Source organism: Suilimivivens aceti, from assembly GCF_025567405.1.
In the GTDB taxonomy this organism is placed as follows: Bacteria; Bacillota; Clostridia; order Lachnospirales; family Lachnospiraceae; genus Suilimivivens; species Suilimivivens aceti.
In genome coordinates, this window is sequence record NZ_JAOQKJ010000001.1 from 230686 (window position 1) to 288356 (window position 57671).

The following is a 57671-nucleotide window of genomic DNA, read 5'->3' on the forward strand; positions in this document are numbered from 1 at the left end:
TGGAGCCTCGCTACATCTCCTACCTTATGAAGCACCAGTGCCTTAGTCTTCGTGACTACCTCGCCAGTTTCTTCCTTTGTCAGCTTCTCCACCCTTTTATCCTTCAGATAGGGATACAGACGGTTCAGATAGTGACTCACATATATTTTCTGCAACAGCTCCACTGCTGCCGCCGTCAGAAGATAAGCATAGAAGTTGCCTGTTGCCAGGATCACTATGATCTGCAGGCTGACTGTGATCATCTTGGTGATCGTGATGATATTGGTCTGGATATAATTCTTCTGCTCGGCATTGACCAGACTGTATTTATAAGCGACAAAATAGGTGCTGACCGTGTTAAACAGAAAAATAAAATAATACAGTGTCAGATCCCTGACTGTCACACCATCAGGCTGTTTCACCAGATAGGGCAGAAATGGTGAAATGGCAAGTCCGATTCCCGCTACGACCAGACCTATGATCCGGTAGGATTTCTTATAAAGCAGCATATAGGACTTGATCTTCTCGTAGTCCTTATTGGCCACCGGCTTATACAGACTGTAATTCAGCGCTGTGCCGATCCCAAGCTCTGCCATGGAAAGCACGGACAGAATACTGGTGTAAAGGGAATTGACACCAACAAGGGTATCCCCGAGGTGTGCGATAAACACGCTCCGCAAGACAAAGCCGAGAAGCTGCGTCACCAGATTACCGATCTGTCCAAATACTATATTCTTTGTTGCTGACTGCACTCTTCCCATAAATGATCTACTTCTTTCCCTGTCTGCATAGCTGCTTCTTTATATGCAGGCATTTTGGCTGCAAGCTGGCTGCGGATAGCTTCTTCCTTCGCCGCAAGCCACCTGAAGGCCTCCGTCAGATCTTCTTCCTTCCGAAGAAGCTGTACCGGGAGCACATAATTTTTTTCTGTTCCAAACAGATCTCTGGCTATTCCTCTGGCTTTCACAGAATAGCCAACCACCAGTGTCGGAACCAGACTGGAGTATGCCGCAATGGTAGCGTGAGTTCTGGCTCCGATAAACATCCGGCATCTGGCGATATAGCCTTTCAGCTCCTCACAGGTTCCATCCGGAAGCTCCAGTACTCTTCCTGTACCTTTGAACTGTTCATACAGCTCATGGATCGGTCTTCTGTCATCATTTCTGTCCCAGACAACATGTGGGATCAGGGCGATCTGAAGGCCGGTATTTTCTACGATATACCGGATGAGCGCCCGGTAGTTTTTCATGGTAATCCCTGCTGATTCTTCATTATCCTGGATCATGGGACTGATATTGATTCCGACTGTATTCCCCTCCTGGAAGCCTGATGGCAGGGGCAGCTCCTTCTTTTGAAGGGTAAAGGCGGGATCCGGGAAGCAGTATACCTTAGGTACATTATATCTTGCCCGGTCACAGCTCCGCAATCCCTTCAGCCCTGCCTGCTGCTGCGCCACCATACGCTGCAATGCCTCAAAGGTAATGCTCTCCCTGGCAATGATCGTGTGATACTTCATCAGATCCGCTACGATTTCCGGTTTCTTAATGAGCTCCGGTTCTATGGAACAGCCAAGCAATACTGTTCTTGTCCCTTTCCTTACAAAGGCCTGATTGGCAAGGCGCAGATCCTTCCGCATGTTATCATAGCAGTAATTGTCCCCGCCAATCGATATGGCAAGGGGAATATCCTCCCGGAAGGTCTTTCCATAGCGGTAACGGATAAAGCTCTCCTCATCTCCTGTCAGCTTCCGATACAGATAATAACAGATATGTGCCAGCTTATGATCTGCAAAGCTCTTCTCTCCCCGGATATCACACAGCTCCCTCAGTGAATATTTTTTATCCTCTCCGCCGTAATAGCTGAGAAGTACAGGTTTTTCCTTGATCATATGGCAGGTGCTGTTCACAATGGCCTCGCAGCCATGATTGCCGCTTCCTGCATGCATATACATAACCAGTCTTTTTTCTTTCATGAATTCAGTCCTTATATTTTCTGAAATGATAACCATACAGGTATAGCCCCGGCGCTGCTGCAAACAGCTTCGCTTTCAATCGGTATCCACCGGAAAGCAGTTCATATGCACCTGAAACCTGCAGCTCCTGCTTTAATTTGTCTCTGCATATCTGAATATACTGTGCATTCTTCCTTCTGTCCGCTGCAGGCAGCATGGCAAGCTTTCCTGCTGTCAGCATAATACCCATGATCAGGATGGAGGTCACCTTCGCTTCCAGAGTGCTGTCTATGGCAAGGATCCTGTCTCTTGCCAGCTCCCAGCAGGTGATCTGATCCATATAAGATGGTGTAAAGGGTCTGTTCATAGCCCCCTTGGCATTCTGATAATATCCATATCCAGGATAATCAATCTCCGATACCTTTCTCGCATATCCAAGAAGCTCTGTCAGGAAAAGCATGTCCTCCCCGATCGAAAGGCCTCTCTGAAAACGGAGCTTTCCGATCAGTGACCTGCGGTACAGCTTACTCCAGCATCTGCTGTTCCCCTGCAGCAGCTCCTCTCTCAGATACTGTGCTCCTGTATAGGTAACCGGCTCTCCGATCCGGAACCGTTCTGTCAGAAATGCTTCCCATTCCTCTTCTGTTGACCAGGCATGGAAGCTGCAGCCTGCCATATCACTGCCTGTCTTCCGGAGTACATCGGCAAGGACTTCCAAAGTCCTCGGACGCAGTCTGTCATCAGCATCCACAAAGGTGATCAGTTCCCCCTTTGCCAGATCAAGACCGGCATTCCGTGCTGCAGAAACACCTTCATCCTCCGTGGTTATAATGCGGATATTTTCATAGTTTTCTTTCAATTCCACGCATACTTTGCCAGTACTATCCGTGGATCCGTCATTGATGATGATGATTTCCAGCTTCTGATACGTCTGGTTTTCGATACTCTCGATGCAGCTTCTCAGATAGCTTTCGCCGTTATAGACCGGAACGATCACACTGATCAGCAGTAAATTGTCTTTTGGTTCTACCAGCATGTTCCGGCCTCCTTTCTCATCTCAGGAACGGTAATACCAGATCATCGCAAGGCGGAGCAGTCTTACCGTCACTTCACCAGGATGCTTCATTACCAGATAGAGCAATTTGTTCGCCGGCTGGTTTACCGTAATTTCTGTCCGTTTCAGCAGATCCCTGATCTCTTCTGACCTGCAGAGCTTAAAGATATTCCTGCGGTAACCGGATGGGTTGCCTCTGGCTTCGTTCTTGAGTACCAGGAAATACCAAAGTATTGACTCCTGATCCAGATGTTTTTTCTGTTCTTCCAGCTTATCCCCGGTAAATTTATCTTTCAGTATCCGATCCGTTGTCTGTATCAGCTTTCGGATATTTTCTGTCAGCTTTTCATTATATTTATGCACCATGGATTCTTTTACATAAAGATAATGGTAATAAGCCTTATGATCCATAGCTACAATTCTCTGACAGTCAAGCAGCACCGGCAGCATGATTGTTGTATCTTCCCCAACAATGATTGCCGGATCAGTATAATTTCCATTTTCTGAGATCAGTCTTTTTGAAATCAGCTTCATACAGCGTGAAATCGTAATATACCGTTCTTCCTGTCCAAGCAGGCAGGGAAATATCTTTTCCTCTATCTCTTTCCTGCCATATTCACCTGGTGCCAGCTTCTGCCATACATACTCCTGACTCCCACCGTCCCTTTCAATGATGTAATCACTGATCACCATCTCCCGGTCATTTCCGGTCAGATAAACGCTCATTTCAGAAAGCATCTCCGGATCGATCCAGTCATCACTGTCCAGGAAGCTGACATACTCTCCACTACATTCTTTCACACCTGCTTTCCATGCCGAAACCAGACCGCCATTTTCCTTATGAACTACCCGGATTCTTTCATCTTTCTCCGCATAAGCATCGCAAAGCTCTCCACTGCTGTCTGTCGAGCCATCATCTACAAGCATGATCTCCAGATTTCCATAGGTCTGTGCTCTTACAGAATCTACACATTTCTTCAGATATTGTTCTGCATTGTATACTGGTATGATCATGCTGATCTTATATGCTTCCATATATCTTCAACAGTTCCTCCATATTTTTTTCTATGGAAAATTCTTTTTCTGCTTTTTCTCTTGCGCTGTTTCCAAGCTTTTTGCATAAATGCTTATCCGCAAGGAGTCTGTCAAGCGCTGCATACAGGCTTTTTTCATCCCTTGGTTCAAACAAAAGTCCTGTTTCTTCCTGCTGTATCATCTGTGGAATTCCACCGGTATCTGACGCTGCTATTGCACAATAATTTGCCATTGCTTCCAGAATTGCAATTGACTGACCCTCAAAATAAGAGGGCAGGACAAAAATATCACTTTCCTGCAGATATTTCTGTTTCTCTTTTCCACTGATCCATCCCAGATACTTTATAAAATCGCTGTTTTTTTCTATCTGTTCCTTCAGTTTTTCATCCTCAAAAATACCACCCAGATAAAGCTTTGCCCCAGGGTATTTCTGCTGCAGTTTTTCCGCGGCAGCCAGTAATTCCAAGACACCCTTTTCCTTACAGATCCTGCCAAGAAAAAGCAGCTTGTGCTGACCATACTGCTTCTGATATACTGGCGGCATTTCTATGCAGTCAGGAAAAACAATGATTTTATTTTCATCAATCAATGTGCCAAAAAATTTCTTCCATGCCGGAGCCAGTACCAGCATAATGTCTCCCATGGAAAGGATCTCTTTTACTCTTTTCTTCCCCTTTTGGGAAAGCTGTCCATAATATCCCTCAAAATCCCCGCCATGCTGGTGAATCACTATCTTTTTCCGGGCTCTTTTCGCTGCCTTGATAAAAAAACTTTTTCTCACATAGCTTGCATCTGATGCCATATTCACATGGACAATATCATACCCGGAAAGCTGCACCAAAAACTGCATGTATGCTTTCATGGCTCTCCAGAGTTTTCTTACTTTTGAGCCTTCGATCATGGTTCCAATATATTTCAGTTCTATTTTCTGATCAAGACCTGCGGCATAATAATTATTTACCACTCCGGAAATTCCTCCGTGAACACTTCGATCAGGCCCTACCATTAATACTTTATATTTTCCCATTTATTTTCCTGCTGCAATCCTCTTCAGCTTCCTGATTCCTCTTCTTACCAGCCTTTTCCCCTTCAGTGTCACTCTGGTAAAGAATATCTTCGCCCTGCTAACTGGCGGCATGATCAGATACTCATATTCTGCCCGGTGCTGCAGCAGATACGCAGGGTAGCTGTCATCTATTTCCACTCTTTCAAATCTGGCTTCCCGCCCAAACATATCTTCTCCAAGGAGAAGTCTGTCTGCTGCTTCTGCCAGCAGCACAGAATCGTTATATTCCTGGTGGGCTGCTGCTACGACCTTTGTGCCAATTCTCCTGGCCACATCCTTTTCACCACTGCTGCCCATATATCCAAAATGCCAGCCGCCATCAGCCACTCTTACCGCATTGGGTGCTGTCACGCTTGCTTCCCTGAGCTGGATGATCCCATCCTCCGGTATGCTCCTTTTAGAGAATACCTTGGTTCCCAGCCAGAGCTTTCTCTTTACTCCCGGAAATTCCCCGGTAATGGACAGGAGTTTTCCTGACACCTCTTCCATATTCAGGAAACAGTAAAACATCCTCTGGGCAAAATGATATACCTTGTCAGGATCAAAGGTATCAATAACCTTCTGCAGTGTTTTGGGATTGGGAATTTCATCCACATCACTTAAAATGATCACATCCTCATCTGCCGCATCTGCAAGTCCCTTTACCAGTGCGTTTTTCTGAAACTTGTCCCTTAAGTGGGTAGTCGTATTAACCGGTGAATTATCTACTACAATATAGGTGATCTTGGGTAAAAATTCTTTAAACAGCTCCTTATTCTTCTCAAAGCACAGCTCCTTTGGCTCACCGGAAAAGGTCACCGTAGCCTCTTCGATGACAAACCGGTCTACGATCGGATCCATGATGTGAAGCCGCATCTTCAATATATCAATTTCATTAAAAAACGGGATACAATCGTATACCATTCTATTTCCTCTTTCTTCCTATCTTCTGATCCTTCTCCAGAACAGCAGGGGTCTCACTACATCTTTAAATGCTTTCCACTGTTTCGTCCATGGATTCTCAAACCTGGGGTACTGCTCATTTCTTCCCCACCATTTATGAAAAACAAAAGGCTTCTCCACATCTGCCACTTCCGGAACCGGATGCTCATGTCCAAAATATTTCGCTACCTCGACCGGTGCGATCTTCATGCCCGCCGCTTCGATCCTGTGCTTGTTCATACAGCAGAGGAAGATATCTTCGTTATAAAATCCGTCCTCATCCTTTTCCCAGGTAAGATCCGCTTTCCTTGGAAACTCAAGGAGCCGTTTGCTGCGAAGTGATACGCTGTTTCCTACCCGGCACAGATTTCCGTAAATATCATGATAACAATGCTGTGTTCCCGGCTTTGGGATGGGCCATGGAGATCCAATATAATCATACTGAAGAAATTCCTCCCTCCACATCTCCGGATGTACCACAAACCCGTCATAATGAACCAGAAGCACATAATCTGTATTAATATAATCTCCAAGCTCGTAAACCATCTTATAATTAAAACAGTCAATATCCGTCAGCTTGGAAGTATGCTTGTAGGTAATTCCCTTTGGCAGAGAAAAAGGCTTTCTGTGGGTGATCAGTACAACTTCCCCGAATTCGATTCCCTGCATGCTGTAAGTAAGTGCCCTGATCGTTTCATAAAGCTTCACACTGGTCATGGCAGCCAGTGTGACATTGGGAAGCTTTAATTTATTGTGCGTCTGCTGTTCCATTTTGTCTCTTCATTCTCCTGATCACTGCCCGTTCTATCTTTTTCAGATAAAACCATCCATACAGTGCCTTACGTCTGATATTCTGGCAAAATCTTCTTGTATTGCCCGGCTTCTGATTGATCCTTCTGTACTTCGGTGAATGCTTCTTATATTCTTCCAGCTCTTTTCGGCATTCCTCTGCTGTAAACATATTACCTTTTCTGTCCATATAATGGAACAGACTGTAAATATTCTGTTCGGATGCCCAATAGCCATCTGACACGTTATGTCTCGCCCAGTACTTAGGGGCAATGGCAAACTTCAGTGTTTCACTGGTGTGCGCCGGCAGGCAGGCAAAGGAGGAATTGGATAAAAGCAGATAGTGTGCATTTTTCAGCGTCACATAATCCTTACCGATATCAAAGTGATGCGCTTCGATCCCCGGCAGCATTTTCCGGGCTGATTCCACATCATCCGTGATGATCATGAACTCCATATCCGGCCGGAGCTTTTTCATTTCCTTCATGCCATGGATCCAGTATTTCTTATCAATAAACAATTCCGGGCTTCCCGTATACTCGCCGCCCCGCATATTGATGATGCACAGATTGTCCCGGCTGTATTCATAGGAATCATACTCCGGCTTTACATGCAGCCACTGCTTCACCTGATCCAGATGGTCAATGAAATAGGACTCATCCTGCATATTCCCATAAATCAGAGTATTGTCACTGATATTCTTTAAATTCTGATCTGCCCCAGCAATATAGCAGCCATGCTCCATATCATGTCTGGAATTTCCGATATAAAGTCTTTCTTCTTTATCATTGTAGATCTGAAAACGGCTCTTTTCTTCTTCCGTGATCCTTTTTCCAAGATCCATGTCCATGAAATACATGCCACGGTCGCTGTGGATATTGACAGCAAAGCGTTCCTGCCCTGCTGTTCCAAATTCATAGCCGTTTTCTTCTGCCACTACTCTTGCAGTCACATAACAGAACAACTGGTTCCCCAGGCCCTGTCCATTGATAAATTCTGTTCCTACCATTCTGTCCCGTTCCTTTACAGCGTAGTCTTCACCAGCTTCATATTCTCTACCTTGTAGATCATATCGCACTTCTCAATGGTATTTAGCCGATGTGCAATAATGATCATGGTCTTACGTCCATGGAAGCTGTTGACCGCCTCCATGACTGCTGCCTCTGTATCATTGTCAAGTGCAGAGGTCGCCTCGTCAAATACAAGGATCTCCGGATCATTGTACAGAGCCCTTGCAATACCGATCCTCTGTCTCTGTCCTCCGGAAAGCCTGACTCCCCGGTCACCGATTGTCGTATCCAGCCCCTCCGGCAGCTCCTCTACGAATTCTTTCAGCTGTGCCTCCTCCAGCACTTCCCAGATCCGCTTCTCGTCAATCTTGTCTGCATCAATACCAAAAGCAATGTTATCCCTGATCGATTCGTCGATCAGATAGATAGACTGTGGAATATAGCCGATCTGTGCCAGCCAGGACTCATAATTCTTAAAGATATCCACCCCGTCACAGGTGATCATACCGGTCTGTGCATGTAAAAGTCCAAGCAGTATATCCACGATCGTTGACTTACCGGCTCCTGAGGTTCCGATAATTCCCACTGATTTTCCCTTGGGAACAATCATATGGGCATCCTCGAAAATATTTTTGTCAGAATCAGGATAATGGAAGCTGATATGATCCAGTTCGATCTGATGATCCAGCTTCAGCTTTTCCACCTGAGAATAAGCCTTTCTCTCTGCCAGCATGGCATCTGTTTTCATGCCCTCCTGCAGATTGTCATACACGAAATCAAGGCTGGGCTGGGTATAGGCGATTTCTGTGATATACGTATTGATACGGTTCACACTGGGCAGTACTCGTACTGCTGCGATCGCAAATGCAGAGATCGTCGTTACCATGGCTGTGATATCCCCGCCGCCATTAATATAAACTACCAGAAATCCCAGTACGCTTACAATAAACACGGTTTCGATCAGCAATCTTGGCATATTGTTCAGCACGGCATAGTTTCTGGCCACCTCTGCGCCGACCTTACCAGTTTCATAGTAGTTTCTCACATAAAATTCTTCCCGGTTCAGCACCTTGACATCCTTCAGTCCGTAGGTTGCCTGGATCCTCCACTTGGCGATCCTTGACTGGATCGCCTGATTCCTGGCACCGATCCGGTTCAGCCTTGGTTTAAACACCTTCACAATAAACAGGGTCAGAAGACCAAATACCGCAATGATAAACAAAGTCATCCCGGGATCATTCAGCAGAAGCACCATAAAAATGAGACAGGTAACCACGGCTTCACTTGCCAGCTGCAGCATGGCAAGGATCAGGGAGAAGGTCTGTGGGATATCACTGTCTGTGATCCGGAATACGGTAGGAATATCTGCTCCCAGATACTTTTCATAAGGGCGGTTTAAAAACTCTGCCATAACACGGCTGATCATCCGGTTCCGGTTCTTTGTGATAAAGGTATTCTGCATATAGGTCAGCAGAAGAATATACAGGTTCTTGATCACATAAATGGCCATCATGCCATAAAGTAATGCCATGGTGACCTGCTTCACAGTCGTAATGGATAAAGCATCACAGAGATTCTTTACTACTGGGATCCTGTCAATGTACCCCATCAGCTCGTCCGGTGCCAGCAAAGCCTGTACCACCGGGATCATGGCACTGACTCCCAGTGTCTCCAGGAGGCCACCGATAAAGATCATGATACCAAGGCCAACTAACTGCCATTTCTGTTTTCTGTCAAAGATTGCTCTTACTTTGCCAAGTAATGTTATTTTTTTCATGCTTCGGATTCCTTTGCAGGATGTGTTCTATATTTCTTCTGTATGTATACTAAATGTATAATACACCACACCAAGTATAATATACCACAGGCACTAATTTTGGTCAATTTGACCAAAATTGAAATTTCTCTCAGGCAGAAAATAAAATCCAAAGTGGCATCTGCCTGATAAATATGATAGTATAGGTTCAGTTATTTATATTGAAATCATTTGAAAGGAATTTGAAATGTCATCCAATAAAGGTAAAAGTCTTTTTATAGGAAGTCTCTGTTTTATGATTTTTGCTGTATTACGCAATATCATTCCTCTTTCTAATATGCCTTTTTATATACTGGCATGTGTTATTTTTGTTGTTACAGCTTTAGCATCCTACTTTTTCCTTGTTAATCATGATCATTCCCGGAAGAATTCCTTATTCCAGAATATTCTGTGTTTTCTTCCTCCACTTGCCATTATTATCTGGATGATTCTGTTCTATATTAATGAGCCAAATGCTGAGCATCCTCTAGAGATAGATCAGTTAATACGCAGATCTTTTCCGCTTCCTGTCTGGATCGGTCTTATGATACTTGGTACCTGTATTTGTCTGTTTCTGTTCCGCACAAAAGCTGGCAATTGTAACTCTGTTTCCAAAATCAGAAAGTATATCCGTCTCGTAATTACTGTTCTGCTTGCAATCGGTACTTCCATTCAGTTTTACGCACCCAATATTTTTCAGGATATTCAGGGAGGTACTTACCATAGTCATGCCTATACAAGCAGCATTATTAATGTATGCTGGCTGACTCCATACAGCGAAGATCTGGAATCTCTTTACGGGCACTACGCCATTTTGTACATGCCTTTTCTGAAGCTGATGCATAAGTTTTTTACCATTGATTATCTTACCGGAATTTTTATTCTCTGTGCTATACTGGCAGGTATATCTGTTCTGCTGTTTGCTTATGTCCTGAATTATTTCATTAAAAATGATGTTATTTTCTATCTGGCATTGTTTGGTATTGGCGAATACTATTTCATGCTTATGCAGGGAGGTGTCTATATGCAGGTACATCCTCATCGCATGATTTTCCCTATTCTGCTCACAGCCCTTGCTGTTTATGAACAGAAAAAGCAACGTCAGTATCCGGTTTTAGCTGTTCTTTTTATTACACTTTCATTTGTATGGTCTACGGAAGTAGGTCTTGTTATTATGCTTGCATTCAGTCTGCTTCGCTGGTATCAGGCTGTTATTGACACCACTCCATTTTCTGTTAAAAAGGTACTGAAGTTTTTCCCTTATTTACTGCTGTATACTATACTGCCTTTTGCTTTATCCTACCTTATTGTCAATGCTTACAATTTGTTAGCTGGCGGAAGTATATTAGACTTCAGTGAATTTATGTTTCCTCTTATTTCAGACAGAGGCTACATTGATCAGATTGAACTGCCGCTTCCGAATGCAGCCCACCCATGGACAGCATCTGCCATTCTTTTTCTCATTTTTGTCTGCATTGCTCTATTTGCATTGTTATGGCATAATCCCGAAAAAAAAGAAAAGCTTTCTTTCTTCTTTTTCTTTGGAACTATGGGTCTTGGTCTTATGCTTTACTATACAAACCGTGCAGCCGAAGGAAGCATGTTCATTGTTCTTTTCTTCCTTTTGATCTTACAGGCATTGATTTTACAAAAATCTCAGGATATGTACCTTATACGAAAAACCTCCGGTGAATCCGCTTTTCAGCAAAAAGACGGTATTCTATTCCTGATGCTCCGTATCATCACCACGTTTATCCTGTTTGCCATGGCTTTTGACTGTATCTATTCCATGCCAAAAGCATGGAAAACCTCTTCCGAAACCATATGGAAACGGGCAGAGCTGCAGGAATTTGCAGATTACCTCTATGACCAGGTACCTCCGGATGCAGTTTCCTTCGGTGAGGGTGTTCCGGAAATTATGTCCATGATAGACCGTGACACACACCTTCATACCACCGAATGGTCTTATCTCAACATGCCGTTAGATACTATGGAAAGAAACTACGACAGAATAAAGGGATCTCAATGGATTTTCTGTTCCTTATACAGTCTTTGGTATCTGCAGGAAAACTATCCCGGCTTAGTAGATAATTATGAGCTGCATGAACAGTTTGAGTATAATGGCGCCGAATTTGGATTTTTCGTAAAGCTTGATGAATGAGGTACTTCATGAAAAAGCTATATAAAACAACTATATTTATTATTCTTTCTCTATTGCTGCTTGGCATTTATCTCTATGTAGATTCCAACCATGGCAGCTTACATAATCAAATACTCTCTACTGATATATTGTCCTACGAACAGATAGAGCAGCTTTCTGCTGGAAAAAAAGATGCTTTCATGCAGCCAGAAATAACATTTAATGATGATTCTATAGCATATGATTCAGAACAAAATATGCTTCTAATTCCTCAGAATCTTTCAGAAGACCAGTATGACGGAAAATTATCTGTTTCCGACGGGAAGCTGTATTTTCTGGAGGATGAAGAAGGATTCTCTAATAAATCAGAATCCATCAGTCAGAATCGTGTTTTTCGTCTTTTCTGGATTCGTGATACACAGGTATGGATGTATAATGTATATTTCACTGGTATGCCTGTAATGTGCCTTTCAACCAATGCTACTATATACTGTGAAGAGTCTGAAAAAGATGATGACGAAGATATTGATGATATCCTCAAATGGGAAGGCAATGTCTGGCTATCTGATCCGTACCATACCAGCACCAGTTTTCAAATTACAGATTGTAACTGGCACAAAAGAGGTGCCACAACTATGAACTATGAAAAAGCAGGCTATAAGCTCAACCTGGATCACAAGAAATCCTTTCTTGGCATGAGAAAAGATGATGACTGGATTCTGAATGCCCTTTACGATGATGAAGGTCTGATCCATAATAAATTGTCCTATCAGGTATGGCAGGAAATTGCATCGTCAAATAGTGTTGCAAATGATGAGGGCATTTCCATGGAATATGTAGAATTATTTGTAGATCAGGAATATCGTGGCGTATATGGTCTTTCTGAACGAATTGATAAGAAATCAGCTTCTCTGAGCTCCCATGATATTTTGTACAAATACCGTTCCCAGGAATTTGCATCAGAAGCTGATTTCTACCCCTGCGGTCAGGAACCAGAATCACCAATCGTGACAATTGAATATCCAAAGGACTTTGATGACTCTGACTGGAATCCTATGCGTACCTGGATCTCTATGTTTAACACAGAGCAGACACCTGATTATGAAAAAGCGAAATCTCTTCTCAATATGGAAAACGCCATTGACTATAATTTATTCAACCAACTGATCTATGGTATGGATAATATTATGAAAAATGTATATTTTAAAGCTGAATATCAATCAAACGGAAGTTATCAGTTCATAAAGATTCCCTGGGATCTGAATATGACCTGGGGCAATTCCTGGGTAGATGATTATAACTGTGGTTTTAACAGATATAAGGAAGAAAATATCACCTCGTCCGGTGGCTTCAGCGAAGATATGATCTCTCTTTATCAGGTAACCCCACCCGAAATATCTGAGCAGCTTCTGACACGCTGGCAGGAACTCCGTCAGGAAATCATCACTCCTGAAAGCATAATCCAAATGCTGGATCAGGAGCTCGCCTACCTGCATGGCTCTGGTGCTTATGCAAGAAATCTTCAGAAATGGCCACCAACCTGTGATCACTGGCAGGAATCCCAGCTTTATGAATACATTTATGGCCGAATTGCTTTTCTTGACAGTTATTATAGTGATTTATATAAAAGCAGCCACAACCAAGAGTCCGGTAACCAATACTAACGAATGTGAGGAATTTACTATGAATTTCAATGATGCTATCAAAAAATCTGTATTAGAGGGATTTTCTTATGCAGATATGTCAAATGCCAAAATCTTTACTACCCTGATCATCACCTTTTTGATCGCTGTATACATTTTCATTGTATATAAGAAAGTAACGAAAAGTGCCTTCTACTTTAAGAATTTTAATATTTCCATGGCTATTATTTCTGTGGTTACAGCCGGTATTATCCTCGCCATGCAGTCCAGTATCGTCATTTCACTTGGTATGGTTGGTGCTCTTTCCATCGTAAGATTCCGTACTGCCATCAAGGATCCTATGGATCTGCTGTTCCTGTTCTGGTCTATCGGCACCGGTATTATCTGTGGTGCAGGACTATATAAGATTGCTGTAATCCTGGCAGTACTTGTAACAATTGGTCTTCTCATCCTGGATCTTTTTCCTGTACGTATCAGTCCCTATCTTCTGATCATCAATGCTGATTCTGACGACCGGGAAGATGACATTCTTGCTCTGATCCAGCAGAATGCTGGATACTATAAACTAAAATCCAAAAATATTTCTTCCGGAAGCATGGATCTTATTTATGAAACCCGATCCAAAAACGAAAAGGAATTGGTAAACAGTCTTTCTCACCTTGACGGTGTTCTCTCTGTTTCCCTGCTCAGTCATGATGGAGAAGTAAAGAATTAAGGAAGGACCCTACAGCCATGCTGTTTAACTCCTATATTTTCATATTTTTATTTTTGCCTATAGTACTGCTTGGCTATTATCTTCTTGGCTCAAGAGGTCATTCCAGGGCGGCCGTATATTTCCTTACCGCCATGTCCCTGGGCTTTTATGGCTACAACAGCATTTCTGCCCTGCTGATCCTGTTTGTCAGTATTGTGGTCAATTATGCCCTTGTCTGTCTCATGCAGAAGACAGAGCGGACAGGGCGGCGCAGAATGTATCTGATCATCCTGCTCATATGGAACATCGGCCTGCTTTTTGTTTATAAATATTCCAGCTTCTTTCTGGAAAATATAAATCTGGCCTTTGATACCGATTTTTCACCGCTGCAGCTTCTTATGCCGCTCGGTATCAGCTTTTATACCTTCCAGCAGATTTCCTATGGTGTAGACTGTTATCGGAAAGAATGTAAGGGATATCAGTTTTCTGATTATCTGGCTTATATTACCTTTTTCCCAAGCATCTCCTCAGGTCCTATCGTATACCACAGTGAGCTGATCCCCCAGCTTCAGGATCCGGAACGTAAAAAGGTACTGTTTACCCACCTTGGGCAGGGGCTGTATGCTTTTTCCCTTGGTCTTGCGAAAAAGGTACTGATCGCTGACACTCTTGCCAAGGTTGTTTCTGTAGGCTATGCCAATATTCCGGAGCTGAATACCTTCAGTACGATCCTCGTGATGCTGAGCTATTCCCTGCAGATCTATTTCGACTTTTCGGGCTACTGTGATATGGCGCTTGGTATCTCCAGGATGCTGAACCTGGATCTGCCGGTCAACTTCAATTCGCCCTACAAGGCTGTTTCCATCACAGACTTCTGGGACAGATGGCACATGACCCTGACACGGTTCTTCACAAAATATGTCTATATTCCTCTCGGCGGAAGCCGCAGGGGACTGCCAAGGACTCTGTTAAACGTCATGATCGTATTTCTGGTCAGCGGATTATGGCATGGTGCAAACTGGACCTTTATCCTGTGGGGTGCGCTTCACGGACTTTTGAATGTGCTGGAAAAGGCACTGCGGATCAAGGATCGGAAAATACCCGTCCTTCTCCGGAGAGGGTTTACCTTTAGCTTCGTGACACTGGCCTGGAGTATTTTCCGCGCACCTTCCCTTTCTGATTCCATGGCGCTGTTTGGCGGACTGTTTTCCGGTGGCTTTTCTCTCTATCAGCCTATCCGTGACAAATTTATGGATGTCATCGAGATCAGTTTTCTCTACCGGGCAGGTCTCGGCGGTCTTATGGAATCAAGGCCATGGCTGATGCTGACCCTGTTTATCGTGGTTCTTATGGCCGCATGCTTTACCATGAAGAATACGCAGGAGAAAATGGCTCTGTTCGCCTTCAGTCCCGAAAAGGGAAGCCGCCGGAAAATGCTGTGGAAATGCCTGGTAACAGCAGGGCTTTTGTTCTGGAGTATCCTGTCCCTTGCAGAAATCAGCGAATTCCTGTATTTTACTTTTTAAGAGCGTACACAAATATGGAAAATCAAAAGCATTCAGAAAATTTAAATAACAGCAGAAATGATCAGTCTGAAGCAGCCGCCAGGAAATGGTTCTGTAGATGTCTCAGTATCCTTGCCAGTCTGTTGATCCTGACCGGTCTTGTCGTGGTGGTCGTAGATCCCTATTTCCATTATCATAAGCCCTTTTCCTTTTTATCCTACAGGCTGTATGAGGAGCGCTATACCAATGACGGGATCTCCCGGCATTTTGACTTTGACGCCATGATCACCGGTACTTCCATGGCGCAGAACTTTAAGCCAAGTGAAATGGACGAGTTGTTTGGAACCAATGCGGTTAAAGAAACCTTCTCCGGTGCAGGCTATCAGGAGCTTTCTGAAAATCTGGGGCGTGCCCTGAAACGCAATCCGGAGCTGAAAACAGTGCTCTGGGTCGTTGATTACAATGGATTTCTCAGAGATTATGACTGGAAGCAGTATGAAGATTACCCAACCTATCTTTATGATGACAATCCATGGAATGATACCGCTTATTTATTTAATAAATCCATTCTTTATCATGGTGTTTTTTCCAACGTGCGCATGACGCTGTCGCACACACCGAGCACTACTATGGATGAATATTCTTCCTGGGAAAGAGACTGTGGACTAGACTATATTCTGCAGTCCTATGACAGAGAAAATGTGACCATTCCGGCGGATACCGGCTTTGGTCCTGAAGAAAAGGCGAAGGTAGAGCAGACGATCAATACAAACGTGGTTGATCTTGTCAGCCAGTACCCGGATGTGACTTTTTATATCATGTACCCGCCTTACAGCATCTGTTACTTCGACGCTCTTATGCTGAAGGGAACCCTGGACAGACAGCTTCAGGCTGAGCAGACCGCTACCGAGCTTCTGCTTGACTGCCCGAATGTAAGGCTCTATAACTTCTTTGATCAGTATGATATCATCTGCAATACCGATTACTACTGTGACGACGGTCACTACAACGGTGAAGTAAATTCCATGCTGCTTCAGATGATTGCAGAGGATAAATGCCTTGTTACCCGTGAAAACTATCTGGAAAAGCTGGCTGCTGAAAGGGAGTTCTTCAGCAGCTATGATTATGATGCGATCTATGAACAGGCTGGCACTGATTAATCCTTCAGTGCCAGTACCACATACTCTCTGTCATCCTCTGACTTCTGCAGACCCTCAGCCAGCCAGTCACTTACATGCTCCTCATATTCCCCGGATTCCAGCATTGTCTCTGCAAATGTCTTACGAATACACAGGTAATCAGAGCCGTAATAGGTTTCCTTAAGGCTTTCCAGTGTATCCTGCGGTGTGATCATGCCGTCCACCACATCTGCCCTGTACCATGTGGAGCGATAATCAATATCATCAAAGATCACTACCGATCTTTCCGGGATCTCCGCATAAGCCTCCTCCCACTGCCTTGCCACCGCATTATAATAACAATCTGAAGCATTAAACTCCCCATTTGCCTGCAGGGAAAGGACGGAGAGCACGGTGATCACTGTCACTGCCATGCCAAAGAACCTAAACGGCTTCCTGCCCTTCACATAAGGCAGCAGTAAGCCGGCCAGCCCTATACAGATCAGGAATGTACCCGGTTCGAAAAAGCGGAAATAAAAGCTGTCCATGGATGACACATAGCGGATGCCTATAAAAATCACATCATACAGAATTCCCATCGTGATCAGCACCGATTCTCTGGTAAAATGTCTGCAGCTCCTGAAAATAAAAGCTGCAAGTCCTGCAAGGATCAGCACAATCAGAAATACCTTCAGGTTATAAGGATAATTTTCCAGTCTCTCCGGTATTGCCAGGGAAAAGATATTGAAAAATTCTGTCAGCAGGCTTTCGATCAGATCATTGGTGAGCGCCTGGTAATCATCCCACCACATAGTTCTGCTCACCCCCGATGCCATTCCATTCATAATCTTGTTCATGGCCAGGTAAGCAACGCTCAAAAGTCCCGATACCAGCGCTGTCAGTGTCAGCTTCCCTGCCCGTATCAGGTAGGCCTTATCCTTTTTCCTTTGAAACAGGAAAAAAAGGATCAGAATATAAACCCCTGTTACGATCCACACATAAATACCATAATACCGGGTCAGGAAGCAGGAAAGTCCCATGATGCCAAGAAGCACATACCATTTCGCATCTGTTTTTTCATCCTGCAATATCCTGGCCAGTATCAGGCCAAAGCAGAGCATGAATAAAATAAAGGGGATCTCGCTCCAGGTATAATAGCACAGTGTCAGAAAGCCTGTATTGGTCAGGCAGAGCGCATACAGCCATGCCTCCCTTTTAAAGCAGAGCCGCAGTACCACGAGCAGTAAAAAAACTGTGACCATAGCCACTATCTTCGATGCCAGATAGGCATTTGCTCCCGTGATCAGCATGATCCCTGCGATCATTACCGAATACAGGATCGGCCAGTTGGCAAACCAGGAACGGTATCCGGCAATGCCATCATACTGAAAGCCATTTCCCTGTACCAGGTTTTCTGCCTCCCTCATATATCCGGCAGAATCAGCCGAAATATAAATCCCATTCAGATATGCCCTTGCATAGATGCTGATACAGATCGCAGCGAATAGAAGAAGCAGAAAGCAGTCACTTCCATAGCTGTCAATCCATTTTTCAAAAGGAATCTTCTGAAATGCAGCACAGATCTGTTCTCTGCCGATCCATACCAGAGAAAGCCATGCGATAAGGAGCAGGATACAGACCGGAACAGAATAATAAAAAATATCTCCGTATGTAACATGTGTCTGCTCCGTCTGCAGAATACCAAGGGAAATGCCATAGGGCAACACTTCCTGCCCCTGCCATACAGCTTCTTCAAAAGGCAGCTCTCTGCCCCACCCTTCCGGAACCTGCATGAAATAGGGCTCTGCTCCCTCCGCCCGGATCGTCAGCTGATAGCTTTCTCCCTCTATAAAAGAAGCATTTCCCGGAAAGGTTCCCCACTTGCCTGCTGTAAAATCGGTAACAGGGCAGGATCCATTCAGAAGCACATCCTCTTCCTCATTCTTAAGTGTCAGCCTGAGCGTTCCACTGTCCTTTTCAGAGATATTGACAAGCAGCAGCTGAAAGCCACTGATGGAAAAGTCCTGCGCTGCCTTTAGTGTTATTGTCAGTGGTTCTCCATCCTCACAGACCACATAAACCGGATCAGGATCGATCGTTGGAAGTATTTCCGTACTGGCAATGCTGTTCTGTGCCGTATGGGTAAGTATCAGCATTACTCCCAGAAACACTATGATCCCGGCCATGCTCAAAGCTATCCTCTTAATCCATTTTTGATTCTTCATACATCTTCTCCGCAAGCTTTAATGCCAGTTCTACCACCAGATCAGAATTATAATGGCAGTGTTCTCCCCATCTTCCCAGGCCATATACCCCTTTTGTCCTGCAAAAGCCAAGGAGTCTGTCCATGATCTCCGGCTTCCCTACTGTGTTCAGTGGATAAGCATATTCGTTCATATAGGTAAATTCTGCCTCCTCCCGGTAAAGAGAAACCCGCTCCTTCCGTGTCTCCAGCCAGTACCCCCTGCTGCCCTGGCAGAAATTGTGTCTTACCAGAATACGGTGATAGGGCTTTTTCTCATCCGGAATATATAACCACTGGGCTTTTGTATCCAGCATTTCCCCGATGTATCTCGTTTCTATTGCACTGGATTTCAGCTTCTTTACAGAAGATACGATTTCCTGTGGCATTCCCTCTATCGTTTCAAAGCTTCTCCAGGGAATCGTCATGATAATATATTCCGCTTCCCATATACGTCCATCTGCAGCAGTCACAGTCTTTTTCTCCAGATCAATTCCTGTTACATCCACCTGATACAGTATATTTGATGCTATTTCCGCGGCCATACGGAGCCACAGCTCTCCATAGCCGTATTTTTCAGGATAATAAAAGCTTGCATGTCCCGGCTGCTTTCCATAAGCCCTGTGCTCCAGGCAGGAGCGCAGCGTATCTTCAAAGGATACATCCGGCAGCTTCTCGAGCCAGTAGGTTCCAAGCTCATCCAGCTCATCCGCAAACATTTTCCGGTTATAGGGAAGCATATACATTTCTGCAATCCTGTCACCCAGCTTCCAGATGATCCAGTCCTTAAATTTTCCAGGCTTCTGCTTTCCGCTGTTGCAGCCGCTTCTGGCAATGGACGACAATACCTCCACCTGTGAATCCACCGGAAGCTGCCAGATATTTGCTTCCAGGGGGTGTCCTACCTGCTGATCTCCGATCACGATCCTGCTGTCTCTTTCAAACAGCTTCCATTCCTCTTTTGGCATAAAACGGAACAGAAAAGTATTTACGGCAGGTCTTCTCACATCCAGGAAATGACCTCCGCCAATGTCAAAGGGACTGCCATCCACCATTACTGAGCGGCACAGTCCTCCTGCCTCCTGCTCCTTTTCAAGTACCAGAAAGGAATCCTCAGACAGCTCCTTTAACCGGTTGGCAAAGGTAAGTCCTGCCGGTCCGGCTCCTAAGATCAGATATTTTACTTTTTCCATATCATGCCCTCATTTTCTTTTAATTGGAATAGCAGCCTCAGAGCTTCTGTAACAGAGCTGCCCTTCAGACTGGATGCCGTACCCACATAATGGATCGGCACCTCCACGGTATTCAGGTTCCTGCAGTAAAAGCGCATCTCTGTCTGGTACATATGCCCGGTGGAAAGAAAATGAGAGAGCTCCAGCTTCTCCAGCACCTCTCTTTGGAATGCCTCGAATCCGCTTGTCATATCCTGCAGCCTCGTTCCAAGTACCAGATTGGAAAGAAAGGTCCCGCCAAAGCTTAATATTCTCCTGTATAATGGCTGCTCCCTCATGGAGCCGCCCTCCATAAACCGGGATCCCCAGACACAGTCATACCCTTCTTCCAGTCTGTCGAGAAACTGTGGTATTTCTGCCGGCAGATGACTTCCGCCGCCATCCATTTCCAGCACCTGTTCTGCCCCATCCTCAAGCGCCTGCCTAAAGCCCTCCAGATAGCAGCTGATCACCCCGGTGGATTCCTGGTAAAAGATACATTTTACCTTATCTGAAGCTTTTTCTCTTTCTCTTATGATCTCCTCGGTACGGTCTTTAGAATAGCTGTCAACTACCGGATAGATATACAGGTTATCGTAGGGCAGGGCAAGGATTTCATCCAGGATCTGTCCCATTGTGTTTTCTTCATTTGCAACCGGCATGACAATGATTGTCTTTTTCATTTGTCTGTTCCCATCTGTTTTTATTTTTCACTGCTGTATACAGCATGCTCCATCCTGCATGATCACGCCTTACTTCTCATCGGGATGACCACCCTGTCATAAAGCTTCACCACGTCATAATATATCTCCGGGCTTTTCAGAAACAGTGCCATTCTTGCCCGGTCACCCTTTGCCACATAGCTGCTCCTGTAGATCTCCCGGATCCTTTTCTTTTCTCCGGTCAGCATCTCTGCAATCCTCCTTGCCGACTCCTTCATGCCCCTTGTCTTAAAATCCAGGAAATAATAAAGCATCCGCTTGCAGAAATAATAATAAGACTTATCAGCCAGCTCTGTGAAGCCATGCTCTGCCAGATAGCTCTCCTGCTCCCTCCAGAAAGGGATCTCATCCTGGAAGCGGCGCTCGTGAAGTCTCTCATTCATGATGCTGCCCTGTCTGTCCACCATGTAATTATAATAAGGTGTATCAAGAAAGGCACAGCTTTCCGCCTGTACCAGAGCCATCGTGGTATACATGATGTCCTCGGATTTTCTTCCCTCCCTGAAGCTGATATTCTCTATGATATCCCTGCGGAAAAGCTTGCTCCAGACAGACGGATAGATGTGATACTGCTCCTGGTCGCAGATATACACCTCAAGTGCCCGGTTTCTGTCAAGCAGCATTACATTTCCTGTGGGATGGATCTTTTCAGCACCTTCTCCAACCTGTCTGTAGGTGCAGATCGCCACCGGTACCTGCAGATCCGTACAGGCTCTCAGCATTTCCTCGTACATATCCGGCTCCACCCAGTCATCACCATCCACATAGCCGATATAATCGCCCTTTGCGATCTTAACACCGGCATTCCTGGCAGCGGAGGGACCTCCATTTTCCTTGTGGATCACAGAAATACGGGGACACTCTGCCGCATATCTGTCACAGATCTGTCCCGTCCTGTCTGTAGATCCGTCATCCACTACAATGATCTCCAGTCTCTGGTAGGTCTGTGCGATCAGACTGTCCAGACATCTTGGCAGATATTTTTCTATATTGTAAGCCGTCACAATAACGGATATCAAAAGCTCGGACTGATACATTTATTCATCCTCCAGATTTCCCTCTGCATCAATACGGATCATATTTTCCGTATAAATATCCTGGCAATCCTGATTATTGAACCACCTCGCCGGTGCGAACACCATTTTTTCAGGGAAAGCATCCAGATAGGCTCCCCACCAGCTGAAGCTGGAATTGGCCACGATCTGATGCCTGCAGCTGCTCATCAGAAGCAGATCCAGATATCCCTTTTCTTCGCCGCTCCCCTCTATAACAAAAAAAGCCGGATCTCCCGGATAAAACCTTTGGACCCATTCCTTCACGTAAGGCGCATCATTACTGAACAGGAAAAATGTGGCATCAGGATGTATTTTTCTGATCTCTTCGATCGCTTTCCGGTAATAGGCGTCGGTACAGTTGCCCCCATAGATCGCACTGCCGCTGACATAATCTCCCCGTCTGAAATGCACACTGACGGATTCACAGCTCTCAATCTGATCAAGAACCGGTCCAAAGCCATCCTGCTTAAGGATCTTATACACCCTGTCCGTAAAGGTAAAGGCATTTCTCACCTTATCCTTCATATCTGCAAAATATTTCTCAGATTGAAAATAGCCGGTAAGATATGCCGGCTCCTTTTGCAATACCACCGGATCAAAATTGCAGCCATTCTCCTGGTATTCCAGACTTTTTCTCCCAAACAGCTTCCTCCGGATCCTGTCCACGGGTCTCATAAACCCGTCTGTTATGGTATTCAGTTCTTTACCTGTAGCCCTCTCATAATCAATGCCGAAGCACCACAGCATGATCGGTCTTGCATTCTCCCTGCCTGCATACTCCGTTACATCATCAAATTTCACTTCACGGCCCATTTCCTTCAGCTTCAGATACAATGCATACTGAAACATCTGATTCCCAAGGCCGCCTGTCATTCTGATTATGTTCATGATTCCTTACGCTCCTTCCGGTTCACCCTTCCCCTCGGATCGATCAGAACCATTCCATCTGTATAGATATCTGCACTTTCCACGTTGTTTTTCCATCGGTCAGGCGCTACCACGATCTTGTCCGGATTGGTATTCAGATAGGCGCTCCACCAGCTGAAGCTGGAATTACTGATAATACTGTGATCACATTTACTCATCAGCATCATATCCAGATATCCGGTATACTCTGTATTGCTCTCTACCAGGATAAATTTTTCCCTGAGTGCCGCCTTCTCTTCTTTACTCATTTCTTCGGTCTGCTGGCTTTCGATCAGGCCTTCTACCCAGTTTTTCACCCACTTTGGCTCATTACTGAAAATATAAAAGGTGGCATTCTTTACCTTATCCTGCATAAAGCGTACCGCACCCTCATAGTATTTCTCAGTACAGATCCCCTCATACAGCTCTTCATCCGTACGGGAATCACTGCGGTACATATGAAGACCGACAGAGCTTCCGCTCTTTATCCTCTGCAGATACTCCTCTGTAGCCATATACAGCTTTTCAGGCAGGTGCATTTCGTCCAGCTCAGGAAAAGTATAAAGCTTTTGGATGTCATCCCTGATATCGGCAAAGTAGCGTTCACTCTGAAAGGCTCCCTTTAAATACATATTATCAAAGGTGAGTACCTTCGGGTCAAAAAATCCCTGCTCTTCGTATTCAATTGCTCTTCGTCCAAGCAGCTTCCTCCGGATCCGGTTCTTCCATTTCATGGATCCGTCTGTAAAAGCCGTGATCTCATTCCAGTCAGCTCTTGGATAGGTGATTCCAAAGACCGCAAGCATGATCGGTCTTGCCCTCTCACCCCGGTATTCATTGATATCATCAAATTTTACTTCTTTTCCCATGGATCTCAGCTTCTCATAAAGAGCATACTGAAACATCTGGTTGCCAAGGCCCCCTGCCATTCTGATAATGATCATAAGCTGATACTTGCCTTCCTTCTTATATAAACCGGTGTGCCATAAAATCCTGGAACATGAGAATGTACCAGATCTGGATCCGCCATTCTCCCTTTTCTGTAAAGTCGCTCCAGATCTTTTTCACCACATCTGCATTCAGGATCCCCTGTTCACGGATCGTTTTCTCATTAAGAAGTGTCTCCGCCCAGTCACGAAGCTCTCCGCTTCTTAGCCACTTCTCCACCGGGATACTGAAGCCTTTCTTGGGACGCTCCATCATTTCCTCCGGCACATACCGGTAAAGTACATCACGGAGAACCAGCTTGCCACGCTTGCCTTCCCGGAGATAATCAATGGGAAGTGTCCAGGCAAATTCAACCACATCCCTGTCAAGCATCGGCACTCTTGTTTCCAGCGAAACAGCCATGGCCGTCCGGTCCACCTTCACCAGGATATCGTCAGGATGGTACATTTCCATATCCATCAGCATGATATTATGGTTTGTTTCCTCAAGAAAATGAGGATCATATTCACTGTATTTATAGCTGCAGTTCCCTTTCGTTAAGGAAATCTGCTTTGTCAGAGGATCTGTCTCATAGGAACAGATATAAAGATCAGAAGGTCCTTTCGCTCCAAGCAGTGTCCCCTTGATCCGGTAAATCGGTTTTTTCGCCAGCGGACTGTGGATAACCAGTTCACTGCAGGGCTTCCTGATAAAATAAGGCACACCCTTCATTTTATTCCAGATCCTCTCCACAGATGCATAGGAGGTATAGCCGCAGAACAGCTCGTCTCCGGCATCCCCGCTTAAGGATACCGTCACATGCTCCCTCGTCATCTTGCTTACCAGATACGTCGGGATCTGGGAGGAATCTGCGAAGGGCTCTCCAAACATTTCAGAAAGCTTAGGAACAACAGCCCTCGCATCTGCTTCTGTAATATAAAGCTCTGTATGCTCTGTTCCAAGATGCTGTGCGATCTCCTTGGCATAGGTGGCTTCATTATATCCCTCTTCATCCATGCCAATGGTAAAGCTCTTCACCTTTCCCTTATTCAGATCCTGCATCAGCGCCACGATCGTACTGGAGTCAATACCTGCTGACAGGAAGGCTCCTACCGGCACATCCGCCACCATCTGCTCAGCAATGGCCTCCTTTAACAGTCTCTCCAGCTCATCTGCAGCTTCCTTCCGGCTTCCTTTAAAGAGGTTTGCCTGCCCCTTCTTTGCTGCCTCTGCTACTGACCAGTAGGGCTTTACAGTAACATCATCCATGTTATTAAATGGCAATTTAATTTTCGCAAAGGTTCCTGCTTCCAGCTTATAGATCTTTTCATAAATGGAATAAGGAGCCGGAATATAACCATGGATAAAGTACAGTTCAAGCACCTCCCGGTTGATCGGATTGTCAAAGCCATCCAGTACAGAAATACATCCTATATCAGAGGCAAACACAAAGCTTCTGCCTACCATACCGTAGTATAAGGGCTTTTCTCCTATGCGGTCACGCATCAGATACAGGCACTGCTCTTTCCTGTCATACAGACAGATGGCAAACATTCCCTTACAGAATGCAAGGGTCTCTTCTATCCCATAGGCTTCAAAGGACTCCAGAAGTACCTCTGTATCAGAGGTGCCACGGAATGCACTGACCTTTCCCTCGGAAAGCAATCTGTCAGAAAGCTTCTTATAGTTATAAATCTCTCCATTATAAGTAATGACATATCTTCCGCTGTGTGAGGTCATGGGCTGTGCCCCATTCTCAGACAGATCCACGATGGAAAGTCTTCTGTGCCCCAGTGTTACCTGACCATCCTCAGAGAAATAGCTTCCTCCTGCATCCGGTCCCCGATGCAGCATCCGCGCCTTCATCTTCTCTATATTTCTTTTTCTGTCTCCATCAAAGCTGCAAAATCCTGCAATTCCGCACATGAAGTCCTCCTCCAGTCTTTTCTATAGTGTCATTTCCCCAGTTTTGTCAGGGAATACAGGTAATTCTCCCACTCACCATAAACCACCTCCGGTTTAAAAATAGCAGCTGCTTTTGCAGCATTCTCACCGATTTCATCGGCTATCTGCAAGTGGTTTAGCAAATATTGCATCTTTTCCTGCAATTTCTGTGTATCACCAACCGGAATCAAATATCCGTTTTTTCCGTCTTCGATCAGCTCCGCCGGACCACCGCAGGGGCAGTCTGTAGAGATCACTGTAAGTCCCAGAAGCATGGCTTCGATCAAAGTATTAGGGGCGCCTTCAGAATTAGAAGGAAGGACGAAGAGTCTCGCCCTTTCAATAACACCTGCTACGTCACTGGTTGCTCCCATCATAAAAGCCTGCTTTTCCAGTAAAAGCTCAAGGATCAGGTGCTGAAGCCTTTCTTTCTGATCCCCTTCACCATAGATCTTAAGACTGTAATCCGGAAATTCCCCGGCAATCCCAGCAAATGCCCGGATCAGCAACTCATGATTCTTATTTTCATCCACCCTGCCTACTGCCACGATGGTCTTTTCCCTTTCTCCCCGGTAAGGCTGTCTGAAAAAAGCCTTGTTGATCGGGTTTTTAAGGATCACTGCCTTTTTCTGCACCTTCTCTGGAAAGAAGGAAAAGCACTGTCTGGTCTGCAGGATCACGCCATCTGCTGACGCAAACAAATGTCTTGCCATAAACCGCATCCAACCATTGTAATATTCAAGTGCAGGCTCTGCCCGGACAGATACCGCTACCGGGATATGGAGGAACCGGCTTGTCAGGATCGCCATCATATTATTCTTTCCGATAAAGGAGAGGATCACATCCGGCCTTTCTGTCTTCCAGATCATACGCAGCTTCCCGAAGCGGCGTCCAAAGTTCACAATGCGGCTTCCCGTGATTTCCTCTTCTGTGATATCTGAGATCACACGCTTTACACCATCTGGAAGCGGATATTCATTTTCTTTTTTATACTGGGTCACCATGGTGACCTCATGGCCCTTTTCTGTCAGATCTGCAGCCAGATTCACCAGTACCCGCTCTGCGCCGCCCTTTGTCAGCGCCCCTATCAGCATTGCCACATGCATGGATCCACAGCTCCCTTATTTCATATAGGTCTGATACCACTGCTGGAAGGTGAAGAAGGACCAGGTCAGCTTGGAATAATTCTCTCCGGTAGCCGGTCCCTTATCTCCGGTCTTCATATAGCCTTCTATCATATCGGCGGTAAAATCAGCATCAAAGATTCTCTGCTTCTTTAAGTATTCCCTGCTGCACATATCTGTAAGCTGTTCCCTTAAAGGTCCTCTCAGCCACTGATCCATTGGCACGCCAAAGCCAACCTTTGGTCTGTCAAGAAGCTCTCTTTTAATATAATCATAGGCAATATCCTTCAGGATCCGCTTTTTATTCCCCTTATCATACTTCAGGGAATGATCCATCCGGAAGGAATACTCCATGACTTCCTTATCCAGGATCGGGCATCTTGCTTCCAGGGAATATTTCATGGATGCACGGTCTACCTTGCAGAGAATATCACCCGGCAGATAGGTATCCATGTCCAGAAGCATCCGGCGGATCTGCCAGTCTGATACCCCATATTCACTTTCTATTTCAAAATGACAGGGCTGTCCTTCGCCGAGCACCATTTTTTGTGCTCTTGTCACATAATTTCCTGCGCCAAACTGGGTTTTACTTTCTTTACCACGGTTTCCGGCAATTACTCTTACCCGGAAAGGCAGCTTTCCTTCCAGTCCTGCCTGCTTTAGGCCTGGCAGATTACATATCCCGTGCACCATACCGCCAAGCATATCCAGTCTCTGTGCCTGTCTGACATTTTCATAAATATTATAGCCACAGAAAAACTCATCGCCGCCATCCCCGGAAAGCGCAACCGTCACCTGCTCTCTGGCAAGCTTTGACACCAGCATGGTTGCAATCTGGGAAGAATCCGCAAAGGGTTCATCATAATACTTCGGGATACTCTCCACCAGTTTGAACATTTCCGCTTCATCTATGATCAGCTCAGTATGCTTTGTGCCCAGATGTTCTGCCACTGCTCTGGCATATCCTGCTTCATTATATCTCTCTTCATGGAAACCGATGGAAAAGGTCTTAACCGGCTCACTGCTTGCTTCCTGTGCCATAGCTGTCATCAGGGAAGAATCATAACCGCCGCTTAAAAAGGCTCCCAGCGGAACATCTGCGATCATACGGCTTTTCACAGCCTTCTGCAGCAATGCCTTTAATTCACTCTTTGCCTGCTCATAATCCGTCACAGGATTCTTTCTCATCTCATGATAGACATTCTTAATATCCCAGTATTTCCAGGTTTTTACCTCTCCATAATGGAACTGCAGGATACCGCCCGGCTCCAGCTTGTAAACCTGTTCAAAAATGCTGTCCGGTGCATTGATATACTGCTGGAAAAGGTACCTTGACAGTACATCCTTCCGGATCCTTTTCTGAAAGCCCTCTCTTGCCATCAGCGGCTTTAACTCTGAACCAAAGATAAGATTCCCGTCTGAAAGCTCATAATACAATGGCTTCTTGCCAATTCTGTCCCTTACCAGATAAACGGTATCATCTTCTCTGTCAAAAATGCAGATGGCAAACATGCCATTCAGCCTGCTGATACAGTCAATGCCCCATTTCAGGTAGGCTGCTATGATCACTTCCGTGTCGCAGGTAGAACGGAAAGGATAATCCTTAAGTTCCTCCTTCAGCTCCTGAAAATTATAGATTTCTCCATTGTAGACTACACTGATGCGGCCATTTGCCGAATGCATGGGCTGGTGCCCCAAAGGAGACAGATCCATAATGGAAAGTCTTCTCTGTGCCAGACCCACCTGGTAACCGTTTCGGATGGGATAAATCTCTTCTCCGCTGTCATCCGGTCCTCTGTGGATCATCGTATCATTCATGATCTTCAGCTGTTCCCGTGTAATATTCTGTTTGGATACAAATCCGCATATTCCACACATATGATCCTGCTCCTGTCTGTTCTACTCAAGTACTTCCTCTATATATTCTTTCCATTGCTGCAGAATAGCCTGTCCATTGATCCTTTCTCTGATGTGGAGCGCTTCTCCCGCCAATCCTTCTCTTAATTCTTCATCCTCGATCAGACGGTTGATGTTTTCTGTCATGGCCTTCTCATCTCCGACCGGGATCAGGATACCATTGACCCCATTCTCGATCACAGTAGCAGGGCCGCCGCAGGGACAATCGGTCGCTACAACCGGCATGCCGAGGGTCATAGCCTCCAGCAGGGCATTGGGCATGCCCTCATAATCAGAAGAAAAGGCATAGATCTCTGCCTTTGGCAGCTCCCTCTGCAATTCATCGCTGCCGCCCATCAGAATCATATACTCTTCTGCATGATTCTGACGGATGATCTCCTCCAGCTTTTCCCTGGTGCCATCCCCGGAATCCGGTCCATACAGCTTCAGTATATAATCCGGATGCTTCTCATGAACCTTGATAAATGCCCTGAAAAGCATGGCCTGATTCTTAAAATCAACCAGTCGCCCAGACTGTACAACCACTTTCTCCTTCTGCTGCGGTATTTCTGCCTGTAGATATTTATCATTGACAGGATTCAGAATGATCCTGGATCTTTTCTGAAGGGATTTTGGGAAATAACTCATCTGTTCTGCTGTCTGGAACACACAGCCCTTTGCCAGCCGGTATAATGTCGGCATCAAAAGCTTGTCTGCCCAGGTATTATAATAGGATTTCGGATCCTGGCGCACTGCCGGGATCACCGGTACATGCGTGCCTATGGCTGATACAAGTGCCCTGTAGTTCGGTCTTCTGGTAAAGGAGATCACCACGTCCGGCTTTTCCTCTCTGATCAGTCTGTGAAGATAGGAAAAGCGCAGATAGATCTTGGTTATCCTGCTCTTTTCCTCATCCTCTGGCCGAAGTCCGACTGATATCCGCCTTACTTTGGGATCCAGCGCAAATTCCACTTCTCCCTGCCATTCCGTGGCAGCGATCACTTCATAATCCTCCTGAACCAGCTGGTTCACCAGGTTGGATACGACACGCTCTGCGCCGCCCTGCTCAAAGCAGTTTAAATGAAATAGAAGTTTTCTCATAATGCTCCCGTTTTTCCACAATCTTTCTGCTCATTTTATCACATCTGACAATCTCTCACAAGTCTGCGGAGTGATCCCTGCCCTGTCACTCATTGCTCAGGATCACGTCAGATATATTCAAAAATTCCCTGTATTGCATCAGATACATTCATCAGTTCTGATAACGGTATCCTGGCCACTTTTTTGTACCCACGCACAGCCAAATCTAATAGAGCTATCTTCTCACACTGAATATAACCTTCCACTTCCTGCACGGATGTCCATATATGAAGAGGGCCTTCCTTTGAATCACGGATAATTGGACATCCTATTACCTCGCCACTTGTATTAAAGAAATCTTTACTGACAACCAGCACAGGATGCTTTATTTTCTCAACCTTAATAATATCCCCCTGATGCACACTCCCCATTACCACACCTCTCTGCCAACGGGCTCTCCAAAATCATATTCCCCATCAAGCATTAACCTGCCATTATATTCAGATGCTCTTTCTTCCAATGTTTTATGCCTAAAGGGTTTTGCCAAAGTAATTACTCCATCTGTCACTGTCACATCTAGCATTTCATTTAATGTGATTCCCGCACTCTTCAAAATTTCCTTAGGCAATCTGATTCCCTGACTATTTCCCCATTCTTTTACCTGTGCCTGCATTTGACCACCTCACCTCTTATATCTGTATATACATAGTATACACATTTAATAATAAATTATCAATGATTTATTCTTCAGCCAGCTTCAGAAACTGCTCCAGATATTTCTCATAGGTAAAATCTCCTGCCCGCCTGGCAGCCGTCTGGCGGTAGCTTTGCAGCAGCTTCTCATCCTGCAAAAGCCTTATCACAGTATCTGCAAGATTTCTCTCTTCCTCCGTGATATCTGCCGGATCCAGATTCTCCTCCTTCTGCATTTCCGGTACCACGATTCCATAATCTCCATATATAACAGGTGTTTCTTTTTCTTTCTGTTTCTCTGTAAACTGATCATTCAGAGAAGCAGTGTCTCCATTCCTTACGAGGATCTCTGCAGGACCCGTCAGACAGTTGGTGCTGACAGGTGCCAAGGAAAGAGTCATGGCCTCTACCAGTGCATTAGGAAATCCTTCGTTGGCAGAGGTAAGCAGATATACTTCCCCGTATTTCAGAAGTGCGTAAGGATCCCTCCGCATGCAGGCAAAATAAATTGCATCTGTTATTTTAAGCTGTTCTGCCAGTGTTTTATACTTTTGGAAGGTACCGGCTCCCATCAGGATCAGTCTTGCTTCCGGTATTTGATCGTGCACCAGCTTAAAGGCCTTGATCATATGCCAGAAACCTTTCATGGGATCGTCTCTTCCCATGGATACCAGATAGCGGAGCTGCCCAGGTTCCTGCTGTAGGCTTCCTGCCTCTTTCAATTCTTCTGCAAAAGGAAGCGGCGGATCTGATGCGGCTGCCTCCTTCCGGATCGTATCCGCATCATAGAGATTATACAGCACCGCTGTATTATTAAATTTATATTTAATTTTTACAGATTTCTCAATATCTCTGGAGCAGCATACGATCAGGTCTGCCTTTTTCACCAGAAGACGCATCTTAGTCTCTTCTTCTACATCGGTGTAGTTCCGAAGTCCAAGCCAGACCTTCTCCTTACCCGTCTTGGAAAAGGCGTTGACCATATTGGCTGTCGGTCCGAAGCTGTAGGCGATCTCGGGCTGCATTTCCTTCTTCAGCTCACGCACTTTCCGGGATCTTCTGATAATATTCAGGATCTTCTGCAGCTTTCCCTTACGGACACCCATCTGGATATCAATAATGGAAAGTCCTTCCACATCATAGGCGATATTGGCAGAATCAAAGATTACAATGGTGACATCAAAATAGGGTTCCAGCAGTCTCGCCGTAGTGACACACACCCTTTCAAAACCGCCCTGATGAAGCATGGGACTGATCAGCATCAATTTTCTTTTACTCATTTTCCCACCTTCCGCTTTCATAAAAGCGCATCATCCTTTCTGCCTGAGCCTGCACATCAAAGCCGGCTGCCGCCATTTTTGCAGCGTATTTTTCCCTGTTCTCCTGTTTGGACACTAAAGCATCCATCCGCCGCTGCAATACCTCTGCCCAGACCTTCGGCTCTTTCTCTATGCTCATCGTTTCTACCAGCTCTGTTGCTATCACTTCCCGGCAGATCGTATCGCTCATCAGACACGGCAGACCGCTTGCCTGCGCTTCCACGATGGTTCCTGGCATACCCTCATACCGGGACGGATATACGAAATAGTCCATAGCCTGATAATAATCGGCGATATTCTTATGATTTCCAAGAAAATGTACCCTGTCTGCCACGCCAAGCTCTTCTGCCAGCTTTCTGGTATCCTCCATGAGAGGTCCTTCTCCCAGTAAAATCAAATGATAATTCTGATCAGCTCCGTTCTCTGCTGTGCTGCCACCTGCTCCAGCACTCATCCGGCACAGCTTCGCAAACACCCGGAGCAGGTATTCATGGTTTTTGGCATAGTGGAATCTTCCCACATGCCCGATGATAATGGCATCTGTAAGCCCAAGCTCCTCACGCATCTTTTTCCGTTTTTCTGGGTCAAAGGTAAACCCTGCACAGTCGATCGCATTAGGGATAAAGATCGTCTTTCCTTCCCGGACTGCTTTTTCGCCGTAAACAGAAATCCCAGCGAGTTCAGAACAGGTGAAGAGATAATCTGCCTTATCTGCCAGATTTCTCCGAAGGAACCGTGTCATGGTACCTTTAAGCCCCTTATCCACTCCGGCACTTCTCGCGTGGGCTGCGGTTTTCTTTACGCCTGCTTTCTTTGCGATTGGAAGATAGATGGCCGCTGTGCTCGTCATATGTCCCTGTACCAGAGCAAATTCATGATGCTCCTGAAAGAATTCCTTCAGTGCTTTCCGATAAGAAAAATAGTTATAGATACGAAAACGGGGAACCCGGAAAATACGTCCTCCTAGTTCCCTGATCTCCTTTTCATAAAAGCCTTCTTCTCCGGAATGCACCAGAAAATCAAATTGTACACGATTTCGGTCTGTATGACGGTACAGATCCATGATCCTGCTCTCTGCTCCACCAAGGTTGGTATTGCCAAGTACATGGAGTACCCGTACTGCTTCTCCCATGCTTTCTATCCTTTCTCTTTTCAGTGATGCAGCCTCACAAGCAAAAACTTCGCCCTAGCCATCAGATATTCCCGGATCCGCCCGGGAAAACCTCGTTTCACAGCCGGCACCTTCCGGTATTCCTCATAGCTGATCCATGTGACACCTTCTGCCTGGAATCTCTTCTCATAGCCTGCCAGCTCTTCTTCCTGTATGGTTCCGGTATGAACCACCATGGTGGAATATCCTTTTTTCTTTTTCAGGGTATCAGAAAGCCGGAAGGAAATGGGATAAAAGGTCAGTCCCTGCCAGAGATAAGGCTGTTCTCCAAAGCCATCTGTCAGTGCCTGAAAGCCATTTTCTTTCAATGCCCGCAGTGTATTCCTGTCATAGGAATGAGCCGGTGCCATGAACAGATCGGTACGCACACCATGCTCTTCGAGGATCTGCTTTCCCCTCGCGATCATCTCTTTCTGCTCTTCATAAGGCTTTCCCGCATATTCAGAAAAGTCATTTAAAGGAAACAGGCCGCCTTTCTTTGTACTGTATACATGGTTCATGCCATGAAGAGCCACAGACCAGCCTTCTTCCTGAAGACCTCGGATATAAGCATAAAAATCCGCCGGTGCGTCCTTTCTGCTTTCGCTGCTGCCCCTCAGGTTCTCGTCCCGGTTGTCCGGAACAACCCCTATAAGCGGTTTCACCTGATACTGATCCAGCAGCGCCTTAAACCTAAAAAAGCGCTGCCAGTCCATATCAGGTGTAATGTCATCTAATCTTACTGCGATTTTCATAAATTTTCCTTATACCAGTTGATTGCCAGGTGGATTCCCTTGGCAAAATCATATTCCGGATCATAATGAAGCAGCTCTCTTGCCTTGCTGATATCTGCATTGGAATCCCGGATATCACCTGCCCGGTCTGGTCCGAAGTTCGGTTCAACCTGTTTGCCAAGTGCATCACATAGCTGATGGTAAACATCGATCAGATACTCTCTGCCGCCGGCACCGATATTGAAAGCCTCTCCTGCTGCCTCTGAACCTGCCAGACAGGCCTTCAGGTTAGCTTCGATCACGTTGTCAACATAAGTAAAGTCACGGGACTGTCTACCATCACCGTTGATCGTGGGAACCTCGCCGTTCATCAGCTGCTTGATGAACTTCGGGATGACAGCGGCATACATGCCGTTAGGATCCTGCCTGCGTCCAAATACATTGAAGTAACGCATGCCATAGGTATCCAGTCCATAGAGAACCTTATACAGTCTTCCGTATTCCTCATCCACCCTTTTGGTCAGTGCATAGGGAGAAAGAAGCTTACCCTCGTGCCCTTCCTTCTTGGGAAGCACCGGATGATCTCCGTAAACAGAGGAACTGGAAGCATATACAAACTTCTTTACTCCATTCTGTCTGGAGGCCTCCATCATGTTTAAGGTACCACGGATATTGATCTCCTCATAAAGAAGCGGCATTTCAATACTTCTCGGAACGCTGCCCCAGGCTGCCTGGTTCAGTACATAGGTCACACCCTCTGTCGCCTTCATGCAGGTTTCCAGCTCCCGGATGTCTCCTTTGATAAAGGTGAACTTCGGATTCTCCATAAAAGGCTCTATATTTTCCAGCTTTCCGGTGGAAAGATTGTCAAGGCATCTTACTGTATATCCCAGCTCCAGAATCGCCTCACACAGGTTGGAGCCGATAAAACCGGCACCACCTGTCACAAGAAAAACCGCATCTTTGTCAAATTTCAGTTCTCGAAAACTCATATTCGTCCTCTTTTCTGTCTCTTACAGTCTCCAGTAAATATAATCATCTGTCAGATATTCTTTTCTGTCATAGATTCCCTTGATATCACTGAATACCTTCTTGTGATGTGCCGGATTAAAGAAGCTGCTGATCGTCTTCTTATCCAGGGAAAGGAACTGTTTATGGGCAACTGCCACGACCACAGCATCCATATTCTTCACATCATCCATGGTATTGAAGGTAATGCCATACAGACGCTTTGCCTCATCTGCATCTGCTGCAGGATCTACGACAACAGGGGTAATTCCATACTCCTGCAGTTCTTTATAAATATCAATCACCTTGGTATTTCTCGTATCCGGACAGTTCTCCTTGAAGGTAAATCCAAGGATAGCCACCTTGGCTCCCTTAACCGGGATGTCTGCCTTAATCAGGTTCTTTACCAGTGATTCTGCCACATATTTACCCATATCATCATTGATCCGGCGTCCGGACAGGATGATCTGGGAATGGTATCCAAGCTCCTCAGCCTTATAGGTCAGATAGTAGGGATCTACGCCGATGCAGTGTCCACCTACAAGACCCGGCTGGAACTTCAGGAAGTTCCACTTGGTTCCTGCTGCTTCCAGTACAGACTTGGTATCAATTCCCATCTTATTAAAGATAATGGAAAGCTCATTCATGAAAGCGATATTGATATCTCTCTGGCTGTTCTCAATGACCTTTGCAGCCTCTGCTACCTTGATGGATTCCGCACGGTGTACGCCAGCTTCTACAACAAGCTCATATACCTTGGCAACAGTATCCAGTGTTTCTTCATCCATACCGGATACGATCTTGGTGATGGTCTCCAGCCTGTGTACCTTGTCACCGGGATTGATACGCTCCGGTGAATAACCGATTTTGAAATCTACGCCGCACTTAAGGCCGGATTCCTTCTCAAGGATCGGCACGCAGATATCCTCGGTAACACCAGGATATACCGTAGATTCAAATACTACTACAGAGCCCTTCTGCAGATTCTGTCCAAGGATCCTGCTGGCTCCTTCTACCGGTGTCAGATCCGGTGTATGATCGGGGTTGACCGGTGTGGGAACGGCTACAATATGGAACTTTGCTTCCTTCAGTTTGGAAGGATCTGCCGTAAATTCCACGGTTGTGTTTTTGATCACCTCACCGCCCACTTCGTTGGTAGGATCCACGCCCGCCTTGTATAATTCGATCTTCTTTTCATTCAGGTCAAAGCCTACTACCTTGATCTTTCTGGCAAAAGCCACGGCAATGGGCATTCCCACATAGCCAAGTCCAACAAGGGAAAGCTTTTCTTCCCCACTTAACAGCTTTTCATATAAATCCATTTATTTCACCCTTACCCTTTCAAGTTCTTTTTCATAAGCAGCAAGCACAAGCTGTCTGTCAAAATGTGCCGCCACAAAATTTCTTGCCTCTTTTCCCATTTCTTTTCTCTCAGCTTCTGTCAGGGAAAGTATCTTTTCAACTGCTTTCACCAGAGCATCTGTATCTTCTTTATCAAATGAGAATCCGGTTTTTCCCTCTATAAATGTTTCCTTACATCCATTCACATTTGTTGCAAGGACAGGCCTTCCACAGGCTGCCGCCTCGAGCAGTACATTGGAAAGGCCCTCATGGTATGAGGGATGTATGATCACATGGCTTTCCGACATCACCTTTTCCACATAATCAATATGTCCAAGGTAGGTTATGATCCCGCTTTCGCAAAGCTTATGTATCAGCGGTTCATACTGATCTCTTGTCTCTTCCTCATATTCCCCTGCAAGAACAAACTGCACGCTCTTCTCTGGCAGCCTTGTTCTTATTTTTTCTGCTGCATTCAGAAATTCCATGATCCCTTTATCCTTCATGATCCTGATAACGGCAAGAAAACAGATCCCATTTTCTTCTGATGGATATTCCCGGAACGGATGCTCCGCAAGATTAACACCTGATCCCGGCAACAGCGCAGAATTATCCTTGGCTACACCATGTCCCTGCATGAAGATCCGGTTCCTTTCATTCTGAAAAAAGACCCTTTGCGCTTTCCCTGCTGCCCATCTGTATAAAATAAGGAGCACCCTGCTTAACAGACCTTTATTTTCAATGGCTGTCCCAAGTCCGGTGATATTCATCACATAAGGGATCTTGTAAAGCCTGCATGCCAGACCGCCATAAATATTGGGCTTGATCGTATAGGTCAGCACCAGATCCGGCTTTTCCTTCTTCAGAAGCCTCCTGTAGGAAAGAAACAGCTTCAGATCATGGACAGGATTGCTGCCTCTGCGTTCCAGACGGACATACTCCATCCTGCATCCCAGCTTCCCGATCTTACGGCAGTTTTCATCCTGTGGGACCGCTACAGCTACTTCATGTCCCTCCTCAAGAAATTTCAGAAGCAGCTCTTTCCGGAACAGATATAACCCATTGGCATAATTGGTCAGAATCAGTATCTTCATAATAATGTATCTTCCAGCTCTTTCAGTGTCCTGATCACGACACTGTCATACATCATCATAACTACATTCTCCTCATAATCTCCAATATTTTCCTCATTAACAATACCCTTACTATTATTATCAATCAATCTCGGAAAGTCAACCCCTGCGCCATACGCATGCAGATAGGCACCCCCAAATCTCGGGTTGATCTCTGACAGATAATACTGACCATCCTGATAAAAGAGATCCATATCAAGCGGTCCGTTGAACTCCAGTACCTCTATCACCGTTTTTACAAACGCAAACAGCTTCTCATCCTTAAAGGAGATCGTCTTATTTGCTCCTCCGATCGTTGTGGAGATCTTCTTCTTCGAGAAAATCGCAACCGGCTTATGACTGATCGTATCCACATACACATCTGCATCCATATCCTCACCTGTCATCAGCTCCTGGATGATCAGCGATGGATCCTCTTCTGTCACTTCCTCCAGCATTTCCAGTGTTTCTATTTTTCTTGCTCCTACACTTCCGCTTCCTGTTCTTGGCTTCACGAAAACAGGAAGTGCGATTTCCCCATTGTCATAAGCTTCCTTAAACTCGCCAAATGTTCCATAGGTCATTACTGTTTTAATCTGTTTTTCCTGCAGATACCGGAACATCTGATACTTATCGAAGCATTTTTTTGCTGTGTCATAATATGGAGCAAGCACCATAACTCCAAGCGCCTCAAGCTCATCTCTGTGTTCTGCAAGGAGCATGATCTCCGGATCAATAAGTGTCGTGACTGCATCTATATTTTCCTTTTTACAGATAGTCAGTATTTCCGGTATATATCCAGGATCATTGATGAGCGGCACCTGATAACAGGCATCTGCGAAAGCAAATGCCGGGGCAAACGTGCTGTGATCTGTCGCCACGATCTTTAGCCCGTCACCCAGCGTTTTCCGGAAATCCTTCAATAATTCGCATCTTCTTCCCACACTGCAAAATAATAAATTCATCTCTGATCACTCCTTATTTTCCGGTTTTGTTCCGGTAAATGCTTCCATGGTCGCATCTGTTCCACTATTGACCCCCTGATGTCTGAAAACAACTGCAACCGATAAAAACAATATTTTCAGATCCAGCCAGAAGGACAGATGCTCTACATAATATACATCCTTTTCAAATTTATCTTCCCAGCTTATCGTATTCCTTCCATTTACCTGTGCCCAGCCGGTAAGTCCCGGTGTCACATCATGCCGGTGTCTCTGAAATTCATTATAAAGCGGAAGATATTTTACCAGTAACGGTCTTGGTCCAACCAGACTCATATCTCCCTTTAAAATATTAAAAAGTTCGGGGAGCTCATCCAGACTGGTTGCCCGGAGAGTTTTTCCAAAAGAAGTAAGTCTCACCTCATCCGGCAGCAGATTCCCATTTCCATCTCTCGCATCCGTCATGGTACGAAACTTATATAATTTGAAAATCTTTTCATTTTTTCCAGGTCTGTCCTGTTTAAACAATACAGGTGTTCCAAGCTTACTGCGGACAAGAACCCACAATACCAGATATACAGGGGAAAGCAGAACAATACCAGTCCCGGACAGCAAAACATCAAGTATACGTTTTATATAATTACGGTACAGTCTGTTCATCATTTTCCGAAGCATCCTCTGACGATCCGGATGATACGATCCATATCTTCATCCGTGTTCTTGATATCACTTGGCAGACAGAAGCCTCTGTCAAAGATATCCGCAGCTACGCTGCAGCCATCCTTTTCGGTGACATAATCATATTCTGCAAAGACCGGCTGTAAATGCATGGGCTTCCAGATCGGCCTTGATTCAATATTCTCTGCTGCCAGCGCATCCATGATCTGATCCGGTGTTACACTGCATCCCTTTTCAATGGTCACACAGGAAAGCCAGCAGTTGGCATCTCCCTTTTCATTCATGGGGTTCATGGTAAGCTCCGGAATATCCGCAAAGGCTTCCTTATAAGCCGCATAGATCTTCTTTTTCAGTGCCTTATGCTCTTCCAGATGCAGGAGCTGGCCTCTGCCGATCCCTGCAGTGATATTGCTCATGCGATAATTGTATCCGATCTGGGAATGCTGATAGTATCTGGCAGGATCTCTTGCCTGGGTGGCCAGGAAGGTAGCCTTCTTCGTGATCGCTTCCTCATCTGATACCAGCATGCCGCCGCCGGATGTGGTGATGATCTTATTGCCGTTAAAGGAATAAATACCGATCTTTCCGAAGGTTCCGGTCTGCTTTCCTTCATAGGTACTGCTTAAGGACTCTGCCGCATCTTCTACAAGAGGTACCTGATAGCGGTTACAGATCTCCATGATCTCGGAAAGCTTTGCCGGTGTACCATAAAGATGTACCACGATCACAGCCTTGGGCCTTCCATAGGTCTTAAAGGCCTTTTCCAGTGCTGCCGGTGACATATTCCAGGTATCCTCTTCACTGTCGATAAAGATGGGTGCTGCCTTTTCATAAACGATAGGGTTACAGGTTGCACTGAAGGTCAGTGTTGGTGCAAACACAAAATCTCCCTCACCAACCCCAAGGATACGGAGCGCCAGATGAATGGCTGCTGTCCCTGCACTCAGGGCAGAGGCATGGGCTGCTCCGGTATAAGCCTCCATCTCTTTTTCAAAGGCATTTACATTGGGGCCAAGGGGCGCTACCCAGTTGGTATCGAAGGCCTCCTGAATAAATTTCTGTTCTTCTCCATGCATGGTAGGACTGGATAAATAGATCTTCTTGTTCTCCATCAGTTTCCGCTTCCTTTCTTTGCATCTTCCTTTTTAAAATGATAGGTCGGTACGATCTGCTGTACCATTTCCCTGATATCCTGGTCTTCACTGACAGAAGCATCCTTCAAATGCTTAAGCTGTACAAAGAACTCCTCTTCGTTGATTTCAATAGGCTTACCAATATGGATCAGCTTATTGGAGGTCTCCTTCATGCCCTCTTCTGCCATCAGAAGCTCTTCATAGAGCTTCTCTCCTGGACGAAGTCCTGTAAATTCAATCTTGATATCCTCATCCACACGGTATCCGGAGAGCCGGATCAGGTTCTTTGCCAGATCCAGGATCTTCACCGGCTTTCCCATATCAAGAACAAAGATCTCACCGCCCTTTGCAAAGGCTCCTGCCTGCAGTACCAGGGAAACTGCTTCCGGGATCGTCATAAAGTAGCGGATGATATTGGGGTCTGTTACCGTAACAGGTCCTCCTGCCGCAATCTGCTTCTTAAACAGCGGAATCACACTGCCGTTGCTTCCAAGAACATTGCCGAAGCGAACCGCTACAAATTCCGTATCATAGTGCCGGTTAAAGGTCTGGATGATCATTTCACAGATTCTCTTGCTGGCTCCCATGATATTCGTGGGATTGACCGCCTTGTCTGTAGAGATCATGACAAATCTCCTGACACCGTTCATGGCTGCCGCCTGTGCTGTTTTAAAGGTGCCAAATACGTTATTCTTAATGGCCTCGTTGGGGCTTGTCTCCATCAGAGGCACGTGCTTATGTGCTGCTGCATGATATACGATCTCCGGCTTATAATGCTCAAAGATCCAGTTCATCCGGTTGGTATTGCGCACGGAGGCAATGAGCACCACCAGGTTTAAATCCGGGTAGGTACCAAGAAGCTCCTGCTGGATATCATAGGCACTGTTCTCGTAAATATCCACGATGATCAGCATGGAAGGATTATGGCTTGCGATCTGTCTGCAGATCTCACTGCCGATCGAGCCGCCGCCCCCGGTAACAAGGATCCTCTTTCCCTGAACATATCCAAGGATCGAGTTCAGATCTACCTCAATGGGATCTCTTCCAAGCAGATCCTCTACCTCTACGTCCCGCAGCTTGCTGACACTGACTTCTCCGTTTACAAGCTGGTACATGCCGGGCAGAGAACGGAGCTTACAGTTTGTCTCCTTACAGATATCCAGGATTTCAGAGAGCTCTTTCCTGGAAATAGAGGGCATAGCCACGATGATCTCATCAATATTATAAATATCGGCACACTCCATGATTCTGTCCCGGCCGCCGACGACCTTGATACCCTGGATAAACCGTCCCCATTTTCCCTTGTCATCATCAATGATACAACGGATGACCATGGTGGAAAAGTTGCTGTTTACAATTTCCTTAATAATGGCATTTCCGGCTTCTCCGGCACCGATCACCATAACGGCAATGCTGTTGTTCTTATTCTGCTGCTTATGCTTCAGGCTTCGTAAAAACCGATAGGAAAACCGGCTGACAAAGATGAAGCTGATAAGCAGGAACATATACAGGAAATAATAGCTGGAAGGAACCGCCTGCTCTCCCTTTATCCTGAAGAACTGGATGCCGATGCTGTAACAGATCGTAGAAAGCATGCTGGCGATCACCAGGTTCTGGAGCTCTGTTTCTCCGGCAAATACCCACATGCTGGAGTACATCCGGAACAGATACAGGATCAGAATCGTGATCAGTACATTCAGTGGCAGGAACCGGTTGACCGGTGCCAGGAAATGTCCCGGGATCTCTGTCAGTTCAAAATTATAACGGATCAGGATCGCCAGATAGCTGCAGGCAATGACACTGATAATATCGTAGATCAGCAGAAAGGTTCTTCTATATAATTTTTTGACGTTAAAAACTTTTTTATCCTTTTTCATATCCTTTTCACGATAAACCTTCACTTCCGGTTATTTGGCAGCCTGCTTTTCCATGAAGAAAAGGGGCGTGATGACCAGCATCAGCAGATATCCACAGGGATTGGACAGATGATAGATCCACTCCACAATACCCGCTACTGCTACTGCCACTGTGATCACTGCAGGCAGCGCCGCATAGGTGATCGTTTTCTTCTGCTTTCCATAGTAAATCAGGGAAACCACAAGGGTTGCTGCCCCGACCAGGGCAAACACGATACCCACAGGGATACCATGATCATAGGCTACCTGCAGATAAATATCATGGGCATGGGTCGCGATCTCGCCATCCTCAAGCACGGCTCCCATTTCCTCATGTCCTGTCATATTGAGCTGCTCTATATAGGAACGGTAGATATCAACTCTGCCGTTGGTATAATCATTATCCTCCGGAATATCCACCGGATTTCCATTTTCATCCAGCTCACCTGCACTGGCAAGCAGAAGCTCACTGCCCTTTGCCGGGTAAAGATCATCTACAGACGGCACATAATTAAGCGATGCCACCTGCTTCTGATGGGTTCTCTGATATTCTTTGATCTCCCCGTATATGTCAAAGGTTCCCTCCGGGATACCGAAGATCTTTTCGCAGAAAACATCAATAAAACGGCCCACTCTCATGAAATTCTTGGAATCCGCATGACGTCCTCTCATCACATCCTCCGGACAATACATGGAATACTCGATCTCATACAGATAGGGTTCACTGACAAGCGCCGGGATATTCCTCTGCAGGGTAAAGGTCACAGGCAGAAGAACGATCACGGAAAGGACTAACAGTCCAAGGTTCTTTCCTATATTGAGAAGTCTTGCTTTTCCCTTTCCTGCTGCAATCAGGATCAGGGCAAAGAGCACCGTGGCTCCCACTGCAAAGTAGGCAGTCCTTGCCATAGTAAATATCATATAGGAAGAAACTACCCCGAAGAAGCTAAGCTCCTTCCAGATATCTCTCAGCTTTCTCGTTTTGGTCAGCTTAGTAAGAAGCAGTACTGCTGCCACGCACTCGATCATGGTCAGATATGTCGCCGTGATGGTGACCGTATGGAAAATATGGGTATATCTCGCATTCCGGAAGGTCACATAGGGTCTGTGGAGCAGGCAGTAGCCTGTCGCCAGCACAAACTGCAGGACAGCGCCACGCAGTACATTGGTCAGGAAACGTTCCTTATGCTCCCACATCCCATAATTCAGATACAGCAGCGTAAAGGCAGCCGCCATGGTAACTGTCCACCATCTGCCATTCCTGAAAATAATGATCAGGGCAAAGAAAACAAGAAGCAGGGCACTGTACCATACATTTGGCTTTGCCAGCTTCTTCTGGCAGAGTGCGATCACCGTCCGGATCACGATAAAGCCAAGCAGAATGGCGATCCATACCGTATATTTCAATACCTGTCTGTTCAGGTCATCCATATCCTCTGTCAGATGTGCCTGATAGTAGGAACGACCTGCAATTCCTGCTGCCACCAGATAGATCAGGTTATATACCCGGAAAATATCCTTCAGCCCGAACATGGCGATCACAGAAAGGGCAAACCAGATCATTTCCTTCCGCTCTGCCACAGCATGGTGGATATCATAAAGACCGCTCATATATTCACAGCAGGCTGCCAGTGCCCCTGCAATACAGATGGACTGGAACAGATCTCCCGCACGACTCTTCAGATAATCTGCCGTGATCACAGGATTCTGTCCCTCTCTGCTGTGGTTGATCCCATAGAACAGGATCACTGAAAGGAAAAGAATACTGATCACAAATACTGTATTATCCAGTGCATAGTGACTAAAGGTACCCCGGAACGTTGCAATTAATGCTGCAAGGGTTCCTGCTGCGACCAAAGGGTTCATCACCGTCTTAAAGGCCTTTTCCACAGTGATCAGCTTATCTTCCCGGTTCCGGTAGATTACCTTTACCAGGAGCAGAAGAAGTGCTGCCACTATAATGATCGCTGCGCCGCAGACCAGCATACCCATCTTGCGGAGCGGCATGCCATAGTCATAATCTGCCACAAGGCTCATGCCATCCATGGATGCATCCTGATAATACAGTTCTCCAAGGAACGGCATATCTGTCATGGCTGCCGGAACCGACATGACCTGAATCTCTGACTGGTCTCCCTGTACAATGATATAGTAAAGTGCATTGACTTCCATATCTACATCGATCTCCACCTCCTGATAGCCGGGAAGTGCAGCCTCGTCAATATCCACCTTTTCCTCGCAGACCTGCTGCCAGTCCTTGTCAAGGATCCTGACATAGAAATCACTGCCCTGTACATCTGCTCCCAGATAAAGGTGCAGGGTGTTCATATGGTCATACTGAGCGGCAATGGTCTGCATGACCATGCTCTCCTCATTCACTGTATATGCCTGCATCTCTTCTGCAGGGGATCCTACGGAGGTTGTAACGGTTTCTTTAAAAATGCGGAGCGGCCATATGGAGAGCAGCAGAATCGCTGTGATGATCACGATCACTGCCTGTATAGCTCTGCTCTGGTATATTGTCTTGTTCATCTGTCCTCTTATCTGCAGCCGGAGGCTGCCTTAAAATCATGGGTAGTATAACACAGATACCCCTATTTATCAAACCTGCCGGAAATTCCGGCATCGTCCTTTTCTCATTTTTCTGCTGCTTTTCTTTCTGATTTTCTGCACAGCTCCCACAAAAGCACCGGCAGAAGCACCCACAGAAAGACCACATACCTGACAAGGTACGTGGGACCAAGCAGTACAGTCAGGAAAAGCAGTCCCGGAAACAGGAATGGCCACAGCTTCCTGTCCTGTCCTGTATACCAGAAAAAGCAAAGGACAAAGGTCCACAGAAAAAACATTGCTCCCGGTGACAGAACCAGCGATAAAAGCGGAATCTCCTGTGCCCTTTCATCAAGGGAAAGGAAACGGTAAGCCCTGTCGACCAGCGGGATCAGGCTCTTTCTCTCTCCCGGCTCCTCTACCTCATAGCCAAAATAGGAGCTTCCTTCATAAGTAAACGTAAACACGGTATTTCCTGTATACACATCAATGACTGCCCCGGGATACCAGAATCCATAGGAGGTCATAAACCAGGCATTGAGATACCCGAAGGGATGCTCCCTGAAAAGATCAGACCAGAGCCTTCTGTACTTTCCCTTATCAGCTTCATAAGCTTCATTATCAAAGTCCACCTTGACCGGATCAGAAACCTTGGGATTGTAGCGCTTCAATGCCTCCTCCGGCAGGATCTCAAACAGCGTCTCCTTCTGCTGCTCTGTCAGGGTGTCACCTTCCATACTGTACACTCTGGCAAGCTGCTGGATCGGAACTGTCAGGATCTCCTGATTTTCACTGTCATCAGCATGCAGTACAAGGGCAAAGCCTTTGTTGACCACAAGGAATGCAAGCATGGCGCCTGCACATAACAGCAGCATTTTCTTTCTGTAGGGCTTCCATTCTGCCTTGAGAAAAAGCAGAGCCAGGAACACCACGAATACAAAAAAGGCATAAAAGCCGTTGTTCCTAAGGAGCATCATCAGGCAGCTGGAAAGAAACAGGCATGCGCAGTGCCCCTTCTTCTGAAAAAACTCTGCCGGATCCCGGAAGAATGCACACAGCATCAATACCATCAAAAGCACCATGCCGGTAAATAATCCATCCTTGGCCGAGCAGAGGGAAAACATGACGATCGTAGGAAACCCTCCAAAATAAGCCAGTAAGAGAATACCTCCCCTTCTTCCCATGCCTTCTTCCTTAAGCTTCCGGATCCCGTATCCGAAGATCAGGGACAGCGCTGCCATCTGCAGCAGTGTGTAGCAGGCAATTCCTGCATTATATGAGCCTGTCAGCTTATGGATGAGCTGTACTGTACCTCCCATCAGAAGTACGTGAAACAGCGGATGATGGGTGGAGAAGCTCCGGGTAATGACCTGCATCAGTTCATCCTGTGCATCATATACGAAAAATCCCGGGTATACACCAAGGAATACGATCAGATAGCAGAGGAAAATTATGCCTGCATATAAAAATGTCATGCGGCCTGCCGGAACCTGTCTGATCTGCTGTCCTGTCTCATGCTCTAGACCTTTTGGCAGCAATCTCTTCTGAAGCTGCTTCATAATTACTGTCAGAGCCGCCGAAAGCAGAATACCAAGGATCAGGATCGTAAGCCATAGCCTGCCATCCCTGTAGGCTATGCTGCCTTCTTTTTCAAGGCTGTGTCCAAAGACAAGACAGACCGCATACATAAATCCCGATATAACTGGAATTATTTTCTTTTTCAGATCCACATTCATTCCTCTGTGTCTTCCTTTGTTAGATCCGCCTGTTCCCAGGCTTCTTTTCCTACGACCTCACGGATCACAAACTGTGGGGAGCTGTTCATGGAAATATAGACCCGTCCCATATATTCGCCAACAAGCCCGAGCATCAGCATGAGCATACCGCCCATAAATACGATCACCGACATCAGTGCACTGAAGCCGGTCACCAGTCCCGGGGGCTGGATAAATATCTTCTTGATGATCGTGTAGATACCATACAGGAATCCGCAGACTGCACAGACTACTCCGGCTGCTGTGGCGATCCTGAGAGGCTTTACACTAAATGCCGTAAAGCCGTTAAACCAGAGTGCCATCAGCTTTTTCATCGTATAACCGGATTCTCCTGCCTGTCTGTCTCTGTGGTTCACATCCACATTTACGATATTTTTTGTTGTGCGGAGCACAAGTCCGATCACATACGGATAGGAATTTTCATAATGCATCATTTCCTCCACAACAAACCTCCTTGCTGCGAAGTAGCTGGATACATACAGATCCTTTGGCTTTCCAAGCATGACTCTCGTCATAACCTCATTAACCCTGCTGCCAAAATTCCGGAATCCGGAGTGATGCTTGTGTGCGTATCTGGCATAGGCTACATCTGCACCATCCTCGATCGCACGGATCAGCCTGTCAGCCTCACAGGCTGGTGTCTGTCCGTCATCATCCAGGCAGATTACGATATCCCCGCTGACATGGTGGAACCCTGCCATCAGGGCCGCATGCTGCCCAAAATTCTTTGCCAGGCTGATCCCGGTAATTCTCTTATTTTCCCTGCATAGCTGTCTGATCGTTTCAAAGGTATCGTCCGGGGAACAGTCATTGATCAGTACGATCTCATGTCTGTAGTCCGGAAGCTTCTGCATCGTCTCCTCGATCTCTGCCACAACTCCCGGCAGCGTTTTCGACGAACGGTAGCAGGGAATCACAAAACTGATTTTTTTCATGCCCTATGCCTTTCTTCATTCAGATTTTATCTCATTCAGGATGCCCATAAAGATCACATCCTGATATCCTCCCGGAAGAAGGACGTCATCCCTGAAATATCCTTCCTGTACAAAGCCGGCATGCTCATAGCTTTTCTTAGCCCGTTCATTCCCTGCCAGCACCCGCAGATACAGCTTGTGAAGCTGAAGCTCCTCAAATGCGTAACGGATCATCAGCTCTGCTGTCTCTGAACCATATCCCTTTGACAGGGCTTCCTCTTCTCCGATAAAAATGCCATACTCTGCCTTATTGTGGGTTCTGTCAATATCCCGGAGATACACACTGCCAACCGGCTTTTCTTCCTGGGTACAGATGATAAACTGCACGGCTCTGCCGGTGTTTACCATAGTCTCTGCCCAGTGCTTATGCCCCTCTGCTGTAAAAGGCTTCTGATAAATGAAATTTTCCCTTACAAATGCTTCATTCCGCCATCTGACGATATTTTCTGTATCTTTCTCTGTCATCGGACGAAGCAGGATCTTTTTTCCTCTGATCCACGCTGTCATGATACTGCCTTTCCTTCTGCCGTTTCCTGCAGGCTGTAGATCTCAAAGCCCGCAAAAGCCTTTTCCCGTATCAGCGTAATTTCCCTTCCATGATCCCTGTAATACCGGATCAGCCACTTAGTATCAGCGCCCTTTTCCTGCACATAATATACATTATCCTGTGTCAGCAGCGCCTCTTCCATATTGCTGATCCCAAAGGCCGCCAGCTTCTTTCTCTGAAGCGGGCTCTTGCAGGCCCAGCCGCCCATAATATCATAGTTGGCAAGGGAATTATCTACATCCACAAACATTTTTTCCGTATATCCCACAGAGGAATATACATCTATAAAATAGAAATCATCTGATTGCTGCCGCAAATACTGATATAACTCCTGATAAGGGAGATTTCTCTCTGCCTTGGCCTGTGTATCAAGATCCAGGCTCCTTATGGTAAAAGGAAGTGCCATCACGCTGTAAAGAAGCACTGCTGCCAGACAGATCATGCCTGTCACACTGCCCGTTTTCCAGCTTCTGTCATCTGCAGCCATCCTTATCCACAGGATCAGTCCAAGGGCAGACAGAATGCACAGCTCCATAAAGTACATGGAATGACTGATCCGCACCGGTACTCGGTCACGCATGATCAGCCAGAGCCAGAGGGTCATCCGCACAGCAAAAAGAAATCCGAGCCGGAGGGCTGCAGAGCTGATCCGTGCCGGCATCTTTTTCTCCCCATCCATCAGAGACAGTACAAGCACTGCCACATAGGCGAGTATCACCATATAATTCCAGGGATAGTCACTTTCATTATGGGATGGTCCATAGCACATCCTGCGGTAATCACTTTTCAGGCTGTCCATAAGGTTCTGCAGGAAGGGGCGCTCCGCCTGCCGTATGGATGCTGCATAATCTGCCACCTTCAGGACAAGGTCTTCGTCAATTTCCTCATCCAGTCCGAAATTATAATTGGCAAGCAGCTCCCGTTCCATTTCCGTCAGTCCTATGGACTCATAAAATTCCTTATTTGCCTCATATTCCGGTAGGATCTGGAAATCATAAAGCTCTGTCCTGTTATCAAAAAACTCATTAAACTTCTGCCATTCACTGCTGCCATAGGCAATTTTATGGGTGCCCTGTCCGATCCCGACAGAAAGCAGGATCAGTCCGATCACAGACAGATATTTGATCATATGCTCTCCAGTGAAGATTTTCTTCTCCATGGACCACTTGATCACTCCTGCTGCACAGATCAGCGGCAAGAGGAGCAGAAGCATCTCTGACCGGATCAGATAGGCCAGGAATACAAGCAGTACTGTTCCGATGTTCCTCCTGATAAAGGCTCCTGCCGGCAGGGTGATATCTGTTGTCAGGAACAGAAAGGCTGCTGCTGCCGCCAGCATACTGCAGGTAACGGTGTACTGGGCGCATACCAGATGCGGCATCAGGAACGAAAGGGCAAAGAAAAGCTCTGTCAGAAACAGAAATCCTTTCAGAAGCCGGATCTTTTTTCCAAAGGCTTCCAGCTGCTCTGTCAGAAGAAGGCTTCTGTGCACGATCAGTCCGATACTCAGGAAATGACAGAAGCATAGAAACATCCCATACCAGGGGAGTACCCGTACCACACGGTAAAACACACTGATCAGTGCGCTGATCAGCCAGAGCATCTGGATATTATGTCCCTCAGGATCTCCTGTATAAACACCTGCCAGAATGTCCTTCATCAGCACATCATCATTCAGGTCAAAATAATAATCATAACGGATGGCACTTACAAGCAGCAGGATCCCCAGAAAGAGCAGTGTCAGTATACAGTTTTCCTTCTTTTTCAAAAAGCTTTTACATGCCATAGAATTCTTTTACTTTTCCCGCGATATAATCTACCTCTGCTTCCTTCAGCTGATAGAACATGGGCAGTCTGAGCAGTCTTTCGCTCTCTTTTGTCGTATATCTGTCCTCTCCATGGAACCGCCCGAATTTCTGTCCGGCCGGTGCGGAATGAAGCGGAATATAATGAAATACAGTAAGCACATCATTTTTCTTCATAAAGTCAATGAGGGCTGACCTTTCTTCCAGATCCTTTGTCTTAATATAAAACATGTGGCCATTGTGGACACAGTGCTCCGGTACAAATGGCAGCTCGATCCTTCCGGCCTCTGCAAGGGGAGTCAGCAGACGATAATACTGGTTCCACCTGTCAAGACGCACCTGATTGATCTCCTGTGCCATCTCAAACTGGGTATAAAGATAAGCGGCGTTCATATCGCTTGGCAGATAGGAGGAGCCAAAGCTCTGCCATCTGTATTTATCTACCTGACCGCGGAAAAACTTGCTTCTGTCTGTTCCCTTTTCCCGCAGGATCTCCGCCTTTTCAATGTATGCTTCATCACGGATCAGAAGGGCACCACCCTCTCCCATGCTGTAATTCTTGGTCTCATGGAAGCTCAGTGCCCCAAACTCACCAAAGGTTCCGAGGGGCTTTCCCTTGTAGGTACTCATGATCCCCTGTGCATCATCCTCCACTACCATCAGATGATGTCTGTCTGCGATGTCCATAATGGTATCCATTTCACAGCCGACTCCGGCATAATGTACCGGTGCAATGACCTTTGTCTTTTCCGTGATTGCATCCTCGATCAGTGTTTCATCAATATTCATGGTATCCGGACGGATATCCACAAATACGATCTTCGCTCCGCGAAGAACAAAGGCATCTGCGGTAGACACAAAGGTATAGGACGGCATGATCACCTCGTCCCCTTCCTTGATATCGCAGAGCAGGGCTGCCATCTCCAGTGCATGAGTGCAGGAGGTGGTCAGAAGACACTTTTTCGTGCCTGTTGTCTCCTCCAGAAAGGTATTACACTTTTTGGTAAACTCGCCATCTCCGCAGATGTGCATGCTTTCCACTGCTTTTTTTACATTTTCTATTTCCTTCCCTGTATAGGGCGGCACATTAAACCGGATCATCCTTCTCCTCCTCGTTTGCTGTATGTCATCTTTTTACCAATAAACCAGAAAGCGTTCATTCTGAAACGCAAGCTGATAGCTGTATTCTTCCATAAAATCCCGGATAGCAGAAAGCTTATCTCCCTCCTGTGCATCTGCAGCCAATATGACCAGCGGTGTGGGCTTGTCTATATCGGTAAGAGCGATCTTCGTGCTGAGTGCATTCAGATCTGACTTCAGATCCTCATAGCTGCTGGTGTCAAGATCCGGCCAGCTTGTCCGGGTAGCACAGGGTCTGTCCAGATAATAGGAAAGCCCGGGAATATTCCCATAAAGAATCAGCTCCTTTCCATCCAGCTCTTCATGGGACTGCAGATAAGCAAATAAGCTTTCAAGGCTCTCTGCGTTTGCCTGACTGGTATACATACCTGCAAGAACCGGGCTGTTCTCTACCTTCGCCGTCCTTCTGGTACCATCTTCTCCATCCAGGAACACATATCCAAAAAGCAGACCGATGCTCTGTACAAAGAACATAAGTACAAGAGCTGCCAGCATCGCCTTTGCTGGGAAAAAGGGAACCCGTCCCGTGCTGTCCACAGCCGATCTTCCCCATCTTACAAACCGGTATACCATCCAGAAAGTTACCGGAGCCACAAAGAAAAGATTATTTAATGCCGGCCATACATAATTATTGCTTCCAAGCGGTGTGATCAGGATCATAATAAGTGCAATGCTGCCGATCAGCATCCATTCATCATCGATCATACGGGTAAACAGCATCCAGACCGTCACCCCAAGGGAGATCAGCAGGAATACAACGCCCCACTGCAGTCCGGATTCCTTCTGGTAATACCGGAAATTGAACATCCCCCATTTATACAGCACAAAGAACAGGAACACGATACAGGCGCAATAAATGATCTTCCGGAGTGTCTGTCCTTTATCCTTCCACAGGATCAGGAACGGGATCCCGGGCAAAATACAGAGTGCCGGGTAAACCATCCAGCGGATGCCTCTTCCATAGGCTGACAGGATCGACAGCAGCATTTCGGAAAACGTATAATCTGATGCACTCACTGACATGCCAAACAGTCCGCCGATCATTTCTCCATAAGCGCCAAATCCATACAGCAGGCTGATGATCAGGAACATCACTGCCTGTGCAGCCAGAAAGCCGCCGATACAGAACCCGGTTTCTTTTGCTATCTGTTCAAAGTTCTTTTTCTTTCTCGCCCCGTAATACCAGACACAGAGGATCAGTGCCGCTTCCAGGATATTGGGCACCCGAACAGATACATTAAGTCCAAGACTGATCCCCGAAAGGAACAGGCATATCGGCCTGTTGCCTGCAAGTCCACGGAACAGCAGTACGCCGCAGATCAGAAAGAAAAGATACGTCATATAATTATACAGGATCACAGAGGGACACCAGCAGAAGCCGATCGCCGCCACTTCCCCAAGGAATGCGACCCACATGGGCATCTTCGTCTTGAAGAAACGGAAGGAAAACAGTGCCATGAAGCTGATCAGCAGGGAAGAATAAAGCTTCATGCCGATCATCGTTCCCCCGAAGGGAAGTCTAGTAAACAGATAGCCTGTCACGTTGGAAAGGAAAGTCGCGAGCACCCACACACCGTCTGCTCCTTCAAAGAAACGATAGTTTCCAAGGCTGTACGGGGTATCCGTGAGATCCACGCCCTGATTGATCTTAAGCAGAGGCAGGAGCAAAAGCAGCACGGCAAACAGAATTTCCAATGCTTTATTTCTCTGGCTGTATATGTTTTCACTGCGGTCTGTCATCTGGCTGCTCCCTTCCTTTCCCTTATATTTCTTATGCAGCTTCCTGCAAATATAAAAATCTTATCTCTCACAAAATCCAAAAAAACACCAATTCCATAGATCAGAAGTACACTGAAAATAAGCTTTAAAAGCCACAGGATAAGGCTGTTTTTCCCGTAAGGATCCATCACCCTGTCGATCAGCGGATACCATCTGTCCCGGATATCCGGATGTTCATGGAAAAGATATACTCCAAAGCTGTACCTGCCAAGGAAACGGATCACATCCGCTTTTTTCCCTTCTGCCACAGGTTTCCTTAAAAACACGTAAAACAGGCCCACTGCGCCTGTCAGACAAAATACAAAATTATAATGAAACGGAACAGACGCATAATAGGTAAGCACCCCTGTTCTGGCGGAAAACAGCTGAAGCACAAACTCCATAAAAAAGATCAGCAGTACACTTCCTCTGTAAAGCAGACCGCCTCTTTTCTCCCATACAGCCATGCCGTATTTCCGAAGGTAAACACCAAGCAGATACACAAACACAAACCACAGGGCATCATAGCCAAAACGGTCTGCCGGAAGCCGTACCGGACAGATGCTCTTGATCAGACTGCTGATGATGAAAAAGAAGAGCATGATCATCTCAAAGGTCTTCTTTTCCATATGCTTCACTGCCAGATTGCAGAGCGGCATCAGAAGAAGCAGAAAAAGATAATAGGTGGCAAACCAGTAAGTCTCGGATTCAATGGGAAGAAAATACTGTACCAGTCCATAAATTCCCTGTTCGCCTGCCTTTGTCGGTACTGAAAAAACAGTAAGCACAAACGGGATCAGCAGGCTGTAAAACCAGATCCGAAGCAGAAAGGCAGCTGCTTTCTGAGGCCTTGGCTCTCTATCTGCCCCAAGATAGCCGCTGATCAGCACATAAACATCCACCGCTACGATGCACAGTGATTCCAGAAGCAGTGCCAGTATATTCTGGCCGGTCAGATAACCCGCTGCCTCATTTCCTGCTTCCGGCAGACTTCCCGATTTTGTCATAAAATGCAGGACAACCACCATCGCCATGGCGATCACACGCAGATATTCAATGTTTGCAAGCCGCTTCTTTTCTGCCACGCCGTTTCCTTTCCTATTGTCTCTCTATGGTGACCTGTCCCTTTTCTACCCTGTAAACCATATCGCATTTTTCAATGGTCTGCAGTCTGTGGGCAATAATGATCAGTGTTTTCTTTCCATGAAGCATATTGATGGATTCCATGATCGCTGCTTCTGTTTCATTGTCAAGTGCAGAGGTCGCCTCATCTAATACCAGTACCTCCGGATCCTCGAACAGAGCCCTTGCAATACCGATTCTCTGGCGCTGTCCTCCGGAAATACGGATTCCCCTTTCACCGATGCTGGTATCAAGACCATCCGGAAGCCCTCTTACAAACTCATCAAGCTGCGCTTCCTGCAGGGCACGCCACACCTTGGAATCATCAATATCCTCATCTGCCACACCAAAGGCCACATTCTTCCGGATCGTAGAATCAATCATAAAGATAGTCTGGGGAATATAACCGATATCCTTCAGGAAGGACTGGTAATGCTCCCTCACTTCCACGCCATCTGCCAGGATCTCACCGCTCTGGATCTGCAGAAGTCCAAGCAGAATATCCACGATCGTCGTCTTGCCGGCACCGGAGGTTCCCACGATACCAACACTCTTTCCAATCGGGATCTCCATATTCGCCCTGTCAAAGATCAGTGTCTCTGTATTTGGATATTTATACACAATATCCTTCAGCTGGATATTATGTCTGATCTCAAGCTTCTGTACCTCCACCTTTTTCTGGTAGGAGGCTGCGTTATAATCAATACTTTCATCCCGGATCTCTTCCTGCAGATTATCAGAAACTCCCATAAAGAACGGTTCGAAATAGGAAATCGAGGTGAGGTGATTGTTGATCCTGTTGGCACAGGGGATCAGACGCATGGCCACCAGTGCGAGCAGCGTAAGCTGTGGCAGAATGGCGGTAACCTGTACACCTGAAAGAAGCTGGATCATCATATAAAAGATCATGCCTGCCAGCGCTACGGTTTCGATCAGGAGTCTGGGGGTTGCATTGTACAGATTATAACGCTGTACTGCATTGACATAGCCTTCCCCGCACTTCGCATATTCGTTAATGAAATAATTCTCTTTATTGGCAATCTTGATCTCCTTGATTCCCATGACGGACTGGTCGATCCACTTATACAGTCCGCTGTAGTAGTCCTGGTTCTCTTCTCCCGCCTTACGCATGATAGGTTTCAATACCCATTTGATAATGGCAAGGACTACAACAAGAAGCAGCGCCACCGTAATACTCATCATCACATCAGAAACGAGACTGACTGCGATCAGGCAGACAAACACGATCCCCTCACTGACAAGCTGCAGCAGGGAAAGGATCAGTCCGTACATATTATTGACGTCAGAAGTAATGCTTCTCTGAATGACAGATGTGTCGGCATTCAGATAATATTCGTAAGGACGCTCCATGAAATTGATCATCATACGTCTTGAGGTTGCAAACTGATTGGTGTAGACAAACTTGAGCTGTACCTTCTGCTGGAAGAACAGAAAAACATTCTTGACCGCAAAAATAACAATAAGTCCCACCATGACAAGGATCATCAGCGTCCTTGTATCATCATAGGCAATATGGAAAAGATCACAGATTACCTGCAGATAGGCATGCTTCTGCACGGCATTTTCTTCCATGACAACACTCATGACCGGCAGGATCATGGAAACACCCAGGGTCTCCAGCACTGCCCCGATCAGCATCAGAAAAACAAGAAGCACCATTTTGTGCTTCTGCTTCTTATCCAGTAATACCATCAGTTTCCGAAAAATCTTTTTCATACTGCTCCTCTGTCAGAGCGTGCCATCTGCACTGCCCATTTCCGCATTCTTATGTCGATTGTACCATATCTGTATCTGTAAGGCAAACTGTCAGATCTGCTCGTTCTGCCGGTGGATCTCCGGTGCCTCATATTTGTCCATAAAATCCTCTCCAAGAAAGATCTTTTCCCCGGCAAACAGGATCGCATCCGGCACGGTAAATACTGTAACCACCCTGTCGAAGTAAAGGCCGTCCACAAAGTTCAGGATCTCCATTGGGAATTTTCCATCCAGTACGATATTTTCAGGAAACAGCTTTTCATAAGCAAGCACATCCCTTGGATGCGGCTTCATGATCACACAGCCTTCTTCCTCTCCGAACCATTTATAAGTATTGACAATATCCGTAAAAATCTGCTCTCTTGTAGTAAGATCACAGAGCGGCTCTGTCAGCACCAGTACCTTTTTCCGCTTCCTTCCTTCAGCAGAAAGATCCTTCACGAGGGCTTCCCGGTTTTCGATAAAGATCGAAGTCAGGATTTTTTTCTGTTCCCCGGTCAGGTGCTCTGTCAGTTCCTTCCGGTTCTTCTCGATATACTTTTTGCAGGGATAAGGGAGCACGGAAATATCATTGACCTCCATATCGATGCAATATTTGGAATATCCGTTCTGGATAAAGATCAGATTATGGGCTGCCATCCATGCCTTCAGTTCAAAATGTCCCCGGTTATCATATCGTGCCGTATCATAGTACCGGATGCAGTCAAGTCCATCCTCCAGGGCATGATAGGGAATTCTGTGCGTACTCAGATAATAACCTATGGGATCAGAGTCACAGAATACATAAATCTCCTGATAAGCCTTGAAATCCACCGGGATGTAAGGCTCCAGCAGCTTTCCGAATTTTCTGGTAAAGCGGATCCTCTGCAGCATGTTTAGAATAAGATTTCCTCTGTCCCTGTGCAGCGGCGCAAGCTCTTTAAAAAAGCTCTCCTCCTTTTCATCAAAAGGAAGAACCAGTTCAAACAGACCGCTTTCTGCTGCCCTCTCCTGCAGCGTACCAAAGTCATTGGACATACTGCTTAAAAGAAGGGTTGCTTCCCCTCTCTCTTCTGCAGGTCTGTCCAGCTCCTTCAGGCAGGCGATATAGGCATGATAAAATGTATGACAGACATAAATCCGCTGATGTGATCTCATGTTTTATTCCCTCCTGATCCACGTTTCATGATACCATAGATTTTTGTTTGAATGCAACGGAATATGGTGTATAATCAGCATATATACACTTTTCAGGAAGGATCGTATCCATATGCAGGGAAAATCACTGGCAATCATCACCGCAAGAGGCGGCAGTAAACGAATACCAAGGAAAAACATCAAAGAGTTCTGCGGCAGACCGATCCTCTGCTATTCTATCGAAGCAGCTCTCTCATCAGAGGCTTTTGATGAAGTCATGGTTTCTACCGATGATCCGGAGATCGCCGGGATCGCCATGAAGGCGGGGGCTTCTGTTCCCTTTTTCCGCTCTGCTGAAATGTCCGGTGACTATGCTTCCACTGATGAGGTGATCATGGAGGTGCTTAAAGAATACGAAAAAAACGGTCTTTTCTTTGACCGCTTCTGCTGCATTTATCCGACAGCTCCCTTCCTTACCGGAAGGCGGCTGAAATCTGCCATGGATCTCTTAAACGAAGCTGATTCCTGCATGCCGGTGGTGCCCTTTTCCTATCCGCCCCAGCGGGGGCTTCTGATCGCAGAAAACGGCTGCCTTGTCCGGCAGTTTCCGGAATATGCCACAGCCAGAAGCCAGGACCTTCCAAAGGTTTATCATGACTGCGGTCAGTTTTATGCCTGCCGGACAAAGCCCTTTATGGAGGCCGGCACCACAGATGTGGAAAACCTGATCCCCCTTATCCTCTCCGAAATGGAAGTACAGGATATCGACACCCCGGAGGACTGGGAGATCGCCGAAATCAAATACAGGAGACTTTTTTCAAATGACACTGACTGATATGCAGACCCCCTTTTATCGTATTAAAGAAGCCGATCTGCTTTATGATATTGATCTGTTACAGACTGCCCTTTCCGAAAACTGGGGCAGTAATACCATTATGAGTTATTCCGTAAAAACCAATGCCCTTCCCTGGCTTTTGCATTATCTGAAGGAAAAGGGCTTCTATGCAGAAGTTGTTTCCGAAATGGAATATGATCTGGTAAGACGTCTTGGTTTTCCCGGAAAGCATATGATCTACAATGGTCCTATCAAGGATAAAAAGACATGGGAAGCCGTACTGCTTGCCGGCGGTCTTGTCAACATGGACTCAACCTACGAGCTCGACTGGATCAAAGAGATCTCTTCCCTTTATCCGGACAGGCAGTTTTCTGTAGGTCTCCGTGTAAATTGTGACATTGCTGTCATGTGTCCTCAGGAGGAGCTGGCAGAGGAAGACGGCGGCCGCTTTGGCTACTGCTA

At 46.2% G+C, this 57671-nt stretch carries 48 protein-coding genes (2 of these 48 only partly in view); 7 read left to right on the forward strand and 41 right to left on the reverse strand.

Annotated features, from left to right (window positions below; translation table 11 throughout):
• The 9 genes in view from OCV77_RS00995 to OCV77_RS01035 are tightly spaced (at most 21 nt apart) and all read right to left on the reverse strand, a layout consistent with a single transcriptional unit that may run on beyond the window.
• Positions 1-740: the 5' end (the start) of a lipopolysaccharide biosynthesis protein gene (locus OCV77_RS00995; RefSeq protein WP_262572493.1), read on the reverse strand. 790 nt of this gene lie to the left of the window's left edge; the window shows 740 of its 1530 coding nt (coding positions 1-740); the start codon lies at positions 738-740; its stop codon lies off the left edge, out of view.
• A complete protein-coding gene (locus OCV77_RS01000; protein ID WP_262572495.1) occupies positions 707-1951 on the reverse strand; it encodes a polysaccharide pyruvyl transferase family protein in 1245 nt (414 codons plus the stop codon). The genes OCV77_RS00995 and OCV77_RS01000 overlap by 34 nt, the downstream gene beginning before the upstream one ends.
• A 4-nt stretch (positions 1952-1955) precedes the next feature.
• The gene (locus OCV77_RS01005) at positions 1956-2966 is read right to left on the reverse strand and encodes a glycosyltransferase family 2 protein (RefSeq protein ID WP_262572498.1); all 1011 of its coding nucleotides are present in this window, start codon (positions 2964-2966) and stop codon (positions 1956-1958) included.
• A gap of 21 nt (positions 2967-2987) precedes the next feature.
• Positions 2988-4019 (reverse strand): glycosyltransferase family 2 protein, encoded by a 1032-nt coding sequence (locus tag OCV77_RS01010; protein ID WP_262572500.1) that lies wholly within the window; start codon positions 4017-4019, stop codon positions 2988-2990.
• Complete coding sequence (locus tag OCV77_RS01015; protein WP_262572502.1) at positions 4006-5046, reverse strand: glycosyltransferase family 4 protein; 1041 nt, start codon at positions 5044-5046, stop codon at positions 4006-4008. The genes OCV77_RS01010 and OCV77_RS01015 overlap by 14 nt, the downstream gene beginning before the upstream one ends.
• The gene (locus OCV77_RS01020) at positions 5047-5988 is read right to left on the reverse strand and encodes a glycosyltransferase family 17 protein (RefSeq protein WP_262572504.1); all 942 of its coding nucleotides are present in this window, start codon (positions 5986-5988) and stop codon (positions 5047-5049) included.
• 18 nt (positions 5989-6006) lie between these two features.
• A complete protein-coding gene (locus OCV77_RS01025; protein ID WP_262572506.1) occupies positions 6007-6777 on the reverse strand; it encodes a DUF5672 family protein in 771 nt (256 codons plus the stop codon).
• Positions 6755-7804, reverse strand: a complete 1050-nt coding sequence (locus tag OCV77_RS01030; protein ID WP_262572509.1) for an O-fucosyltransferase family protein — start codon at positions 7802-7804, stop codon at positions 6755-6757. Before OCV77_RS01030 ends, OCV77_RS01025 begins: the two co-directional genes overlap by 23 nt.
• 14 nt (positions 7805-7818) lie before the next feature.
• The gene (locus OCV77_RS01035) at positions 7819-9582 is read right to left on the reverse strand and encodes an ABC transporter ATP-binding protein (RefSeq protein WP_262572510.1); all 1764 of its coding nucleotides are present in this window, start codon (positions 9580-9582) and stop codon (positions 7819-7821) included.
• A 274-nt stretch (positions 9583-9856) separates the two neighbouring features.
• Between OCV77_RS01035 and OCV77_RS01040 the strand changes: the two genes are divergently transcribed.
• From OCV77_RS01040 to OCV77_RS01060, 5 genes are read left to right on the forward strand one after another with little or no spacing between them, the layout of a single operon-like run.
• Positions 9857-11761, forward strand: coding sequence for a hypothetical protein (locus OCV77_RS01040; protein WP_262572511.1), 1905 nt, complete (start codon positions 9857-9859; stop codon positions 11759-11761).
• A gap of 8 nt (positions 11762-11769) precedes the next feature.
• The gene (locus OCV77_RS01045) at positions 11770-13404 is read left to right on the forward strand and encodes a CotH kinase family protein (RefSeq protein WP_262572513.1); all 1635 of its coding nucleotides are present in this window, start codon (positions 11770-11772) and stop codon (positions 13402-13404) included.
• A gap of 19 nt (positions 13405-13423) precedes the next feature.
• Positions 13424-14098, forward strand: a complete 675-nt coding sequence (locus tag OCV77_RS01050) for a DUF4956 domain-containing protein (protein ID WP_262572515.1) — start codon at positions 13424-13426, stop codon at positions 14096-14098.
• 17 nt (positions 14099-14115) lie between these two features.
• Positions 14116-15603, forward strand: a complete 1488-nt coding sequence (locus OCV77_RS01055) for an MBOAT family O-acyltransferase (protein WP_262572518.1) — start codon at positions 14116-14118, stop codon at positions 15601-15603.
• Between the two features lie 14 nt (positions 15604-15617).
• Complete coding sequence (locus OCV77_RS01060) at positions 15618-16742, forward strand: hypothetical protein (RefSeq protein ID WP_262572520.1); 1125 nt, start codon at positions 15618-15620, stop codon at positions 16740-16742.
• On the opposite strand, the gene OCV77_RS01065 is transcribed toward OCV77_RS01060, so the two are convergent.
• From OCV77_RS01065 to OCV77_RS01220, 32 genes are all read right to left on the reverse strand, one after another.
• Positions 16739-18925 carry a glycosyltransferase family 39 protein gene (locus tag OCV77_RS01065; RefSeq protein WP_262572522.1) on the reverse strand — a complete coding sequence of 729 codons (2187 nt, stop codon included), beginning with the start codon at positions 18923-18925 and terminating at the stop codon, positions 16739-16741. The genes OCV77_RS01060 and OCV77_RS01065 overlap by 4 nt on opposite strands.
• A complete protein-coding gene (locus OCV77_RS01070) occupies positions 18903-20135 on the reverse strand; it encodes a protoporphyrinogen/coproporphyrinogen oxidase (RefSeq protein ID WP_262572524.1) in 1233 nt (410 codons plus the stop codon). Before OCV77_RS01070 ends, OCV77_RS01065 begins: the two co-directional genes overlap by 23 nt.
• Complete coding sequence (locus tag OCV77_RS01075; protein ID WP_118797311.1) at positions 20123-20836, reverse strand: glycosyltransferase; 714 nt, start codon at positions 20834-20836, stop codon at positions 20123-20125. The genes OCV77_RS01070 and OCV77_RS01075 overlap by 13 nt, the downstream gene beginning before the upstream one ends.
• 62 nt (positions 20837-20898) lie before the next feature.
• Positions 20899-21912: a glycosyltransferase gene (locus OCV77_RS01080; RefSeq protein WP_118797310.1), complete on the reverse strand. Its 1014-nt coding sequence runs from the start codon at positions 21910-21912 to the stop codon at positions 20899-20901.
• Positions 21913-22818 carry an alpha-1,2-fucosyltransferase gene (locus OCV77_RS01085; RefSeq protein ID WP_262572525.1) on the reverse strand — a complete coding sequence of 302 codons (906 nt, stop codon included), beginning with the start codon at positions 22816-22818 and terminating at the stop codon, positions 21913-21915.
• Positions 22815-23780 (reverse strand): alpha-1,2-fucosyltransferase, encoded by a 966-nt coding sequence (locus OCV77_RS01090; protein ID WP_118797308.1) that lies wholly within the window; start codon positions 23778-23780, stop codon positions 22815-22817. Before OCV77_RS01090 ends, OCV77_RS01085 begins: the two co-directional genes overlap by 4 nt.
• A gap of 22 nt (positions 23781-23802) precedes the next feature.
• A complete protein-coding gene (asnB, locus tag OCV77_RS01095) occupies positions 23803-25689 on the reverse strand; it encodes an asparagine synthase (glutamine-hydrolyzing) (RefSeq protein WP_262572527.1) in 1887 nt (628 codons plus the stop codon).
• 29 nt (positions 25690-25718) lie between these two features.
• The gene (locus tag OCV77_RS01100) at positions 25719-26813 is read right to left on the reverse strand and encodes a glycosyltransferase (RefSeq protein WP_262572528.1); all 1095 of its coding nucleotides are present in this window, start codon (positions 26811-26813) and stop codon (positions 25719-25721) included.
• A 15-nt stretch (positions 26814-26828) separates the two neighbouring features.
• Positions 26829-28709 (reverse strand): asparagine synthase (glutamine-hydrolyzing), encoded by a 1881-nt coding sequence (gene asnB / locus OCV77_RS01105; RefSeq protein ID WP_262572530.1) that lies wholly within the window; start codon positions 28707-28709, stop codon positions 26829-26831.
• 21 nt (positions 28710-28730) lie between these two features.
• Positions 28731-29828 (reverse strand): glycosyltransferase, encoded by a 1098-nt coding sequence (locus OCV77_RS01110; RefSeq protein ID WP_262572532.1) that lies wholly within the window; start codon positions 29826-29828, stop codon positions 28731-28733.
• A 107-nt stretch (positions 29829-29935) separates the two neighbouring features.
• Positions 29936-30238 (reverse strand): type II toxin-antitoxin system PemK/MazF family toxin, encoded by a 303-nt coding sequence (locus tag OCV77_RS01115; RefSeq protein ID WP_262572755.1) that lies wholly within the window; start codon positions 30236-30238, stop codon positions 29936-29938.
• A complete protein-coding gene (locus OCV77_RS01120; protein ID WP_262572534.1) occupies positions 30238-30480 on the reverse strand; it encodes an AbrB/MazE/SpoVT family DNA-binding domain-containing protein in 243 nt (80 codons plus the stop codon). Before OCV77_RS01120 ends, OCV77_RS01115 begins: the two co-directional genes overlap by 1 nt.
• Positions 30481-30547: 67 nt before the next feature.
• On the reverse strand, positions 30548-31780 hold the full coding sequence (locus OCV77_RS01125) for a glycosyltransferase (protein ID WP_262572537.1): 1233 nt from the start codon (positions 31778-31780) through the stop codon (positions 30548-30550).
• Positions 31773-32951 (reverse strand): glycosyltransferase family 1 protein, encoded by a 1179-nt coding sequence (locus OCV77_RS01130; RefSeq protein WP_262572539.1) that lies wholly within the window; start codon positions 32949-32951, stop codon positions 31773-31775. Before OCV77_RS01130 ends, OCV77_RS01125 begins: the two co-directional genes overlap by 8 nt.
• A gap of 20 nt (positions 32952-32971) precedes the next feature.
• The gene (locus tag OCV77_RS01135; RefSeq protein WP_262572541.1) at positions 32972-33724 is read right to left on the reverse strand and encodes a DUF2334 domain-containing protein; all 753 of its coding nucleotides are present in this window, start codon (positions 33722-33724) and stop codon (positions 32972-32974) included.
• Complete coding sequence (locus OCV77_RS01140; protein WP_118797300.1) at positions 33721-34695, reverse strand: SDR family oxidoreductase; 975 nt, start codon at positions 34693-34695, stop codon at positions 33721-33723. Before OCV77_RS01140 ends, OCV77_RS01135 begins: the two co-directional genes overlap by 4 nt.
• Positions 34696-34716: 21 nt before the next feature.
• A complete protein-coding gene (locus OCV77_RS01145; RefSeq protein WP_262572544.1) occupies positions 34717-36033 on the reverse strand; it encodes a nucleotide sugar dehydrogenase in 1317 nt (438 codons plus the stop codon).
• Positions 36034-37146 (reverse strand): glycosyltransferase family 4 protein, encoded by a 1113-nt coding sequence (locus OCV77_RS01150; protein ID WP_262572546.1) that lies wholly within the window; start codon positions 37144-37146, stop codon positions 36034-36036.
• A complete protein-coding gene (locus OCV77_RS01155) occupies positions 37143-38129 on the reverse strand; it encodes an ATP-grasp domain-containing protein (RefSeq protein ID WP_262572548.1) in 987 nt (328 codons plus the stop codon). The genes OCV77_RS01150 and OCV77_RS01155 overlap by 4 nt, the downstream gene beginning before the upstream one ends.
• Positions 38130-38135: 6 nt before the next feature.
• Entirely contained in the window at positions 38136-38768 is a 633-nt protein-coding gene (locus OCV77_RS01160) for a sugar transferase (RefSeq protein WP_317246610.1), read from the reverse strand.
• Entirely contained in the window at positions 38765-39895 is a 1131-nt protein-coding gene (locus OCV77_RS01165; RefSeq protein WP_262572551.1) for a DegT/DnrJ/EryC1/StrS family aminotransferase, read from the reverse strand. The genes OCV77_RS01160 and OCV77_RS01165 overlap by 4 nt, the downstream gene beginning before the upstream one ends.
• Entirely contained in the window at positions 39895-41793 is a 1899-nt protein-coding gene (locus OCV77_RS01170) for a polysaccharide biosynthesis protein (protein ID WP_262572553.1), read from the reverse strand. The genes OCV77_RS01165 and OCV77_RS01170 overlap by 1 nt, the downstream gene beginning before the upstream one ends.
• Positions 41794-41823: 30 nt before the next feature.
• The gene (locus OCV77_RS01175) at positions 41824-44343 is read right to left on the reverse strand and encodes a hypothetical protein (protein WP_262572555.1); all 2520 of its coding nucleotides are present in this window, start codon (positions 44341-44343) and stop codon (positions 41824-41826) included.
• A gap of 104 nt (positions 44344-44447) precedes the next feature.
• On the reverse strand, positions 44448-46097 hold the full coding sequence (locus tag OCV77_RS01180) for a DUF6020 family protein (protein WP_262572556.1): 1650 nt from the start codon (positions 46095-46097) through the stop codon (positions 44448-44450).
• Positions 46094-47071, reverse strand: coding sequence for a glycosyltransferase family 2 protein (locus OCV77_RS01185; RefSeq protein ID WP_262572557.1), 978 nt, complete (start codon positions 47069-47071; stop codon positions 46094-46096). Before OCV77_RS01185 ends, OCV77_RS01180 begins: the two co-directional genes overlap by 4 nt.
• A 15-nt stretch (positions 47072-47086) precedes the next feature.
• Complete coding sequence (gene pseH / locus OCV77_RS01190) at positions 47087-47617, reverse strand: UDP-4-amino-4,6-dideoxy-N-acetyl-beta-L-altrosamine N-acetyltransferase (protein WP_262572560.1); 531 nt, start codon at positions 47615-47617, stop codon at positions 47087-47089.
• Entirely contained in the window at positions 47614-49443 is a 1830-nt protein-coding gene (locus tag OCV77_RS01195) for a hypothetical protein (protein ID WP_262572562.1), read from the reverse strand. The genes pseH and OCV77_RS01195 overlap by 4 nt, the downstream gene beginning before the upstream one ends.
• Positions 49433-50563, reverse strand: a complete 1131-nt coding sequence (gene rffA, locus OCV77_RS01200) for a dTDP-4-amino-4,6-dideoxygalactose transaminase (RefSeq protein ID WP_262572564.1) — start codon at positions 50561-50563, stop codon at positions 49433-49435. The genes OCV77_RS01195 and rffA overlap by 11 nt, the downstream gene beginning before the upstream one ends.
• A 33-nt stretch (positions 50564-50596) precedes the next feature.
• The gene (locus tag OCV77_RS01205; protein ID WP_262572566.1) at positions 50597-52342 is read right to left on the reverse strand and encodes a hypothetical protein; all 1746 of its coding nucleotides are present in this window, start codon (positions 52340-52342) and stop codon (positions 50597-50599) included.
• Positions 52339-53445: an acyltransferase gene (locus tag OCV77_RS01210; RefSeq protein ID WP_262572568.1), complete on the reverse strand. Its 1107-nt coding sequence runs from the start codon at positions 53443-53445 to the stop codon at positions 52339-52341. The genes OCV77_RS01205 and OCV77_RS01210 overlap by 4 nt, the downstream gene beginning before the upstream one ends.
• Positions 53446-53458: 13 nt before the next feature.
• A complete protein-coding gene (locus OCV77_RS01215; protein WP_262572570.1) occupies positions 53459-55219 on the reverse strand; it encodes an ABC transporter ATP-binding protein in 1761 nt (586 codons plus the stop codon).
• 90 nt (positions 55220-55309) lie between these two features.
• The gene (locus OCV77_RS01220) at positions 55310-56395 is read right to left on the reverse strand and encodes a glycosyltransferase family 52 protein (RefSeq protein WP_262572571.1); all 1086 of its coding nucleotides are present in this window, start codon (positions 56393-56395) and stop codon (positions 55310-55312) included.
• Between the two features lie 112 nt (positions 56396-56507).
• Between OCV77_RS01220 and pseF the strand changes: the two genes are divergently transcribed.
• Positions 56508-57209, forward strand: coding sequence for a pseudaminic acid cytidylyltransferase (gene pseF, locus OCV77_RS01225; RefSeq protein WP_262572573.1), 702 nt, complete (start codon positions 56508-56510; stop codon positions 57207-57209).
• Positions 57196-57671, forward strand: partial view of a type III PLP-dependent enzyme domain-containing protein gene (locus OCV77_RS01230; protein ID WP_262572575.1) — the beginning only. It continues 727 nt past the right edge of the window; only the first 476 of its 1203 coding nucleotides appear in the window; it begins with the start codon at positions 57196-57198; its stop codon lies beyond the right edge, outside the window. Before pseF ends, OCV77_RS01230 begins: the two co-directional genes overlap by 14 nt.

What these genes read in the sequence shown, in the direction of transcription:
- OCV77_RS01000 (WP_262572495.1), bottom strand. Translation starts at nt 1,951, where the DNA reads ATGAAAGAAAAAAGACTGGTTATGTATATGCATGCAGGAAGCGGCAAT.
- OCV77_RS01005 (WP_262572498.1), bottom strand. Translation starts at nt 2,966, where the DNA reads ATGCTGGTAGAACCAAAAGACAATTTACTGCTGATCAGTGTGATCGTT.
- OCV77_RS01010 (WP_262572500.1), bottom strand. Translation starts at nt 4,019, where the DNA reads ATGGAAGCATATAAGATCAGCATGATCATACCAGTATACAATGCAGAA.
- OCV77_RS01015 (WP_262572502.1), bottom strand. Translation starts at nt 5,046, where the DNA reads ATGGGAAAATATAAAGTATTAATGGTAGGGCCTGATCGAAGTGTTCAC.
- OCV77_RS01020 (WP_262572504.1), bottom strand. Translation starts at nt 5,988, where the DNA reads ATGGTATACGATTGTATCCCGTTTTTTAATGAAATTGATATATTGAAG.
- OCV77_RS01025 (WP_262572506.1), bottom strand. Translation starts at nt 6,777, where the DNA reads ATGGAACAGCAGACGCACAATAAATTAAAGCTTCCCAATGTCACACTG.
- OCV77_RS01030 (WP_262572509.1), bottom strand. Translation starts at nt 7,804, where the DNA reads ATGGTAGGAACAGAATTTATCAATGGACAGGGCCTGGGGAACCAGTTG.
- OCV77_RS01035 (WP_262572510.1), bottom strand. Translation starts at nt 9,582, where the DNA reads ATGAAAAAAATAACATTACTTGGCAAAGTAAGAGCAATCTTTGACAGA.
- OCV77_RS01040 (WP_262572511.1), top strand. Translation starts at nt 9,857, where the DNA reads ATGATTTTTGCTGTATTACGCAATATCATTCCTCTTTCTAATATGCCT.
- OCV77_RS01045 (WP_262572513.1), top strand. Translation starts at nt 11,770, where the DNA reads ATGAAAAAGCTATATAAAACAACTATATTTATTATTCTTTCTCTATTG.
- OCV77_RS01050 (WP_262572515.1), top strand. Translation starts at nt 13,424, where the DNA reads ATGAATTTCAATGATGCTATCAAAAAATCTGTATTAGAGGGATTTTCT.
- OCV77_RS01055 (WP_262572518.1), top strand. Translation starts at nt 14,116, where the DNA reads ATGCTGTTTAACTCCTATATTTTCATATTTTTATTTTTGCCTATAGTA.
- OCV77_RS01060 (WP_262572520.1), top strand. Translation starts at nt 15,618, where the DNA reads ATGGAAAATCAAAAGCATTCAGAAAATTTAAATAACAGCAGAAATGAT.
- OCV77_RS01065 (WP_262572522.1), bottom strand. Translation starts at nt 18,925, where the DNA reads ATGAAGAATCAAAAATGGATTAAGAGGATAGCTTTGAGCATGGCCGGG.
- OCV77_RS01070 (WP_262572524.1), bottom strand. Translation starts at nt 20,135, where the DNA reads ATGGAAAAAGTAAAATATCTGATCTTAGGAGCCGGACCGGCAGGACTT.
- OCV77_RS01075 (WP_118797311.1), bottom strand. Translation starts at nt 20,836, where the DNA reads ATGAAAAAGACAATCATTGTCATGCCGGTTGCAAATGAAGAAAACACA.
- OCV77_RS01080 (WP_118797310.1), bottom strand. Translation starts at nt 21,912, where the DNA reads ATGTATCAGTCCGAGCTTTTGATATCCGTTATTGTGACGGCTTACAAT.
- OCV77_RS01085 (WP_262572525.1), bottom strand. Translation starts at nt 22,818, where the DNA reads ATGAACATAATCAGAATGACAGGCGGCCTTGGGAATCAGATGTTTCAG.
- OCV77_RS01090 (WP_118797308.1), bottom strand. Translation starts at nt 23,780, where the DNA reads ATGATCATTATCAGAATGGCAGGGGGCCTTGGCAACCAGATGTTTCAG.
- asnB (WP_262572527.1), bottom strand. Translation starts at nt 25,689, where the DNA reads ATGTGCGGAATTGCAGGATTTTGCAGCTTTGATGGAGACAGAAAAAGA.
- OCV77_RS01100 (WP_262572528.1), bottom strand. Translation starts at nt 26,813, where the DNA reads ATGCATGTGGCAATGCTGATAGGGGCGCTGACAAAGGGCGGCGCAGAG.
- asnB (WP_262572530.1), bottom strand. Translation starts at nt 28,709, where the DNA reads ATGTGTGGAATATGCGGATTTGTATCCAAACAGAATATTACACGGGAA.
- OCV77_RS01110 (WP_262572532.1), bottom strand. Translation starts at nt 29,828, where the DNA reads ATGAGAAAACTTCTATTTCATTTAAACTGCTTTGAGCAGGGCGGCGCA.
- OCV77_RS01115 (WP_262572755.1), bottom strand. Translation starts at nt 30,238, where the DNA reads ATGGGGAGTGTGCATCAGGGGGATATTATTAAGGTTGAGAAAATAAAG.
- OCV77_RS01120 (WP_262572534.1), bottom strand. Translation starts at nt 30,480, where the DNA reads ATGCAGGCACAGGTAAAAGAATGGGGAAATAGTCAGGGAATCAGATTG.
- OCV77_RS01125 (WP_262572537.1), bottom strand. Translation starts at nt 31,780, where the DNA reads ATGAGTAAAAGAAAATTGATGCTGATCAGTCCCATGCTTCATCAGGGC.
- OCV77_RS01130 (WP_262572539.1), bottom strand. Translation starts at nt 32,951, where the DNA reads ATGGGAGAAGCAGTACGGGTACTCCATGTACTTGGCAATACCAACCTT.
- OCV77_RS01135 (WP_262572541.1), bottom strand. Translation starts at nt 33,724, where the DNA reads ATGAAAATCGCAGTAAGATTAGATGACATTACACCTGATATGGACTGG.
- OCV77_RS01140 (WP_118797300.1), bottom strand. Translation starts at nt 34,695, where the DNA reads ATGAGTTTTCGAGAACTGAAATTTGACAAAGATGCGGTTTTTCTTGTG.
- OCV77_RS01145 (WP_262572544.1), bottom strand. Translation starts at nt 36,033, where the DNA reads ATGGATTTATATGAAAAGCTGTTAAGTGGGGAAGAAAAGCTTTCCCTT.
- OCV77_RS01150 (WP_262572546.1), bottom strand. Translation starts at nt 37,146, where the DNA reads ATGAAGATACTGATTCTGACCAATTATGCCAATGGGTTATATCTGTTC.
- OCV77_RS01155 (WP_262572548.1), bottom strand. Translation starts at nt 38,129, where the DNA reads ATGAATTTATTATTTTGCAGTGTGGGAAGAAGATGCGAATTATTGAAG.
- OCV77_RS01160 (WP_317246610.1), bottom strand. Translation starts at nt 38,768, where the DNA reads ATGATGAACAGACTGTACCGTAATTATATAAAACGTATACTTGATGTT.
- OCV77_RS01165 (WP_262572551.1), bottom strand. Translation starts at nt 39,895, where the DNA reads ATGGAGAACAAGAAGATCTATTTATCCAGTCCTACCATGCATGGAGAA.
- OCV77_RS01170 (WP_262572553.1), bottom strand. Translation starts at nt 41,793, where the DNA reads ATGAAAAAGGATAAAAAAGTTTTTAACGTCAAAAAATTATATAGAAGA.
- OCV77_RS01175 (WP_262572555.1), bottom strand. Translation starts at nt 44,343, where the DNA reads ATGAACAAGACAATATACCAGAGCAGAGCTATACAGGCAGTGATCGTG.
- OCV77_RS01180 (WP_262572556.1), bottom strand. Translation starts at nt 46,097, where the DNA reads ATGAATGTGGATCTGAAAAAGAAAATAATTCCAGTTATATCGGGATTT.
- OCV77_RS01185 (WP_262572557.1), bottom strand. Translation starts at nt 47,071, where the DNA reads ATGAAAAAAATCAGTTTTGTGATTCCCTGCTACCGTTCGTCGAAAACG.
- pseH (WP_262572560.1), bottom strand. Translation starts at nt 47,617, where the DNA reads ATGACAGCGTGGATCAGAGGAAAAAAGATCCTGCTTCGTCCGATGACA.
- OCV77_RS01195 (WP_262572562.1), bottom strand. Translation starts at nt 49,443, where the DNA reads ATGGCATGTAAAAGCTTTTTGAAAAAGAAGGAAAACTGTATACTGACA.
- rffA (WP_262572564.1), bottom strand. Translation starts at nt 50,563, where the DNA reads ATGATCCGGTTTAATGTGCCGCCCTATACAGGGAAGGAAATAGAAAAT.
- OCV77_RS01205 (WP_262572566.1), bottom strand. Translation starts at nt 52,342, where the DNA reads ATGACAGACCGCAGTGAAAACATATACAGCCAGAGAAATAAAGCATTG.
- OCV77_RS01215 (WP_262572570.1), bottom strand. Translation starts at nt 55,219, where the DNA reads ATGAAAAAGATTTTTCGGAAACTGATGGTATTACTGGATAAGAAGCAG.
- OCV77_RS01220 (WP_262572571.1), bottom strand. Translation starts at nt 56,395, where the DNA reads ATGAGATCACATCAGCGGATTTATGTCTGTCATACATTTTATCATGCC.
- pseF (WP_262572573.1), top strand. Translation starts at nt 56,508, where the DNA reads ATGCAGGGAAAATCACTGGCAATCATCACCGCAAGAGGCGGCAGTAAA.